Genomic DNA, 57,671 nt, shown 5'->3' with positions numbered 1-57,671 from the left:
ACAGCGGCATCTGCAATACACAAAAATTGCGGGTCGTACTGGTCAGCCTGCTCTAAAAGAAGGACGCCGGGGATGGAAAGAAAATCCTGATGTGTCTCCAGCCGCAGGATGTGCGGGTCTAATAACTGTTTTAGTGTGTGCAGAAAGTACATCATAATGAAAACTCCTTTTGTTTTAAGATAAAGCAGGATAAAAAAATAGCATAGTCTGTGGGAAAAGGCAAAATCCCACGGTTTTTTAAGCTATTATATAAGACTGTGTTCTATTTTTCAATGGTTTTTCTCTTGTGGAAAATGCCTTGAAAGAAGAAACAGGAGACCAACTCTTGTGCAAAATGTGCAAAATGTTGTGCGGATTAACCATAGACCCCGGTGGAAAAACTTTGTTAGAATATAGACAAATGAAAAAGGAGAGGGGATCGTATGGCCACTGAGAGAATTAAAAGAATGCAGGAAGCATTGAAGGTTGACAAGTTTCCGTTTTGCGCAGAGAAAGCAAAATATGTGATCGAGTCCTGGAAAGAGAACGAAGGACTTCCTTCTATTTTGCGCCGTGCAAAGGCAACTGCCAATTATCTGGATAAAAGAACCATCTATATCGATGATGATGAATTGATCTGCGGAAACTGCGCAGCAAAACCAATGGGACTGGAGGCATCCTGCTGGGGTCCGTTCTGGGATGATAAAGACTTAGACAGCATTCTGGAAGGAAATTACACCATTTCCGACGAGGACCGCAAGACACTCAGAAGCCTGGATTCTTTCTGGGAAGGACAGAGCCGTCAGATGTACGAGTGGCAGGGCCGCTTCTACGATGACTTCCATTTATGGCCGTTCATCCGTTCCGGAATCCTGTGCCCGCCGTGGACCAGTAAGGTCAAGGGCCGTGGATCAGGCGGAGCCGGATTTGGATGGGGACTTGGCATTGGCTTAAGCTTCTTTGTTCCGGACTATGAAAAGGTTATCAAAGAAGGTGTTGCTGCCCGTGTAAAGGAAGCACAGGAGGAACTGGAAAAGCTTCGTTACAATGACAACGATTCTTTCGATAAAGGCGATTATTTAAGAGCCTGCATCATCGCACTGACTGCAATGCAGCGTATGTATCACCGCTACGGGGATGCTTGCACAGCTAAAGCAGAAGAGACTGCAGATCCGGTAAGAAAAGCAGAGTTAGAGCGCATGGCAGACACCTGCCACAGCCTGGCTGAGAATGGCGCACGCGATTTCCGCGATGCGATCCAGGCATTCTGGTTCTACTGGATGATGATCACCCACGGTACTGTTCCGGGCGGACGTTTCGACCAGTTCATGTATCCTTACTACAAACAGGATATTGAGGCAGGAACCCTGACCAGAGACGAGGCACTGGAACTGATCGAGTGCCTGCGCATCAAGATCATGCAGTTTAATTTTGTGTCCGGAAACGCAAAACAGAGAGATAAATGGGCCGGCATGGCAAGATGGCACAACTTCATCATCGGCGGCTGCGACAAAGACGGCAAGGAATGCTCCAATGAGTTAAGCTACCTGCTCTTAGAGGCAGCAGACGAAGTCCGCACCCCGCAGTTCACCATCACGCTCCGTGTGAATGAAAACACGCCGGATGAACTGATGATGAAAGCATTAAAGCTGGTTCGTACCGGTATCGGTATGCCGGCATTCGTATCCGATAAGAGCTACATCAAAGGTCTGGTAGACCAGGGTGTGCCGATCGAGGATGCCAGAAACTATGCACTTGCCGGATGTCTTGACTTAAATATCCCGGGCAAATCCAGAATGAACGCCGTAGGCATGTTCATCGTTCCGAAGGTTATGGAGATCATGATGAACAACGGTGTTATGCGGGAGACCGGCGAACAGCTCGGACCGAGAACCGGCGAGATGAAAGACTTCAAGACTTACGAAGAGTTTGAGAAAGCATTCAAAGAGCAGCTGTATTACTTCATGGGCCTGTACAACGAGGAGCACAACATCCTCTGCCGCGTAACCCGTGAGATCAACAACGACGTCGTACATTCCGCATTCGCATACGATGGAATCAAGTGCGGCCGCGACATTTCCAACCGCAAGATGCCTTACGAGAACGGTTCCATGATGAACCCGGTCGGCATCATCGGTGCAGTCAACTCTCTTGCAGCAGTCAAGTATGTGGTATTCGAAAAGAAATACTGCACCATGGAAGAGCTGCATAACGCTCTGGAAGCGAACTGGGTTGGCTATGAAGAGCTTCAGAAGCTTTGCAAGGAAGCTCCTAAGTATGGTAACAACATTGACTTTGTTGACAATATTGCTACAGATCTGTTTGATTTCTGGTCTGACAGCACAAAGACCTTTACGGGTATCTACGGAGAACCGCCGAGGGCAACCGGAGTTTCCATCACAGCATACGCTCCGGGCGGTGCCTATACCGGTGCAACTCCGGACGGCAGAAAGTTCGGTGAGACTCTTCCGGACGGAACTGCTTCTCCTGCACAGGGAACCGATACCCACGGCCCGACTGCTTCTCTGGCCAGTGCAATGAAAATCCATCAGGATCCGTTCAACGCAATGCTGCTGAACATGAAGATTCATCCGTCTGCATTAAAGACCGATGAAGATTTAAGAAAGCTCGGCGCACTGATCAAGACGTATCTGTTAAATGGTGGAAAGCATATCCAGTTCAACGTGGTAGACAACGAAACACTGCATAAGGCTCAGGAAAAACCGGAAGATTACCGGGATCTGGTCGTACGTGTTGCAGGGTACAGTGCATATTTCACCCTGCTGACACCGGCAGTACAGCAGGATGTTATCTCCAGAACCGAGAATATGCTGAATTAAAACAAAGGAATTGAAGGGGGAAATCACTATGTCACTGGTTATCATCTTTTTCCTCGGCTTCATTTTGGCTGTAGTCATCGGCCAGAAGCTGAAAATCAACTGCGGTTTTGTTGCAATCGCATTAGGATTTGTTATCACCTGGCTGTTCGGAGGCGAGAACAGCACCTCGAATGCTTTCATCAAAGCATTCCCGGTAACCTTATTCTGGAACTACACGATCCCGGTTATCTTTTACGCATTCGCAAGCGCAAACGGTACCATGCAGCTGTTAGGCCGCAAGATCGCTTACAAGTTTCGTGAAACCCGCTGGGCACTTCCGTTTGCGATCGCAATCGTTGCAGCAGTCGTTGCAGCAGCAGGTGCAGGTACCATGAACACCGCGATCGTCGGACCTCTGGCATGGGGCATGAGCATCGCAGCAGGTGTCAGCCCGCTGGTTGTACCGTTTGCACTGTGGAGTGGTTCCTTCATGGGTTCCTTCCTTCCGTGGACTTCCAACGGTTCCTTACATGTAGGTATGTATGGACAGTATCTTGAGGGCGTTGACCCGATGGCAATGTGCATGCGTTCTGCAATGTTTAACCTGGTTATGGGTATCGTTGTTCTGGGTGTTGTTTACTTCATCAACAAGGCATGGAAGTTAAATGACAATGGTGCAGAAGATTTTATGCATGAGCCGGAGCCGTTCTCTAAAGAACAGAAAAACACCATGATCATCATCCTTTGCTGTATCGGTCTGTTACTGATTCCGTCTATCATCAATCAGTTCACTCCGAATGCAGTCTGCAAGTGGATGAGCAAGAACTTAAGCATGCCGGTTACCGCTACCGCAGGTATCAGCCTGGTAGCAGTTCTTGGCGGAAATGATATCAAGAAAGTATTCTCAAAAGATGTAAACTGGAACATGATCTTCATGATTGCTGGTATGGGTATGTACTGTACTCTTGCAAACACCCTTGGTGTTGTAGATACCCTGGGACAGGCAATGCAGAGCCTGCCGGCATTCCTGATCGCACCGTGCTTCGCACTGCTTGGTTCCGCACTGAGCTTTGTAACCTCCGCTGCAACCGTTCAGCCGCTGATGATGTCCATGATCCCGGCGCTGGCACCGGTAGCAGGTGTTCCGTTCGGCGCACTGGTTATCCCGCTGATGCTTGGTACCGGATGTACTTCCATGAGCCCGATTTCCACTGGTGGAGCGCTCTGCCTGGTAGGATGCCCGAACGAAGTAGCACCGAAGGTATTCAACCGTCTGCTTTACACCGCAATCGCATCCATGATCGTAGTCGCACTGCTCTGTGCAACTCCGATTATCATGATCGGCGCATAAATTCCTGTTTTCATCCTGTGTAGATAGGAAACCGTTGCTGTTGGCGCAGTGCGCAAACAGCAACGAAAGAACCTGTGTGGAACTTGCCGCACAGCGCTGGAAGAAAGGAGGCATGCATGATCGGCACTGGGTCATGCATGCTTTCTTTCCAACGAAATATGTAAATATCAACATGTTGAAATTCCTAATAAACTTGCAACCGGTGACATAGTTGTGATATGTTGAAAGAAAAGAAAATGCTGCTGTTTGCGCAATGCGTGAACAGCAACAAGAAAAGGCAAGGGGGTTGAGATGTATGGCTGCAGACCGCAGTGTAACAACAACAGTATTTAATATTCAGACCTATTGTATCCACGACGGCCCCGGAATCCGGGTTACCGTATTTGTAAAGGGCTGTCCGCTCCGCTGTACTTGGTGCGCGAATCCGGAGTCCAATTTAAAGAAACCACAGCTGATGTTTTACAAAGACAAGTGTACCGGATGCGGTCGGTGCGTGGAAAATTGTCCGAAACATGCGGTTAAGATCCGGGAAACCGACGGTGCTTACCGGGCATACACCGACCGTTCCATCTGTGTGGACTGTGGTGCCTGCGTAAAAGACTGTCCGGCTGAAGCAAGAGAGATCGCTGGTGAGATCATGGATGTCCAGACGGCTTTGGACCGCGTGCTGGCAGACAAGCTGTTCTTGGATACCTCCGGAGGCGGTATGACCATAAGCGGCGGCGAATGCCTAGCATGTCCGGAGTTTTCCGAGAATCTTCTGATGGCGGCACATGAGGAAGGAATCTCTACCGCAGTGGAGAGCAGCGTTTTTGCGACGCCGGAGGTGATCGACCGGGTATATTCCCATGTAGATCTGGCTTTGTGTGACATCAAACATATGGATCCGGAAAAACACAAAGAGTATACCGGTGTGGGCAATGAACAGATCTTGAAAAATATCATTCATATCAACCAGGATCTGCATGTACCGGTCTGGATCCGCGTACCGACCATACCGGGACACAACGACAGCGATGAGAACATCGATGCAGTAGCACGTTTCGTTTCCGAAAATCTCACCAAGGATACCAGAGTCTGCTTACTCCCTTATCACAGACTGGGCGAATCCAAAAATGAGAGTCTTGGACATGAGATGGACTGGTCTATTGAAATCCCATCTGATGAGCATATGAACCATTTGAAGGAAATCGTGGAATCCTACGGCATCACCACACAGATCGGCGGCTGAGAAAGGCGGGAATACAGATATGGCATTTGATTTAAACCGTTTTTACCGGGAACTGGATGAACATTATGGGGCGCATGACAATGAAAAGACCGAAGCATTTTTAAAAAAGAGCAAAGAGACGGCAGACCGGGCCGGTACACCCATGCCGGTCAATACCGGCTGTCCAAGCTGTGTGCCGCCCCTGGACCCCAACTGGGCTTTCGTTTCCGTGTGCAATGAGATGGCCTGCTTTTACCGCGGCTTAAGCCGGTTTGAGGAATCGCTTGCCACCTTCGAAGAAGCGCAAAAGGAACTGGAATCGCTGTACCAGCAGCGCTCGGCGGAGTATGCGACAGTTCTGTTAAACAAGGCCGGGACTTATCGTTATATGGGAGATACCGAGAAGGCACTGGAACATTTCCAGAAGGCTGCACGGATCTTTGAACAGCATCCGGACTGTCCTAAGGCAACGCTGGCCGGTCTTTACAACAACATCGGCCTGGTGTATCTGGACCAGAAAAAACCGGAAGAAGCATTGGGAAGCTTTGTGCAGGCCATGAATCTTCTGGAAGCAGAAGCGGATGTTCTCGTGGAAACCGGTACGACCTGGAATAACATGGCAGCAGCCCTGGACATTCTTGGCAAGACGGAAGAAGCGAACATGGCACTGGAAAATGCCATCGCGATCTTAAAGGAGATCGATGACGGTTCCAATCCGCATTACCCGGCAGCGTTAAACACGCGCGGAACTTTAAAGTACCGTGCAGGGGATTACGCAGCAGCCCTGGAAGATTTTCAGGCTGCTCTTGAAAAGACAAAGCTGGTGTACGGCGAAAATGTGGAATATGCCCACGGGTGCAGAAACTGCGCTGCTGTATGTCTGGCCATGGGTGACGATGCGGGTGCAGAAAGCTGGCAGCAGAAGGCCGACGAGATCCTGAAGCATCTGAAATAAAAGTCAAAATGAAATAACATCAAAGGAGAGAGGTAAACATCATGTACGAGAGAATCGAACGCATCAAAAAGCGCGTGATCGTGGACCATTACCCGATCTGCATTGAAAAATACCGCATTACGGCAGACGTACTGGAACATTCCAAACACGATCCGGCCATGATCCAGCGTGGTAAAATGCTGAAGGCATACGCAGAGCGGATGCCGATCGCCATCGCAGACGATGAGCTGATCGTTGGTCTGGGCGCATCCAAGCCAATGGGACTGGAGATCGATCCGAACTACGGAATCTGGACACAGGACGAGATCGACAGCCTGATCGAAGATGGCTACATCATGGATGAGCAGGACCAGAAAGACTTACAGGAACTGAACAAACATCATGACCCGGCTACCCAGATCGGTATGCAGGGCGATATCTTCTATGAGCAGGAAGACGAGCGGATCTTAAAGCTGTTAAAGGCAGGTCTGGTGCTTCCGCCGTGGAAAGACAAATCCGAGGGCCGCGGTGTCGGCGGCGGCTACGCACAGAGCGGACTTGGCCTTGGACCGAGCCTGGTACTGCTGCTTGTAGACTATACCAAGATCCTGGAAAACGGTACTCTGGCTCTGATCGACCAGGCCAAGGAATGCCAGAGCAAACTGCGCTTTACCGATGCAGAATCCATCGACAAATTCCGTTATTACCGTGCGGTTGTTATGGCATTTGAGGCAATGAATACCCTGGCTGACCGCTATTCTGCCCTGGCCTTTGAGATGGCAGAAAAGGAAACTGATCCGGTCCGCAAAGAAGAGTTAAAGACCATCGGCGAGACCTGCGCGTGGGTTCCGAGACACAAACCGCGTACCTTCCGTGAAGCCATCCAGTGCTTCTGGTTCCAGTTCTTAATGCTCAGCCCGAGCACCACACTTCCGGGCGGCCGTTTTGACCAGTACATGTATCCATACTACAAGGCAGACCTGGAGGCAGGACGCATCACAAAAGAAGAGGCGATCGAGCTTCTCTGCTGCATGCGCTTAAAAGATATGGAACTGAACCGTACCTCCGGAAAGAATAACCGTAAGAAAAATGCCGGTTTTGCAAAGTGGCATAACTTTATCATCGGCGGCGTAAAGCCGGATGGTACCGATGCGACCAACGACTTAAGCTACATGCTTCTCGATGCGGCACTGATCACAAAAACCCCGCATCATACCATTACCCTGCGCGTGGCTCCGTCCACCCCGAAGGATCTGCTCTTAAAGGGTGTGGAGTGCATCAAGGCAGGCTTAAGCATGCCGGCCTTTGTCAGTGATGAAAGTTACACCGAGTTCTTCACCATGCATGGCGTTTCCCTGGAAGATGCAAGAGACTTCGCCATCACCGGCTGTCTGGACGCAAACCTTCCGGGCAAGAGCCGTACGGGCCCGGTTCCGATGACCATCATGACTGTCATCTTCGATCTGTTCCGCCACAACGGCATCAATGTGAAAAATGGCGAGCTGGCTGGAATCCAGACAGGCGACTTCACCCAGTTCAAGGATTTCGAGGAGCTGTTTGCTGCATGGGAGAAGCAGTTTAAATACTGTGTCAGCGTAGTAGGCGAGCGCAACAACGTAGAGCTGAAGGTAACCCAGGAAGTACTTCCGGATCCGCTCCGCAGCGCTTTGATGTACAACGGAATCGAGAGCGGCAAGGACATCTGGTGCCGTCATGACATCCCGTTTGATAATACCGCATCCGTATGTACCATTGGTATGGTCAACGTAGGAGATTCCCTGGCTGCCATCAAGAAGCTGTGCTTCGACGAGAAGAAGTACACCTTAAAAGAGCTTTATGATGCACTGGAAGCAGATTGGGTTGGCTATGAGGATATGCGCAAGGACTTCCTGGATGCACCGAAGTTCGGCAACAACGATCCGTATGTCGACGAGATCGTGGCACGCTGCTACAAGATGTTTACGGATTTCGTACCGACTCTGACAACGATCACCGGCGGAACCACTGTTCCGTGCGGCATCTCCATCACCAGCCACCAGCCGGGCGGTCTTTTAACCGGAGCAACCCCGGACGGAAGAAAAGCAGGCACACTCCTTGCAGACGGTACCATGAGCCCGATGCAGGGCATGGATACCCACGGGCCGCTGGCAGTGTTACAGTCTGCCATGAAGGTAGACCAGGATCCGTTCCAGGCAACCCTTCTGAATATGAAGTTCCATCCGTCTGCATTAAAGACGGAGAGCGACATGGAGAAGCTTGCATCCATGATCCGCACCTACTTAACGAACGGCGGAAAACATGTGCAGTTTAACGTTGTGGCAAAAGAAACCTTGATCGACGCAAGAAACAACCCGGCAGCGCACCGGGATCTGGTAGTCCGCATTGCAGGCTACAGCGCATATTTCGTACAGCTGAATGATTCCATGCAGGAAGAAGTGATCAACCGTACCGAGCACACCTTATAATTCATAAATGTATGACAGAAGCTGCCCGGCGCGAATGCAAGGGGCAGCTTTTGCTGTATAGAAACAAAAAGCAGTGGCAAACGAAACGGTTGCTGGGCATGTATGTGTGACCGGCAGCGAAAAAACAGTGAAAAATTGCGTAACTGTGAAGGTACTGAACAGTTACAAAACCGTAAAACAAGAAAGGGGTAACAGCATGACAGAACGTGTAGAACGGGTTAAAAAACGGATCCGCAGTGTCAAACAGTATCCGATCTGTGTGGAGAAGGCGCAGATCATCAAGGACAGCTTTGAGAAGAATGACGGATATCCGCAGATCATCCGCCGTGCACAGGCAGTGGCAGATTATCTGGACAAGAAGACCATCTTCATTCAGGATGATGAACTGATCATTGGCAACGTAGCCAGCAAGCCGATGGGCATGGAGCTTGGCTCCCAGGGTCCGGGCTGGCCGGATGACGATCTGGATGATCTGTTAGCAGGCGGCCAGATCACCATCACCGATGAAGAAAGAAAAGTCTTAAGAAGCCTGGATGATTATTTCCTGGATAAGGGAAGAACCCAGGATGAGTGGCAGGGCAGCTACTATAACGATGAGCGTCTGTGGCCGTTTATCAAAGCCGGATTCTTATGCCCGCCGTGGCAGAAAAAGAACCAGGGCCGCGGACAGGGCGCAGCCGGTGTGGGCTGGGGCCTTGGCATGGGACCGACCAGCTTAAACTGCCCGGATTATGAGAAGGTGATCGCTACCGGTTATCAGGCAATCGTGGACGAGGCAAAGGAGCGCCTGTTAAACTTACGCTTCTACAGCGATGAGGCAGTGGAGCAGGCAGACTTCTATAAAGCCTGCATCATCGGCTTCCCGGCCATGATCCGTCTGGCAAACCGCTATGCAGACCTGGCAGAAGAGATGGCAGCAAAAGAACCGGATGAAAAGCGTAAAGCCGAGCTCTTAGAGATCGCCGAGACCTGCCGTCAGGTTCCGGCAAAACCGGCACGCACCCTGCGCGAGGCAGTACAGGCCTTTTACTTCTACTGGATCCTGATCGGTTCCGGTACCACTCCGGGCGGCCGTTTTGACCAGTACATGTATCCGTACTATAAGGCAGATCTGGAAGCAGGCCGTATCACCCGCGATGAGGCACTGGAACTGTTTGAGCTGCTCCGCTTAAAGATTATGGAGATGAACTTTGTAGGCGGCGGCAAGGGCCAGCGTGAAAAATGGGCAGGTATGGCGAGATGGCACAACTTTGTCATCGGCGGCTGTGACACCGAGGGAAACGATGCGACCAATGAGGTAACTTACCTGCTTCTGGAAGCAGCAAAGGAGACTAAGACTCCGCACAATACCCTGACTATCCGTGTCAACAAAAATACACCGAAGGAACTACTCATCAAAGGTCTGGAAGTTGTCCGTACCGGTATCGGTATGCCGGCATTTATCTCAGAGGACAGCTACATTAACTTTGTGGTAAAAGAGGGCATCGATATTCACGAGGCGCGGAAATTCGCCATTGCAGGCTGCATGGACTTAATGCTTCCGGGCGCTTCCAGAAACCAGGCATTCGGCATGATGCTGGTGCCGATGATCCTGGAACTTGCCATCAACAATGGTGTCAACCCGAGAACCGGCTATCAGATCGGACCGAAGACCGGAGAATTTAAAGATTTCAAGACCTACGAGGAATTCTATGAGGCATTCAAGACCCAGTTAAAGACCGTCATCGGCATGGTCGTAGAGGAGCACAATATCCTGATCATGGCACAGAGACGCCTGTATCCGGATGTCTTCCACAGTGCATTCCTGGTAGATGGCATGAAGGTGGCAAAAGACGGTTTAAGCCGTGTCATGCCGTTTGAGAATGGATGTGCCATCAACGTAGTCGGTATGGCAAACACCATCGACTCTCTGGCTTCCATCAAGAAAAATGTATTCGATGACAAGAACATGAGCGCAGAAACCATGTACGAGGCATTAAAGGCAAACTGGGAAGGCTACGAGAAAGAGCATAAGGAATGCCTGGATGCACCGAAGTACGGCAACAATATCGACTATGTAGACCAGATCGGCGCAGGACTCTGGCATGACCTTGGCCAGATCGTGCGTACCTTTACCTCCGCATTTGGCGGAAAACCGGTCCTGCCGACTGCAATTTCCATCACGGCACACGCACCGGGCGGCGCACTGACAGGCGCAACCCCGGACGGACGTATGGCAGGCGAGACCTTCGCAGACGCGTCTATCAGCCCGGAACAGGGAAAAGATACCTCCGGACCGCTGGCTGTGTTGCAGAGTGCCATGAAGATCCCGCAGGGCGAGTTTATGGCAACCCTGATGAATATGAAGTTCTCACCGAATACGCTCAAAACCGAGAGCGACCTGGAAAAACTGGCTGTTATGATCCAGACCTACTTAACCAACGGCGGCAAGCAGATCCAGTTCAACGTTGTGGATAAGAAGACCTTGGAAGCAGCAAAAGTAGAAAAAGAAAAATACCGTGACCTGGTTGTCCGTGTAGCCGGTTACAGCGCATATTATGTAACGCTGACCGAGCGTGTTCAGGATGAGCTGATTAAGCGTACGGAGCAGGAACTCTAAAACGCAGGAACGGAAATTGCGGCAAAACTTCAGGAAAAAAACAGAAGCAACAACCGAAGGAAAATGTCAGCTGCACGGTCAGGCTGCAGCTGGCAGATTGAGAGAACTCAGATGCCGGTGCAGTGTATGCGCCGGCATTTGGATTTTATGCACAAACATGAAAAATCAATCTGTGCTTGATGCACACATAATTTTGATTTTGTGTGAAAAGATTGTCGAACATGTCGCGCGATGCTAAGATGAAGAAAATTGATGGGGAGAAGGGGGAGACCATGGGGATTAGCTATGAGTTAGCAAAATTCATTGCAGAAACACAATACGAAGATATTCCGAAAGAAGTCTTTGAGACCCAGAAAAAATCCATTGTAGATGGAATTGGTATCACACTTGGTGCAGCAACACTGGGTGACGGATGTCGGGAATTTGTGGAACTGGCAGTGGAGAACAGCAGCGGCGGAGCAGGAGAAGCAACCGTCATCGGTTTTGACAGGAAACTGCCTGCAGGCTGGGCAGCATTCGCAAATGCAGCCATGGCCCATTCACTGGATTTTGGAGATACCCAGATGGATGCAGTGGTTCATTCCAATGCTTCTACGTTTCCGGCAGCACTGGCAGTTGCACAAAAACTTGGAAATGTAGATGGAAAAAAGCTTTTGACTGCGCTGGTTCTTGGAAGCGAGACAGCCTGCCGTGTTTCACTGGGATCCAATGAGGATCTGGAAAAGTACGGATATTACATGCCGACGATCTATACCTCATTTGGAGCTACGGCAGCAGTTTGCAAGCTGCTGGATCTTACACCGAAGCAGATCGTGGACGCATTCAGTTTTAACTTGTGTCAGACAACCTGCAGTTCCGAACTGATGAATAATTCCAAAACCGTCATGCGCTCTGTCAGAGAAGCATTTTCAGCGCGGAACGCAGTGCTGAGCGGACAGATCGCTGCAAAGGGATTAAACGGGTTTGAGGAACCGCTGGAAGGAAAACTTGGATTTTACCATGCGTATGCGCGAGACAACTGCACATTAGAGCGGGTAACAGAAGATCTTGGAAAGAAATATTATGCGGGAAGCCTGTATTTCAAACTGTGGCCAAGCTGTGCAGGAACACATCCGGGAATCATTGCAGTGACAGAACTTGCAAAGCAGCATCACATTCTTCCAGAAGAGATCGAGCGAATTCATGTGGTTGTTTCACAGCGAAACAAAATGCTGATGGAACCGGAAGAGATCCGGAAAGCCCCGACGACATCGATCATTGGAAAATTCAGTATTCCGTATACCGCATCGGTTGCACTGGTGAAAGGAAATGTAACACTGGATGATTTCCAGCCGGAAGCATTCAAAGACAAACGTGTGCTGGAGCTGGCTTCGAAATTTACGCATGAAACCAATGAGGGATGGGGAAAAACGGAAGGTATGAATACGGATGTGACCATTTATACTTCCAGGGGAGAGTTCCATTATTTCTACACGGAAGTCGGAAAAGAACGAAAAGATACTTCCATGGAGGAATTGAAGGAAAAACTGAAATCCTGTGCACGCCATAGCCTGCATGAAAAGACAGAAGAGACTCTGGATCAGATTACAGATATGGTGGAGCATCTGGAAGAACTGGATAACATCGAAAAATTTACAGCAATCTTATAGAAAGTGGGGCGGGGGATTATGACATTAACGATATCTTTGATCGCGATCATTCTGGCGATCATCATTGGATGGAAATTTAAAGTAAACGCAGGAATCATTGCAATGGGGTTTGCATTCCTGATCGGGGTTCTTATGGTAGATGGCGGTAAGGTTTCCTCAGTCATTGGATACTGGCCGACCAACATTGTATTCTATCTGCTTGCGATCGCACTGTTCTTTAACTATGCAACAAGCAACGGAACCATGGATCTGCTTGCAAAAAATCTTCTGTACGTATTAAACGGCAACGCAAAACTGATCCCGTGGGTCATCACATTGGTTTGTGCAGTTGTTGCTTTCCTTGGCGCAGGCGCTTCCACACCGGCCATCATTGGACCGCTGGCATTCTCCATTGGCCTGAGTGCAAAGATCCACCCAATCCTGCTTGCGATCGCAGTTGCCTGTGCAACAACCATTGGCGGTGATAACCCGATCAACGGTTACGGCGGTGTTGTTTCCAAGAGCCTGATCGAAAACACAAGCTATGCGGCAAGTGCAAACCAGATCAGCTACTATATCTGGATCAATGCCTGCATTAAACAGCTTCTTGTTATCGCTGTATGCTACATCATTTTCAAAGGCTACAAAGCAGCAAGAGTCAATGTAGAAAAACCGGAAAAGTTTAATCCGACCCAGAAAAAACAGCTTACCCTTCTGATCGTTGCTTTAGTTGCCATGGTTGTGCCGGCAATCTTAAATACCTGGGTAAAGACTCCGTTTATTTCGAAAGTCGCAGCAGTATGTCAGCCTCAGGCTGTTATGGTATTTGCAGCAATCTTATCAGTATTCCTGAAACTTGGCGATGAGAGAGAAGTGATCCGCAAGATCCCGATGAATACCCTGATTCTGATCGCCGGTATGTCGATGCTTCTTGGTGTTGCAAAAGACGCCGGTATGACCGATGCAATCGCAAATATCATGAGTAACAGTATTCCGAAAGCCCTGGTACCGGCTGCACTGGTTGGTTTTGCAGCATTCTTAAGCTTCTTCTCCAGCGGTACCGGTGTTGTATGTCCGCTGTTATACCCAATGGTAGAAGGACTTGCAGCAAACCTTGGTCTGAATCCGGTTATGCTGTTCTCCTGCATTTTCATCGGAGCTATGAGTTCTTCTGTATCTCCGTTCTCAACCGGTGGTGCAATGACAATTGCAGGATGCCCGGACATGAAGGTAAAAGATCAGTTATCAACCTGGATGATTCCGGTAGCGATCATCATTCCGATTTCTGTAGCGATCGTAGCTACCCTTGGATTATTTGGATTCTTCCACATTTAAAAAGAAACGGAGAAACCTATGAAAGGAATGAACCTTGCAAGAGACTACTTTATGCAGTACGGACGCCCTATGCTAGAGGAGCGTTTCGGGGCGTATATGTCGCGCATCACAATTGGTCTGTGTGGGGAAGGTTCCGAGTGTTTTGGATTTGACGATGAAATTTCAAGAGACCATGATTTCGGTCCGGCCTTCTGCTTATGGCTGGACCGGGAACTCATGGAAGAGATCGGGGAGCGGCTCATAGCAGAATATGAGGCACTCCCTGCCTCATTTTACGGGATGCCGGTCCGCCGTGACAGCCGTATGAGCGGCCACCGGGTTGGTGTGTGGGAGAGTGGGGCGTTTTACCGTCATTTCCTTGGCAGTACAGTGGGGCCGCAGACACAGATGGAGTGGCTGAACCTGCCGGACAGCTATCTGGCAGTCGCAACAAACGGCGCTGTCTTTCAAGAAGGAAGCGGCTCTTTTCTGGAAGTCCGCGGCCGCTTAAAGGCCGGGCATCCGGAGGATGTACGCATCAAAAAGATGGTGGCACGGGCAGCGAATATGTCCCAGTCCGGACAGTACAATCTGCCGCGCAGCGTGCGGCGCGGGGAATACGTGGCAGCGGGGCTGGCGCTCGCGGAGTTTGTGCGTCATGGCATGGTCATGATCTACCTGCTGAACCATCGGTATGCGCCGTTTTATAAATGGATGCACAGGGGGCTTGGAGAGCTTCCGATTCTGGGAACGACGCAGAAGCTGTTTGCGCAGTTAATGGATCCATGCCCAGAGTCCTCCTTCTGGGAGCAGAAACAGGAACTTATTGAAATGATCTGCAGCCTGATTTCTGCCGAGTGGCAGCGACAGGAGCTGATCGGGACGACCGATCCGTTTTTGCAGAATAGTCTTGATGAACTCATGAAACAGATTCAGGACCCGCACATTGCGGCATTGCCGTGGCTGTACGGGTAGGGTGTATACAACATGTCATCTGGACGAGTGATAGGTTTGGAAAGAACCGGACAACCAAAGCACTGGAATGAGAATGACAGGCCGGATGCGGCGATGAAATAAAAAGAAGGAGGTGATATAGAAATGGAGCAAGATGAAAAAAGCATGGCACAGGAAGAATCGAATCTGGGAAACAAAGAATGGAATCCGGAACGGAAAGATGCAAATCTTGATAACGAAGCCTTGATCAAGGAAATCGTCCAGACGGAATGGGCGATGTTTGACCGGGTTTCTAATGCAGGCGGAAGAGCCGGCTGCCAGGATGACTGGGAAACCTTCGATATTATGCGGCGAAGCCAGTTTGTGGTATGGGACCGGGTAAGCCTGGAATCTTACCGGAACGATCTGCAGCAGGCAGAAAAACAGGGCAGAAACCTTCTCACAGAAAAATACGCTTATATGATGCAGGATACCTGCCCGGAAGAATATCAGAAGATTGCAAAAGAGCTTCCGGTGCTTTCCAAAGAAAAACAGAAACTGGTGTCGGAACTGACCGAACTTCAGACCAGATGGATGGAGCGTTTCCATGAAAGTCATCCATTGTTTGGCAGTCAGGGGCGGGCAGTCCGAAAGAAAGATGCTTACCCGGGGGAGGCATCGGTGGAGACGTATGCAATGGGAGAGTTATCGACCTATTCCGAAAAGACCCTCGCATGTTTAAAAGCCTGCTATGAAACATTAGAACAGCAGGAAAAACATCCGGAGGTCTTACAGATGGACTACATGGCGCGCTGCTATGGGTATCAGTCTGCAGAGGAAGCAGAGCAGCGGCTGAGACAGTCCCGGAGCCAGTCGATATAGGATTTTTCGCGCATGATAGCGCCTTCCAGTACCATGAAGTCGCCGAATTCACGGGTGCCGATGGCAGGGGCAATATTATTGTGATGTTCCTGCATCATATCGGACAGGTACTGTTCTTTTAAGATATGCTTTTGGAGCTGGTTGGTAAGATGGGTTTTTAACTGCTCCGGGGTCATAAAATCAGAAAAGTACATGCGCAGGCGGAAGACATCCTTCGGGGTGGCTTCCAGCGCTTCGTCTTTCATGAGCCATTCCTGAAGCTGCTGTTTTCCGGCATCGGTGATAGAGTAGAGTTTTTTCTCCAGCTTTTCTCCCTGGATGATCACTTCGCAGGTGACCAGTTTTTCTTCCATGAGACGGCTCAGTTCCGGATAGACCTGGCTGTGCTTGGCGTACCAGAAATTTGCAAGGTTGTTGCTGTTAAATTCGCGGGTGATATCGTAGCCGGTCATGGGCTCCCGATTGATCAGTCCCAGAATCGCATATTTTAAAGTTCTCATAAGAACGTTCCTCCTATATCAAAAATGGCAGCTCCCTGGGAAGACAGCCGTACTGTATATCACAGTATGTCATGATTGATATGTAAATTTTAACATAAAAATGGAAAATGAAAAATAGAAAAATAATTTGTCATGGATATTTCACAAAAATTCGATTTTAAAATCGTGGAATACGCTGAAAAAAGTCATGGTTTTACATGTATATATTTACATGTACTTGTATACATGGTATAATATGTTAATAAAATAACGCAGAAATTATTTTACTACATAGTAGAAAAGAGGAGGTATTTTCATTATGGCTAAGTTTATTACTGCCAGAGAAGCAGCACAGCTGATCCCGGACCACGCAACCGTAGGTGTTGCCGGTATGGGACTTTCCGGCTGGCCGGAGGAGGTTGCATGTGCGATCCGTGATAACTTTGCGGAAACCGGACATCCTTGTGACTTAAACTTAAAGCAGGCAAGTGCACTGGGTGACTGGGGTTACGGAAACAAGTTTAACGGTTGGGACAGAAACCCGCTCCCGGAGGCAGATACCGAACATGGAAACCGTGGTGTTACCCGTTTCGGTGAAGCTGGTCCGGGTCTGATCACAAAATGGACCAGTGCCCACATCGGAAGTGCATTTACCCTTTGCGACCAGGCACGTCAGGGCAAGATTGAGACCCACTGCCTGCCGCAGGGTGTCATCATCAACCTTTGGAGAGAGTGTGCAGCAGGCCGTCCGGGTCTGATCACCAAGACCGGTCTTGGTACTTTCGTAGATCCGCGTGTAGAAGGCGGACGCATGAACGACTGTGCAAACTCCGAGGAAGTGGTAAAACTGGTAGAATTTAACGGAGAAGAATACCTTTTCTACCCGGCATTCAAGTGCGATGTTGCATTGCTTCGTGGAACCATCGCAGATGAGAACGGAAATATCTCCTTCGCACATGAGAGCGTTGTGAACGAGGGCTTTGAGGTAGCAACTGCAGTCAAGAACAATGGCGGTATTGTTATCGTACAGGTTGAGTACCTGGCAAAGAAAGATACCTTAAATCCGAAGGATGTTAAGATTCCAGGAAAATTAGTCGACTATGTGGTACAGGCAAAGGATCCGAAGTCCTGCTGGCAGGCTGAGGGAACTTACTGGGAGCCGTCTTATTCCGGACAGATCAAGATTCCGTTAGACAGCATCCAGCCGCTTCCATTCGATGAGAGAAAGGTTGTCTGCAGACGCTGCGCTATGGAGTTAAGAAAGGGCGACCTCATCAACCTGGGCGTCGGCATGCCGGCTGACATTGCAAAAGTTGTTGCTGAGGAAGGTCTCATTGAAGATGTGACCATGAGTACCGAGAGTGGTATGGTAGGCGGTGTTCCGTCTGCACTGCCGAGCTTCGGAAGCGCTTATAACCCGGAAGCAATCCTCTCTCCTCACGAGATGTTTGACTTGATCAGCGGCGGCGGTCTGAACATGACTTGCCTTGGCATCGGTGAAGTTGACGGAGACGGAAACAACAACGTAAGCCGTATGGGCAAGAGACTGACCGGACCTGGCGGATTCATCGATATCACTGCAGCAACCCCGAAGGTTATCTTCGCAGGTACCCTTATGGGCAAGGCAAAAGTGAAAGTCGGCGGTGGAAAGCTGGAGATCGTAGAAGAGGGAACCATTCAGAAATTCGTAGAGAAAGTCGGACAGATCACCTTCTCCGGACAGTACGCACCGGACAATCAGGAAGTTCTGTACGTGACCGAGCGTGCAGTATTCCAGCTGATCGACCACAAGATGACCCTGATCGAGATCGCACCTGGCATTGACCTGCAGAAAGACGTTCTGGATCACCTCGGATTTACTCCGGTCATCTCTCCGGACTTAAAAGAGATGGATCCTGGTATCTTTGAAGAGCACTGGGGCGGACTGAAAGAGTACTTAAAATAGAAATGTGATTTCTTTATAATTTTCTAAAAAAGCCGGAAAGCGAAAAATGCTTTCCGGCTTTTTTGTGCTTGGCTTTTGAAATGTTTATGTGTAATGGATTGGTATCATGGGCATTTCTGCAGATTGCGGATGTTCTCTCATATAAAAGGAAAACAAGAGCTGTACACGGGTATTCGGACATTCTAAGTCCAGCTGGAACAGCTCGGAGAGCTTCTGAATCTGTTTGCGCACGGTATTCCGGTGCATGAAAAGTGCACCTGCGGCCTGGTTGACATTGCAGCTGTGGTAGAGGTAGGTGAACAGGACTTTGGCAAAGGCGGTGTTGTTTTCGCGGTCATAAGTTTCAAGCAATGGGATCATAGGATGACAGTAGCAGGCCGGAATGCTTTTTTGCGGGCAGGACTGCTGCAGACGGTCGAGTGCCAGGGGGACCAGATAGTCCTGATAAGAAAAAAGATAACCGGAATCTGCTGTATGTGCGATGGCATAAAGCTGTTTGCACAGAGTCAGATGCTCCCGCCAGGTTTCCTGCTTTTCGGAAAACGGACCGATGGCGGCATAGGCATTGTGCTGTTTCAGCCATTTTGGAAAATGATCCGGAATCGCAGGAGAGACCGTGTAATTTGCGGTGCTGTACAAAACCGTGACCGTGTCCTGATAGAATGCAAGATTTTGTTCCGGGAAAAACTGCTGCAGCTCATTTTTCAGGATGACCTGATGAAGGGCAGGAGAGTCCAGGCTTGGAAAATGAATATCGATCCAGGCGTTCCACTGCTTAAGCGGCCAAGAAAGTTCATGGATCAGGTCCGGAATATCGGAATCGCTGCTTTCCGGATCAGACAAAAGCGCAATTAACCGGTCACAGGCGGTGGGTACGATGTTGTGGTGGAAATTTTTCTGGAAATCCATATGTTTTTCCCATTGACCGGATATCATATAGAGAAAATCATTGGAGGGGATGTCAACATGCAGCTTTGTTTCATACACGAAAAGCAGGATGATGGAAAATCCCTGAAAGTCACGCAGGGAGTGCAGCATGTACTGCGGACCATTCTGGAATGTACCGCATACCGGATTTTCCGGTGGATTGTGGATCTGTCCTACAAATGGGCGGATTTCTTCCGGCAGATAAAAGCAGGAGCAAAGATTCCTGGTGAATGGGATGTCTAAGCCTGTGCAGGAGTAATCCATAAGGATCAAATCGTTTTGGGAATACATGTAGACCGCGCAGCCTGCTACCCGGGACAGCGCCGGCATGATGGTACTGGGATTGGCGTAGGTGAAAGTGGTGTTTAAGTGGGTACGCCAAATGTGGTACATATGAAAACAGGCGAGAAACTGGGAATATACTTCCAGAACACTGGCAGAAATGTGCAGCAGGTTCATATAAGAATGCCGGGTATAGAATCCGGCGGTATCGGGCATGGATTTATCCGCGATCACAAGCGTGAGGCGCCGGAATGGGGTAAACATGTCTTCATGAGCTTGGTAATAGGAGAGGCTGCAGATAAAAATCGTAAGGTCGTTGGGGTTCTGTGCCAGAAAACGGTCTTCTTTCCAAAGAATATACCGAAGATCAGATCCAGAAAATTTTCCATGGCATCATGGAAATCGAATCGATAACAAATGTTCAGCGTTTGCTGGATTTGTTATAATAACCAGTGACAGAAATGCCGGCCCCGGTGAATGCGGGACCGGCATTTCGCGATTTATCCAGGCAGTTTTCTGGCTTTTTAATCGCTTTTGATAGTTGTGTTTGTTTTTTCTTTTTCCAGATTCCGCTTCAGCACCAGAATATCCTCGTGACAGTAGCGTGACATATATTCGATGACGCGGCAGCTGAACAAAAGCCGTTCCCGAAGCTTGGGGTCATCTAAGCTGCTGTCAATGACCTCTTCGATCTTATGGATCTTGTTCAGCATGGTATTGCGGTGGATGAAGAGCGCCTTGGCGGCTTCGCTGGTGTTGCGTTCGTGGAGCAGATAGGTCTGCAGGACTTCCACCAGATTGGTGTGGTACTTTTTGTCGTATAAGACCAGCGCAATCAGTTCATTGTTGCACAGATGCACCAGGTTGCGGCTTCCCAGTTTCTGGCGGGAAGTTTCGGCGGCCAGTTCAATGATATGATAGATACTGTAGTCTTCATAATAGAAAATACGCTGCTTGGGATTCATAATCTGCCCAATACGCAGTGCTTCGTGACACTGGTGGTAGACCGGCGGCAGTGACATGAGAAATTCCGATGCATTGCCGACGCAGGCATAGCCGTGATAACTTTCCAGAATCCGTGAAAGCGCATCTTCGTTGAAGCTGAGGCGGCTGCGGCGCTTCATTTTCCGGATGATCAGGAAAATTTCCCCTTTATAGGTTGTGATATTGCTGAACGGGAAAATGTATTCCAGCTGGTTGATGATGTAGTTCCAGGGAATGGTTGGCCCGGGGTGTTCCGTAGCTGGAAATGCGATCAGCATGGCATGGTAATAGCGCCGGGTGGCAAGTTTGATCTGTTTTAAACGCTGCTGCAGCTCTTCCTCGCTGGCGATCCGGCATTCGATCAGGTCGGCGGCCAGTGCACCGAACTGGGAGTTGCCGCTGTAGTCGCTGCTCTGGTTGTTAAACAGATATTCCGCGACATAGTTTGACAAGAGCTCATTCAGATCAGAATAATACGGATTCGCTTCAGAACTGTTTAAAATGACGCACAGGCGCGCAACGAGTTCATCATGATAGTGGATCAGGCGCACGATCGTGTAATTGCCGCTGAGGGAAGAAATGTATTCCGCGTATTCGCGGTGCTCACCCCAGCGGATCGCAGGTTCATGGTGGATGGTCTGGATGGTGTCATAAGACTGATAACCGTTTTCTCTTAACTCATCGGCGGTCGGATCGTGGGTGTCCGGATCATAGACGGAAGCAATGTGCTTATAACCGGAATTTAAAAGCAGGATCGTGGCATGAAGTTCCTGGTAGGCGTATTCCAAAAGCTTTTGCAGTCCGCCATTTGTATATACGATATGATGCAACTCTTCGTCCCAGACGCGAAAGCGGTGCAGATGTTCATGAAGCCGGTTATAAAGGGAAAGCAGTTCCTGATTCGTCTCAATGATCGTAAGATTTTCAGAGACAGAGTCAGGAAGCAAACAAAGGTCCCCGGCGCTGATCAGAAAGGTTCCCGGCTGAATGTCAGGGTTCTGCAGCAGAAACTCTGAAATGGTGTCTGCCTCACCGATATAGAGATATTCCGGGGAAAGAAGCATGTCGGGGTTTGTCATCAGCATAATGCCGCCGCTGCACGATAAGTTTCCCTGACCTGTGCGGACGTTTATGATCAGATCTTTGATCCATGCCTGAAGCATGGTAGAGGTAAAAAGACTCATGCTGGATCATTCTCCTTGTGACTGCCGGCGAATCCAGATGTATGGAGCCGACAGATTTTAAAAATTTGTTTTAGATAAAAAATGAACAACATTATCATAGTAAAAATATTCTGTTTTGTACAGATAAAAGGGAATTGAACGTCTGAAAATGTGCAGACTGCACATGAAAGTGGGGGGAAATGTGTGCGCTTCCGACCTGTTCCCAAGGTGTTATTTGCGATAAAATTAACATATAAAATTTGCCGGAGCGGTAAATGACATATATGTCAATGGAAAGGAGGATATGACGTTATGGGAAAGGAAGCAGAGGATCAGGCGCTGATCCTGGCTACGGGAGATATCATCATCGATGAACCGGATCCGTATTCTTTCTTCGAGCCATCCAGAGAATTCCTGGCGAAAGGGGACTTTGTGATCGGGCAGATCGAAGTGCCGCACACAGACCGTGGGGAAGCGAACAGTACGGACATCCCGGCACCACCGGCACCACCGGAAAACTTAAATCCGTTAAAAGACTGCGGATTTAACATGTGCACCACCTGCGGTAACCACGCCCATGACAATGGAGTTCCGGGAATTGTGGACACCATTGACCTGCTCAAAAAGCTGGGCATTGCGGTGACAGGAACCGGAAGAACCCTGGCAGAGGCGAAAACACCTGCGATCGTGGAAAAGAAAGGAATCCGGGTTGGCCTCATCGGGTTTAATGCGGTAGGACCGAAAGAGGGCTGGGCGACTTCGCACAAAGCAGGAGTTTCCTATGTACAGATCCTGACGCACCATGAGCCGTCACCGAGAGCAACACCGGGACTTCCGTCAAAGGTTTACACTTTCCCGGAGCCGGATTCTCTGGAAGAAATGCAGGATGCAATCCGTGCACTGCGCAGCCAGTGCGACATTCTTTTAGTAGCACTGCATAAGGGAATGGTACATACCCACGCCGAGATCCAAATGTACGAGAAACCTCTGGCACATGCGGCAATCGATGCGGGAGCCGATGCAGTGATCGGACATCATGCCCACATTCTTCGCGGAATCGAAGTGTACCGTGGCAAGCCGATTTATCACAATCTCGGCAACTTTGTCTGTGTTACCCATGCACTGACACCGAGTGGTGACAACAACAGTCCGGAACGCCTGCGCTGGATCGAACAGCGCAAGAAGCTGTTTGGCTTTACACCGGATCCGGATATGCCGTTCTACGCATTCAATCCGGAGAGCCGCAAGACCATGCTTGCCCGGATGACTGCAACAAAAGAAGGCATTACGGAGTTTGGTTTTGTTCCCTGCTATATCAACAAACAGGGAGCACCGGAAATCCTGAAAACCTATGAGGAAGCCAAAGAGGTCATCGACTATGTAGAACAGATCTCAAAGGAACAGAAACTTTCCATCCAGCTGAAGTGGAGAGCAGAAGGATGGGTACAGGTTACAGGAGAAGAATAAGATCTGCTAACATTCAAAAACAGAAAATGTGTAACTATTCAGTAGGTCTGCGCACTTGCTGCGCTGACCGTACGAAAACATGGGCTAGAAAGCAAAAATCCCATTGCCGAAGGCAATTTTCAATGGATTTTTGCTCGTGACTGTGAAGGTACTGAACAGTTACGAAAATGTTTGAAAATCATGCAGCAAAATAAGGGGGAAACGTTATGACAACAGCAATGGGCTTTATCATGTTGGCGATTATCGTTGTATTATTGATCAGCAATAAAACATCCATTATCCCGGTGTTCGGTATCATCCCGATCGTCGCAGCTTTGATCCTTGGATATGGATTAAAAGACATTCAGGGCTTTATGAACGATGGTTTCAAATCGGTTTTGAATACCATTATCCTGTTTTCATTCGCGGTTATGTTCTTCAGCCTGCTCAGTGATGTAGGTATGTTCGATGTTATCGTAAACCGCGTTATGAAATATCTTGGCAACAACGTTTTGGCAGTTCTTTACGTTGCCTGCTTCGTTACCATTATTTCTCATCTGGACGGCTCCGGTGCAACCACAGCTCTGGTTACCATTCCGACCATGCTGCCGATCTTCAAGAAAATGAAGATGCGCCCGATCTGTATCGTATTTGTTATGTGCCTCTTATCTGGTGCAATGAACATCACACCGTGGTGCGCTTCCATGCTCCGTATTACTTCCGTAACCGGTCTGGATGCACAGGAGTTATGGCGTTACCTGGCACCGATCCAGGCATTCGCGATCGTCATTTCCCTGCTTCTCATGATCCCGATCGCAGCACTCGAGAAGAAAAACGGTGCAGGTATGACTGATGAAGAGTTCGCAGAATTAAAGAAAACCTTAGCCCAGCCGGCAAAAGTTTCTGTCAGCAGACCGGTCCTGATCTTTGATATGGCGTTAACCGCATTCATGATCGTTGGTCTTCTTCTTGGCTGGTTTGGTACCGCAATCGGATTTATCGTAGCATTTGGCCTGGCTCTGATCGTAAACTTCAAGACCACCAAGGAACAGGGCGCGAAGATCAAACAGTACGGCGGCCCGGCGATCAACATGGTTATGACCATTATCGCAATCGGTGTTTTAGTTGGTGTTATGAACGGAACCGGCATGATCGAAAGCATGACCAACACCATCCTTGCAGTGCTTCCAGAAAGCCTTGGCAGACATCTGTGCTTCTTAGTATCTCTTCTGGTAATGCCGATCAATACCATCATCGGTAGTGATAATATTTACTTCGCACTGACCCCGATCATGCAGCAGATCGTCAGCACATACGGTGTAACCGATCTGGCACTGGCAACTTCTATCGTAGTTCCGTGTGCGATCGCAGCTGGTATCACCCTCATCGGACCGTCTCCGTACCTGGCACTTGGCCTGGCAGACTGCACCATGGGTGAGCACCTGAAATATTCCTTCAAATGGATCTGGCTTGTAACCATTTTATGTACCGTATTTGGCGCTGTAATTGGTAAGATTCCGTTCTAATCAAGCGGATTTACGATAAGGGGGAGTATTTATATGAATAAAGAAATCAGCATCTGCTGTGTCGGCGATCTGATTTTAGACGAACCCGGACCTATGGAGCCTTATTTCGAGGGAACGCGGGAAATCCTTGGAGAACAGGATGTGCTGATCGGTCATGTGGAGACCCCCCACACGACCCGCAATCTTCCGTCCTGCATCGATATCCAGGCACCGCCATCCAATCCCCAGCACCTTGAGGTGCTGGCGGATATCGGGTTTGATATTGCCACGGTAGCCGGTAACCACCTGTACGACTGTGGGCCGTACGGCGTGATCGATACCGTGGAAAAATTAAAAGAGCTTGGCATTCACCCTGCAGGGGGCGGTGCCAATATCATGGAGGCGAAAAAGCCTGCCATTGTAGAAAAAGACGGTTTGAAAATCGGCGTACTTTCTTACAATGCGACAGGCCCGCAGCTTGGCTGGGCGACTTCCCAGAAGCCGGGAGCCAATTATGTAAAAGTAGAAACCAGCTACGTTCCGGCGCGGGATATGCCGGGCTGTCCAGCAAAGGTTTACACCTTTATCTGGGAGCAGGATATCCGCAAACTGCAGGAAGAGGTAGCGGAACTGAAAAAACAGGTGGATATCGCAGTGGTGGTATTCCACAAAGGAAACGGCGGTGACCATCCGCGTCTGGATGCATATGAGCAGCCAATGTGTTACGCGGCGCTGGATGCCGGAGCCGACATTATCTTCGCCCATCATCACCATGTACTAAAAGGGGTGGAACTCTATAAGGGCAAACCGATTTATCATGGACTTGGAAATTTCGTCTGTGTGACTTACGCCATGACGGCCGGTTACAATGACACCCCGGAGATGATTGCGTACTTAAAGCAGCGGGCAAAAGAAGGCCGGGGAGACGGACATTATGAAGTACCGTTTTACCCATGGTCGGAACCTTCCCGTTACACCATGATCGCCAAAGTTATGGCAAACAAGGACGGCGTGACAGAGTGCGGATTCATTCCGTGCTACATTGAAAAATCTGGAAATATTGTCGTGAAGACAAGAGACCATGGTGGTCAGAAAGTTCTGGATTTCATTCTTCGTCAGACCGACGGCGCAAATTTAAATGCCGCGCTGCGCTGGAGTGATGACGGCAGTTATGTCATCATGGAAAGCAAGACACCGTGATCGGATTCATGTAAGAGCGTGGAACAGTCTTCAGGAAAATTGGAAAAGAACCTGTTCCACCATATTTTGGAAAGGATGTGACACACCGATGAGCATTCGTAATTGTGCTTTGGGGAGCAAAGCCTTTACTGCTTTGAAAGAAGTCTGGGATCACCGGGACGCAGAAGCTGCAAAGTGGCGCGCCCAGGGGAAAAAAGTAGTTGGTAAACTGGGATTTGATGTTCCGGATGAACTTTTGATCGCAGCAGACATGCTGCCTGTTCAGATCTATGCAGATCCGGACCGTTCCCTGGAGGAGACAAACAAATATCTGGAATACGCGTTTGAGCCGGTTGTCCGTGCGCAGTTTGAAAAACTGATCGACGGCACCTATGGAGAACAGCTGGATGCGCTGGCAATCTCCAACAGTACCGACGTGGTAATCCGTATTTTCCTGTATTTAAGAGAACTGCACCGTGTAGAACCGGAGAAGAACCTTCCTCCGTTTGCATTCATTGACTGGCTGTTTACCAGACACCAGATGCACCAGAAACGGAATGAATTTGTCATGGACCTGTTCCGCAAACAGGTAGAAGAGTGGGCCGGACATGAGATCACGGATGAAGCAATCCGTGAAGCCGGAAAGATCTGTAACGAAAACCGTCAGGCACTGCGTGAGATGGCAGCTCTCCGTCATGGAGACGAGGTACACATTGCCGGAAGCGAAGCGATGGTGATCATCGGAGCCGGACTTTTCATGGAGCGTACAGCCCACACTGAGCTGGTGCGTCAGGTTACGGAAGACGCAAAGAGCTGGCCGGTACTGGAAGGACCGCGTGTCTTCTACACCGGAGCAGAGCATGAAGATACCGCACTCTACGAGAAGATCGAGGCACAGGGTCTTGTGGTCGTCGGAGAAGATACCAACTGGGGAGACCGTTATTACAACCGTGACTTCAATCTGGAGTACCCGGTAACCCGTGCGCTGGTAGACCGCTATATGCTGAGAGAGTTTTCTGCAAAGAAAGCATTTGTTTCCCAGCGTGTGGAGGCACTGGAACGTGAGGTGGAGGAGACCAAGCCGGAGGCAGTCATCTTCTATACCAATCTTTACGACGAAGTTGCTACCTGGGATATGCCAAACCAGAGAAAGAGTCTTGCAGCCCGCGGCATCAAGTCCTGCACCTTTGGCAGAATGCTCTGGCCGGCAGCAAAAAATGAAGATCTGGACGAAAAACTCGCTGCATTTGCAGAAGAACTGAAAGCAGGAAAAGGAGGGGATCAGTGATGCCAGAAGAAAAGAAAGCAACCGGATCAAAATCCTCCGTTGTGAAAAAACTGAAAGCAACCGCAGCAGCAGGTGCTTACCAGAAACAGTGGTTCTTTGATATGAAAGCCCGCGTAGAGCGGGAAGGATGCGATTTTGCGATCCTGAATGCCGATGTGCCGATGGAAATCTTCCGCGCCATGGACATTCCGTTTGTTGTAAACCAGTGGTGGGCTGCAATCTGCGGAGCAAAACGTATGACCCGCAAGTATGCCCAGCTGATGACAGACAATGGCTACCGCAACGATTTAAACAGCTACGATGCGCAGGCACTGGCAGAGAGCTTTGACCCGGATGACCACAAGCTGGACGAAGAGGGCAAGCCTCTTGGACCGTGGGGCGGACTTCCGAAGCCGACCATCAGCATTACCCGTCTGACCGGTGACTGCCAGAGCAAGATCTTTGGGCTGATCGCACAGAACTATGGTGCTGATCTGTACGTCATGGAAAATACGGTTGCAAGAAAGACCCCGTTAAACTGGTATGAGCTGACTGCAGACCGCTGGGAAGAGCTGTACGATAAAGACCGTATCGACCTGGCAGTCGAAGAGCTGAAAGCCCTGATCAACTATCTGGAGATGAAGACCGGAAAGATGATGGATATGAACAAGCTCCAGCATGTCATGGACCTGATCAATGAGCAGGAAGGCTACTATAAAAAGATCCGTGATATGATCGCTGCAAGTCATCCGGTTCCGGTTACCGTAGTGGATACGATCAATGCTGTTATGCAGGCACAGTGGCAGCGCGGCACCGAGTGGGCAGCTGCACACGCAAAGAGCCTCTATGAAGAGATCAAAGAGCTGATCGATAAAGGTGAGGCTGCTGTTCCGAATGAGAAATACCGCCTGATGTGGCTTGGTCGCGGTATGTGGCAGGATTTCGGTTTCTATCAGCGTTTTGAGCAGAAGTATGGCGCAGTCTTCATGTGGTCCATGTATCTGGCTATGGGTGCAGATGCTTACATCCGCAATCATGTAGAAGAAGATCCGCTTCGTGCACTGGCAGCCCGTTTCATCGGAATGGAAGATTTCCTTCATATGCCGCCGTGGAACAGTGAGTGGTTTGTACAGCAGGCAAAGCAGAACGATATCGACGGTGTCGTTTATATGATCCCGGAGAACGATATGCAGGCGGTAGAGGGAAGCTATTTTATTAAGAATCGTCTGGAAGAGGCTGGATTCCCGGTTCTTGCATTCCATGCAGATCCGGTTAACCCGCGCAAGTGGAACGCGGAGACGATGACCAATCTGGTCGATGAGTTCATTGAGAACCGCGTTATCCCAAACAAAGAGGCGAAAGAAGCAAAAAAATAAAGCAATAAAGCAAAAAATGTCTGTCCGGCATAGCACGATCTGCGAAACCGGGCAGGCAGATGAAAGAAAAAGAAATAAAAACAGAAATCAACTTTGGCGAAAACAAGAATTGGAGGAATGTAATTATGGCATGTAAAGGACCGCTTTCTGGATACCGTGTACTGGATATGACTCAGTTTGAGTCTGGTACTGTTTGTACGGAGACTCTGGCATGGCTGGGCGCAGAAGTATTAAAAGTTGAGCGTCCGGTAAAGGGGGAGCTGGGACGTTATTCCCAGGCAAATCCGGGTGTTGATACCTATGGATTCCTGGTTATGAATATGAATAAGAAATCCATTACCTGCAACGCAAAATCTCCAGAAGGACTGCAGCTGTTAAAGGATCTCGTTGCAAAGAGCGATGTCATCGTAGAGAACATGGGACCGGGATCCATGAACAACCTGGGTCTGACCTATGAGGCTTGTAAGGAAATCAATCCGAAGATCATTTATGCCAGCTTAAAGGGCTTTGCACAGAATGGCCCGTACAAAGATTACCCGGCATTTGACCCGATCGCAACCCACACCGGTGTTATGGTTTCTGCAACCGGACTTCCGGATCAGCCGATCAAGTGTGGTATTTCCGTAGCAGACTCCGGTACCGGTATTACCCTTGCCATGAGTATCATTGCAGCACTCTTACAGCGTGAGCGCGAGGGCATTGGCCAGCGTGTAGACGTTGCAATGCAGGATTTCATGATCGGTCTTTCCCGTTCCCAGTGGGAGCCGTACTACAACAATGGAAAAGTTCCGAACCGCCGTGTCGGCAACGGCATGCCGCTTGAGGATGTGGCTCCGTCCGATACTTATCCGTGCAAACCGTTCGGCAAGAACGATTATGTACATATTTACTGCAGCCGTCATCCGGGCAGCAAGCAGTGGGATAACCTCTGTGATGTCATCGGACGTCCGGATTTAAAACAGGATGTATGTCCAGAAATGGCAACCCCGCGCAGCCGTTATGAGCACAGAGACATCTGCGACGGCGCGATCAAAGACTGGCTGAAAGATTACGATAAGTTCACCGCTATGGATATCCTCTGCAAGGCAGATATCCCGGCAGGCGCACTGCTTTCCGTAGACGATATTACCAACGATCCGCAGTACTATGAGCGCGGCATGATGGTTGAGATCGATCATCCGCAGCGCGGCAAAGTAAAACTGCCTGGCTTCGCACCGAAGATGAGTGAAGTAAAGGTTGAGTATGAGTGCAGTCCGGAACTGGGCGGAAGCAACGAAGAGGTTTATGGCGGTCTTCTTGGTCTGACAGAAGAGCAGCTGGCAGACTTAAAAGCAAAGAAAGTCATCTAAGCCTATGAAATTATTCGTCAGAGAGAAGGCATTTTATAAAAAAGTCTGGGAACTGAGTGCTCCAATCTCTGCACAGCAGGTGATTACCGTTGGCGTAAATATGATGGATACCATTATGCTGGGGCAGTTAAATGAAACTGCCCTGGCCGCCAGTGCGGTGGGAACCCAAGTACACAATTTTTACCATTTCATGTCCATGGGCATGGGAATGGGGGCGAGTGTTCTGATCGCAAGGTACTGGGGTGCAGGAGATAAAGAGAGCCTTTCCAAAACATTAACGCTGTTGTACCGTTTCTGCTTTACCATAGCATTGGCGGTGACCCTGATTGTTGGGATGGCACCGGCGGCTGTCTTAAGTCTCCTGACAAAAGAGCCCGAGGCAATCGCGGAAGGAGTCCGTTATCTGAGGTGGACGCTTCCGTGCTTTTTTTTATACGGAAGTTCAACGGTAACGACGCTGGTTTTAAGAAACAGCGGTCAGACACACATTCCGCTCTATACGGCAATCGGGGCATTCTTTATTAATATTTTCTTTAACTGGATGTTTATCTTCGGAAAACTGGGAGCACCGGCCATGGGTGTGGCGGGAGCTGCAGTTGGTACGCTGATCAGCCGTATTTTCGAATTTTCCATGATCTGTGGATATTTCTTCCTGATCGATCAAAAAATCCGTTTCCGACTGCGCGATCTGTTCCAGTCCTGTAAGGAACTGGTATCGGAATATCTGCGCATTTCCCTTCCAGTCATGATCAGTGACACGCTTTTGGGTGTGGGAAACAGCATGGTCATGGCAGTCTGGGGACATATGGGAACCGCCTGCATGTCGGCAAACTCCATTACCAATGTAACCCAGCAGATCGCATCTGTATTTTCAGCGGGACTGGGACAGTCAGCGCTGATCATTACCGGAAATACCCTGGGAGAAGGAGATGCAAAAAAAGCAGCAGAACAGGGCATTTCTTTCACGTTTATTGGATTCCTGATCGGAATCTTCTGTGGCGTGCTGATCCTTGCGATCAGTCCGTGGGTGATCGGCATGTACCGGATCACCAGCGAGACCGCAGCCATTGCGGCGCAGCTGATGCGCGCAGTCAGCATTACCGTGATCTTTATGATGACAGGAGGAATCCTGACAAAGGGAATCCTGCGCAGCGGAGGAGACACCCGTTTCCTGATGATTGCGGACATTCTGTTTTTATGGGTATTCAGCGTGCCGCTTGGCGCTATGGCGGGGCTGGTGTGGAAATGGCCGCCGTTCTGGGTTTTCTTCTTCCTCCGGATTGACAATCTGATGAAGACGATCATTTGTCTGTTTCGGATGCGCAGTGGAAAATGGATCAAAAAAATACGGGGTGTCAGCCATTGAGTGGAGAGGTACGGTGGATCCTGTTCGATCAGGAAAAACAGAAAACTGTTAGAAACTTAACGGAAAAAGAAAAATGTAAAAATCTCACATTAAAATTTTGTTAAAATTCTCCATATCAGTTTCGACATATCTATATTTACATAATTTTGCTGGTACGTTATAATATTATCAACCACTAAAAAAAGGGAGAAAAGACAAAATATGAAAATGTTAATGCGAATCCTGTTGTATTGCGTCGGATTATTGTTCATGGCGTTCGGCGTAGCTTTTTCGGTAAATTCCAACCTGGGTGTATCTCCGGTCAACTCTTTACCGTATGTCATTTCACTGATCCTGAAAGTCGATCTTGGCCGGTGCATCATCGGTGTGTTTGTGGCTTACATGGTTGTACAGATCCTCATCAAGCGTAAGGAATATCAGTGGTTTAACTTAACCCAGCTGATCTTTTCCACGATTTTCGGTTACTTTGCAGACTTTGCAAAAGGCGTGATGCACGGTTTCGTGATTCCGACCTATTTCGGTCAGCTTCTTATGATGGCGATCAGTATTGTTCTGGTAGCGCTCGGCGTAGCAATTTACATGGATGTAAAACTGGTCAACATGCCGATGGAGGGTATGACGCTTGCCATCAGCGACTGCTTCCCGAACATTGAGTTCCATAAGATCAAGATCATGGTAGACTGCTCTTCCGTGGCAATCGGTGTGATCTTATCGTTCCTGTTCATGCATGGACTGTTTGGTATCCGCGAGGGCACCGTCTTAAGTGCGATCTTGGTAGGAAAGATCCTTCCGGTCATGAAGAAACGTGTCAGTCCGATCGTGCAGAAACTCTGCTTCTAAAAATAACAATTTCGTTGAAAAAACGATGGACCGTGAAAGTTGCCGAAGGCAACTTTCACGGTCCTATTACGTTAACAATATGTTATTTCGGATGTCTGCCACTTTTATCTTCGATGCGTTTTCGAATCTGGAGCATATGCTGGTCGGTGGCTGCAATGACGTCTGCACACTGGCGCAGGTCCTCGCTGATCTCATCGGCAACGTTTCCGATGTCTTTTTTGTATTTGAGCTGGTGGTCCAGACTTGCCCAGAAATCCATAGCGATGGTCCGGATCTGGACTTCCACACGGAGATTTTTCTTTTCCTCGGAGAAGAAGACCGGGATCTCGATGATCAGATGGTAACTGCGGTAGCCGTTCGGCTTTGGATTTTTGATGTAATCCTTGATGGCAATGACGGTGATATCGTCCTGGCTGACCAGCATGTTGGCTACAGCATAGATATCGTCAACGAAGGAGCAGATGACGCGGATGCCAGCTACGTCGTCTAAGTTGTTCATCATGGATTCCAGGCTGACCGGGAGATTTCTGCGCTGCAGTTTTTCTACGATGCTGATCGGTTTTTTAACACGGGATTTGATCATCTCGATGGGGTTTCTCTGGTTTTTGATGGAAAGCTCATCGTTTAATACTTCCAGTTTGGTTTTTACTTCGCGGATGGCGCAGGTGTACATCATCATGGCCTGCTGGAATTCTCTTGCCTGGCTGACCAGGGCATCTGGTACCTGGACCAGATTTGGTACATTGACAGCGGACTGGACCAGTTCACTGTTCGGGTTCATATTCATGTTCATCAGTAAATACCTCGTTGCTTTTTGTGCAATAGTTCCAGTTTTGAAGAAATATTGTAGAAATATTATCTATATTATACCAGATTTTAAGTGTCATACAAGGGATATTTTTGATATCAGCTGTGTTGGGTGAAATGGGGAGTTTTTGTTTAGTAATTCTGAGAAAGCCAGTATATTTTCCAGTGCAAGTCGGTATATTTTCCGGTACAAGGGTTTTGTTTTTCTTTGAAATGTGGTATGCTTTCAATTAGGGTCTTTTTTGCGAAAATCGCAAAGAGAATAGCAGCTGTCAAACATCCAGGCGGATTGTCTGCCGCATGGATGCCGAATACGGCTGTAAAACAGAAATGTATGATAGAAAATGTGGAGGTATTTACATGAGCGAGAATTGTACTCACAACTGCAGCACCTGCGGGGAATCCTGCGGAAGCCGCACAGCGGAGCAGACAAGCTTTTTAGAGCCGTTAAACCCGGCAAGCAGCGTGAAAAAAGTGATCGGAGTAGTCAGCGGAAAGGGCGGTGTCGGCAAATCTCTGGTTACTGCCATGATGGCTGTGAAGATGAACAGCAAAGGCAAACATACCGCTATCCTGGATGCGGACATTACAGGACCGTCCATCCCGAAGGCATTTGGTTTGAATAATAATATGGTCATGATGACAAAAGACAACCTCATGATTCCGGCAACGTCCGCACTTGGTATTGACATTATGTCTGCAAACCTGCTTCTGGACAATGATACGGATCCGGTCATCTGGAGAGGTCCGGTCATTGCAGGTGCAGTCAAGCAGTTCTGGAATGAAACACTCTGGGAAGATGTGGACTACATGTTTGTTGATATGCCGCCGGGAACCGGTGATGTTCCGTTAACGGTATTCCAGTCTCTTCCGGTCAATGGCATCATCATTGTGACCTCTCCGCAGGAACTGGTTTCCATGATTGTGGCAAAGGCTGTGAAGATGGCGCAGAAGATGAACGTGCCGATCCTTGGACTGGTCGAGAATATGAGCTATCTGGAGTGCCCGGACTGCGGCAAGAAGATTTCGGTATTTGGTGAGAGTCATATCGATGAAATCGCCAAAGAGTACGATCTTCCGGTTCTGGCAAAACTTCCGATCGATCCGAAGGTAGCTGAGCATGTTGATAACGGTACCATTGAGTACCTGGAGCGAGACTGGTTTGATGCAGCAGCCGAGAAAGTGCTGGCACTGTAATCCGAATCTACTGAATTTAATAGAAGTAATACGACAGGGTTTTCGTGACAGAAAACCCTGTTTTTTTGTACAGGGCTATGGCGGGCATATTGTCACCGGCAACCTGAAGCAATGCCGTCTGGAATCCCTGGCTGGCAAGCGCAGGAAGCAGCAGGGTGAAAAATACCGTACCAAGACCCTGATGACGGTATTCTGGCAGAATTTCCACATGATGCAGGCAGACGGTTCCTTCACGGACTGGCTCTGCAAAGGCAGTGCCAAGGCGCAAATCCCCCTGATAAAGACAAAATTCGGAGGCAGAAGTCTGGTGAAGAGAGAAACTGCCGGATGTTATCGAGGGGGAATGCGAAGGGGCGGCAGAAGCGGCTGCCGTTTGCGTAACGTGGAAACAGGAACAGGAAGCTAAGACACATTCCATCATCAGTTCTTCGGATTCTTTTTCGGCGCCAAGTGCCGCCAGGGTTTTTACGGTATCCTGACAGGATTCAGACACGGCAAAGAGCAGATCGCTGTCTGGGATATGAGAGAGTCCTTCTTCTAACAGTCGGGAGAAGATTCCCTGGTTTCGAAAATCAGGATGCGTGAAAGCGCAGCATTCTGCCAGGCCCTCTTCGTAGGGAATCAGTGCGAGGCAGGCAGCAAGCGTGCCATCCGGGAGATAAGCGAGAAAATGGGTGATCTCTGTTTCTTCCAATGGATAAGTAAGATCATTCTGGTCATGATGATGACAGACAGCAGTCAGATCTGCTGTTTCTTCCTGCTGCTTTTGGGTGAGCAAATTGGTTGAGCAAATGGACAAATTCAGATGCATGGAGCGCCTCCTGATGGGAAAATTCAAGGTTTTCTTTGGTAAGTTAAGTATAAGAAAAAAACATAAAGAATACAAGAATGCACATTGACTTTTTGGTTTCCGGTGGTAGAATACGAGTTATTGTTCGCCCGGGCAGGCAGTTGGTTTGCAGAATACAAACAGATTTGAAGAAAGACAGATTCGTTTTCTGTCGGAAACCGGCAATGCACGGCCTGGCGTGAAAGGGGAGAACCCTGTTGCTGTTTGTGCGGCGCATGAACAGCAACCGAACGACATAGCATTGGAAAGGATAAACAATATGAAATACGTAAAGGAATCTGCAATCATCTTCGGCATTACGATGATCGGAGAGTTTTTCAATGAGCTTTTGCCGCTACCGGTTCCGGCTGGCGTGTATGGGCTGTTTTTGCTTCTGCTTCTGCTTTGTACGGGCTTACTGAAGCTGGATGATATTGAAGCAACCGGAAATTTTCTTCTGGATATCATGCCGATTCTGTTTATTCCGGCATCGGTTGGACTGATTGAAAGCTATGATGCCATGAAGGCAATCCTGGTGCCGCTGGCTGTAACCTGTCTGGTTTCCACGGTCATTGTTATGGGAGTGACCGGAAAGGTGACAGAGTTTATGGTATCTATGCTGAAAAAGAAGAATGGAAAGAATGCAGGGGAGGAGAAAACAGCATGACTTTTTTACAGGAATCCCTTTATTTTGGTTTTGTGATCAGCCTGGCAGCATATCTGGTTGGTGTCTGGGTGAAAAAGAAAGTCGGATGGGCAATTTTAAATCCGCTTCTGGTGTCTGTTGTGATCGTTATCGCAGTGTTAAAGCTGCTGCACGTAGATTATGCTTCTTATAATAATAGCGCCAAGTATATCAGCTACCTGCTGACACCGTCTACGGTGTGTCTGGCGATTCCGCTGTATAAGCAGCTGGAACTTCTGAAGAAAAATTTTATTTCTGTCATTGTGGCAATCGCTTCTGGTGTAGCAGCCAGTGCGGGCAGTATTTTTCTTCTGTGTACGTTATTTGGGGTAGAACATATCCATTACGTATCGTTCCTGCCGAAATCCATCACCACGGCAATTGGCATGGGAGTCAGTGAGGAAGCGGGCGGCATCGTGACGATCACGGTGGTCTGCATCATCATTACCGGTATTTTCGGAAATATCATTGCAGAAATGTTGTTTAAGGTATTGAAAATCCGGGAACCGATCGCAAAGGGACTGGCACTTGGTACCTCAGCACATGCCATTGGTACTTCAAAGGCACTGGAACTTGGTGAAGTTGAGGGTGCCATGAGCAGCCTTTCCATCGCCGTAGCCGGACTGATGACAGTCATTGTGGTTCCGCTGGTGTCGGGACTGATCTGAAAAGCTGTTGCCAAAACTGTATCATACGGGATTTTCAGTTCAGAAAATCCCTGCCTGTGAGCAGTAATCATTCATGTACAGATCTGGTTTTCGACTTGACAGAATTCCAGAAAATTTTTATACTGAACTTGTATTAGGCAATGCCTTGATCCACGTCTGTTAGGGAAAAACTCCCTGACAGACGTTTTTTTTTATATGATAGGAAATTGCGTCCTATCATATAAAAATGCTCCGCGAGGAAGCGCACTCGGCGCAAAGGTAGATGGTTGCTGAAGCAACCGCGCCTCGGCGCGAGAATGTGCCAAGGCACATTCTTTTTTGTTTCATAGAAAATTGCGTCTTTGAGTGGGCAGGGCTGGGTACATTTTATGAAGTTTGAGAGGATTGACAGGAAAAGGAGAACAAAAAACGATGGAAACAAAGGAAAAAAACTGGAAAAATCCATGCCAGAAGGCAGCATGCTGCTGTTCACGCGTTGCGCAAACAGCAACAGCAGCTTCCCTTGCTATTGTAATTCTGGGGAATATTTTGTACGCGCTGACGGTCAAAGCTTTTTTGATGCCGGCGGGACTGCTTACCGGAGGAACAACGGGAATTGGTCTGGCATTGAACCGCGCATTTGGGATACCGGTGTCTGCGTTTGTATTGGTGTTTAATGTAGTGATGCTCCTTGTCGGCTGGAGTGTTCTTGGAAGAAAATTTGCACTGACGACGGTTGTGAGTACCTTTGTATATCCCATTGCGCTGGGCTTTTTTGAACAGATACTGGGAAGTACGGTCCTGACGCAGGATCTGTTTTTGAGCACGGTATTTTCCGGACTTGGGATTGGGGCTTCTCTTGGAATTGTGATCCGGGCGGGTGCATCGACGGGAGGAATGGACATTCCGCCGCTTGTGCTCCATCATTATTTTCAGATTCCGGTTTCTGTTTCCATGTATGTCTTTGATTTTTGCATTCTTCTGGTCCAGGCGGTTGGAAATCCACCGGAAAACGTATTGTATGGGCTGATTCTGGTCATGGTTTATACCCTGGTACTGGATAAGCTGATGTTATTGGGAACGACGCGCACAGAAGTGCGGATTGTCAGTGAACACAGTCAGAAAATCCGGGAAGCCATCCTGGCGGAAATGGACCGCGGCGTTACGATGCTTTCCGGAGAAACCGGCTACCTGAAACACCAGACGCAGATGATCTTCAGTGTCATCTCAAACCGGGAACTTCCGGAACTGGAAAAGCTGGTCCATCGCATCGATCCGGAATGTTTTATGGTGGTAAACCGGGTCAGCGAGGTGAGCGGACGTGGCTTTTCCATGAAAAAACGATATCGGTAGCAGCTGAAAAGAAAGAGAAAAACAAATATAATGTCGTGCTTTTCCGGTTGAAAGGGGTTTGGGGATATGGTATATTTAAATGAAGTATAAAAAAGAATAGCAATGCGCTATGCATACACTTAAGGAGGAAGCCATGATTCAGAAGCTGATTGAAAAGATTCAGAAGACAAAGGCACCGATCTGTGTGGGATTGGACCCGATGTTAAACTACATTCCGGAGCACATTTTAAAGAAGTCCTTCGGAGAATTCGGGGAGACGTTGGAAGGCGCTGCAGACGCCATCTGGAATTTTAACAAGGAGATCGTGGATCACACCTGGGACCTGATCCCGTCCGTGAAACCGCAGATTGCTATGTACGAGCAGTTCGGCATCGAGGGACTGAACGTGTATGACAAGACCGTAAAGTATTGCCAGGAAAAAGGTCTTGTAGTGATCGGTGACGCAAAGCGCGGTGATATTGGTTCTACTTCCGCAGCCTACGCGACTGCACATCTGGGCAAGGTGAAGGTTGGAAACAGCATCTGTTCCGCATTCAACACCGATTTCCTTACGGTAAACCCGTATCTGGGAACTGACGGCGTAAAACCGTTTGTCGATGTCTGCAATTCCGATGACAAGGGAATTTTTGTTCTGGTAAAGACTTCCAACCCATCCAGCGGCGAGTTCCAGGACAGACTCATTGACGGCAAGCCGCTTTATGAGCATGTGGCTGCAAAGGTCGTTGAGTGGGGCGAGATGTCCATGGACGGTAACTACAGCAATGTCGGTGCAGTAGTCGGCGCAACCTATCCGGAGATGAGTGCAGTGCTCAGAAAGCTTATGCCGAAGACCTACTTCCTGGTTCCGGGCTATGGCGCTCAGGGCGGCACCGCAAAAGATTTAAGACACTGCTTCAATGAAGACGGACTTGGTGCAGTCGTAAACTCCTCCCGTGGTATTATTGCGGCATACCGCCAGGAGAAATACGCAAAGTTTGGCGCAGAGCATTTCGCAGAGGCATCCAGACAGGCTGTTATCGATATGGTTGCTGATATCAACAGCGTACTGTAGGTGCGGAAGGAGGAATGCTTTCTGCGTGGATGATCTGGACGGTAACAGAGATTTTGGGGCAGAAAGCTTTCTGAAAAGCAGAATGAGATTTTGCGAGAACAGAGGAGTAGGGGAAAATGGAAACAATTCAGAAAGAAAAGGTAAAGCTGACGGCTAAGGTGGTCAGCCAGGAAGCTTTGACGGATGATATCTGCAGCATGTGGATCCAGGCAGAGAAAATCGCGAAAGCGGCAAAGCCGGGGCAGTTTATCTCTGTATACACGAAAGACAAAAGTAAGGTGCTTCCGCGTCCGATCAGTCTTTGTGAGATCGATAAGGAGCAAGGCAGACTGCGCATCGTGTACCGCGTGGTAGGGGCCGGAACCAAAGAGTTTTCTGCATACCAGGCAGGGGACGACATCGAGATCATGGGACCGCTCGGAAATGGTTTCCCGTTAAAGGAGAAAAAGGCATTTCTCATCGGCGGTGGTATCGGAATCCCGCCTATGCTGGAGCTGGCAAAGAACTTAAACTGCGAAAAGCAGATGGTGCTTGGTTACCGCGATGTGTTATTCTTAAACGAGGAATTTGAACAGTACGGTAAGGTTTATGTGGCAACCGAAGATGGCAGCGCCGGAACAAAGGGCAACGTCATCGATGCCATCAAGGCAAACGGACTGAATGCAGATGTGATCTATGCCTGCGGACCGACTCCGATGCTGCGTGCACTGAAGGCGTATGCGGAAGAGAACGGCATCGAGTGCTGGCTCTCCTTAGAGGAGAAGATGGCCTGCGGAATCGGTGCATGTCTCGCCTGCGTCTGCAAGTCCAAAGAGGTAGACGATCATTCCCACGTACACAATAAGCGTATCTGCAAGGACGGTCCGGTCTTTGCTGCTGAGGAGGTGGAGCTGTAATGAATACCAAAGTAAATCTTGCCGGTGTGGAATTGAAAAATCCGGTCATGACAGCATCCGGAACCTTCGGAAGCGGAGCAGAGTACAGTGAATTTGTTGATTTAAGCCGCCTTGGCGCAGTTGTGACCAAGGGTGTGGCGAATGTGCCGTGGCCGGGTAACCCGACCCCGCGTATCGCAGAGGTTTATGGCGGCATGCTGAATGCGATCGGCCTGCAGAATCCGGGCATCGACGTATTTGTAAAGCGCGATATCCCGTTTTTAAAGCAGTACGACACAAAGATCATCGTGAATGTTTGCGGAAAGACCACGGAAGATTATATTGAAGTCGTAGAGCGGCTGGGCGATGAACCGGTGGATCTCTTGGAGATCAACATTTCCTGCCCGAACGTAAAGGAAGGCGGCATTGCATTCGGACAGGATCCGAAGGCAGTGGAAGCCATCACCAGAGAAGTGAAGAAGCACGCGAAGCAGCCGGTTATCATGAAGCTGAGTCCAAACGTAACAGACATTACCGTTATGGCGAAGGCAGCAGAGGCAGGCGGTGCCGATGTGCTCTCCCTTATCAACACCCTGACCGGTATGAAGATCGATATCAACCGCAGGGCATTTGCAATCGCCAACAAGACCGGCGGTATGTCCGGCCCGGCAGTCAAGCCGGTGGCCGTGCGCATGGTTTACCAGGTAGCCAATGCGGTAAGTCTGCCAATTATCGGCATGGGCGGCATCGCGACGGCAGAGGATGCGCTGGAGTTTATCATGGCTGGCGCGACTGCAGTTTCCGTGGGAACTGCAAACTTCTATAATCCGTACGCAACGGTAGAGATCGCAGAAGGCATCGAAGCCTTTATGAAGAAACAGAATGTAGAAGACATCCGGGAACTGATCCGATGTGTGAAATAGAACAGATCCAGAATCCCAGTGGATGGCTGGAATGAGAAAAACATCCGCCGGAAAGAATCAGCTATGAAAAAGATTCTGCCGGAAAGGGCGGAACAAAAGGAGAATATCATGGAAGATTACAAGAAAGAATTTATTGAATTTATGATCGACTGCGAAGTGCTGAAATTTGGTGATTTCGTAACCAAGTCCGGCCGCAAGACCCCGTTCTTTGTCAATACCGGCTTTTACCGTACCGGCGCACAGCTGCGCCGCCTGGGTCAGTACTATGCACAGGCTATCAAGGATACCTTCGGAACTGATTTTGATGTTCTGTTCGGACCGGCTTACAAGGGCATTCCGCTGACTGTTGCAGCGACCATGTCTATCAGCGAGCTGTATGACGCAGACATTCGTTATTGCTCCAACCGGAAAGAAGTAAAGGATCACGGCGATAAGGGCATCCTGCTCGGCAGCCCGATCAAAGACGGCGACAAGGTTGTGATCATCGAAGACGTAACCACTGCCGGTACCTCCATCGAGGAGACTCTGCCGATCATCAAGGCACAGGGCGATGTCGATGTGCTTGGTCTGGTTGTTTCCGTAGACCGTATGGAGCGCGGAAAGGGAACCAAGTCTGCACTGAAGGAAATTGAAGAGAAGTACGGCTTCAAGACCACCGCGATTGTAACCATGGCAGATGTTGTAGAGCATCTCTACAACAAGCCTTACAAGGGAAAAGTCATCATCGACGATACCTTAAAGGCAGCAATCGATGCTTACTATGAGCAGTATGGTGCAGAGTAAGGAGTCATATTATGGAAAAGGTATATAAGACAATGCAGCGCACCGGCGCCTGCAGCATTGCAGTGGGAATCATCATGCTCGTGACCGGCGTGACCGTGGGCATTATGTCCATTGTCTGCGGCGGACTGCTGTTAAAGCGCAAGGGCGAGATCACATTTTAATGTTCAAAAAGATACAGGGGCGGCAGTTTCTGCAACAGGTTTCGGGCGGAGACTGCCCCTTTGCTTGCAGGGTACCATGTGGAATAAAAAGTTTGCCTGTGGTATCATGGCGCAAAAGGAAGTGCTTAGAGCGTTTCTGGTGAATTTGGCATTGGGAAATAAAAAGGAGTTTTACTAGAATTATGATCAGAAATACGACCAGGAATCAGAAGCTGGGATGGGTGCTTTTCATCGCTTACCTGGCCTTGCTGGTTTATTTTATGTTTTTTGCGGAGTCCTTTGGACGCAATCCGGAGCAGCGCGATTATGCGTACAATCTGGAGCTGTTCAAGGAAATCAAGCGCTTTTATAAATATCGAAAACAACTGGGAATGGAAGCATTCCTTTTAAATATTGTAGGTAACGTAGTAGGATTTATGCCGTGTGGATTTTTTCTGCCGATCATCAGCCGCAGAAGCAAAAAGTGGTACAATACGATTTTATTCGGTTTCTGTTTAAGCCTCTGCATCGAGACGACGCAGCTGATCTTCAAAGTCGGAAGCTTCGATGTGGATGATCTGTTTTTAAATACACTCGGTGGTGCGCTTGGCTTTTTAAGTCACTGGACGATTCAGAAGATTCGGATAAAAAGGAGAAGACGCCGATGAAAAAGCCGATGAAAAATAGAAAAAAACGCATATCCTATATCCGGAAACCAATTCCAAAGCAGAGCTTTTTCTGTCTTGGATTTGCGGCGATCGGTCTGTTTTGTTTTTGCTTTAGTCTGGGACGCAGTATCGGAAACCAGGGGAGTGGCGGTCCGGATGTGGCAGCCTGGGCACTGACCAGCCTGTTGTTTTCCGTGGAGTCTGTTATCTGTGGAGTGAAAACGTTAAAGATGAAGGAAATCAACGATATCCTGGCCCGGATCGGAACCATCGCAGGCGGGATTTTATTGTTTTGCTGGCTGGGAATGCTGGTGATCGGAATCGTAACGATCCTATGATACGATTGAGGCAGCAGATTTTATCCGTCTGGAATGGAAAGGACCGGCAAAATTCTATTGCTGTTTGCGCAGTGCAGGAACAGCAGCGAAATATTTCATGGGGCTGAAAGTAAAAAGTCTCAGGAAAGGACAATGAATTTATGGTAAAATATCAGGAATTATGGAACGAAGAAAATACAAATATAACAGAGCGCTATGACCTGGTCATGGAGCGGATTCTGGAGATCCCGGCAGAAAACCGGGTTGCAGAGCCGTACCGTGCTTACTTTAACCAGATGGCAGCATTTACAGCCCAGATCGAAGAACTGGCAAGAATGCAGCTTCGCGAGGATCTCGACAGCCTGAGTCTTCTGGAGCTTCAGAAGATGAATCATAGTCTCTATGCGGATATTCTTCCAGAGCATTATGAGGAAAGCTATGCGGATCCGGCATTTGCCGTGCGGATGCTGGGGGCAGACTTGGGCCCGCTTTTATCTGCATTTTATGCGCAGTTCCGGGCTGCGATCGTCTTTGCGTATGAATGCAGACTGACGGATATCACGATTTTATGTGAAACTCTCATTGAGATTTATAACATGTTTGAGGATGGAATCCCGCAGGCGCGTCAGGTGCGGGATGTGCTGTACTGGTTTTTCAGCGACTATACCGATGTTACGCTGACCTACCGAATCCGTGAGCAGCTGGACCCGGATTTAAGCTTTGCGAAGGACATCATCATGGAGTCAGACTTAAATGATCTGCGTTATCTGTACCGCTTTGGTGAGTATATTTCTGATTCTGAGCTGCAGATCGCTTCGTATCTGAATTCCCTGCCGGAGGAGACCATCGAGAAGATGGCATCGACCTACACAGAAGGATACCGCAAGGGCTTTGAGGTGATGGGGCGTGACCTTTCTAAGAAAAAGACCGTTTCCATCCGCTATGAGCTGGGCTTTGAGCGCATGATCCGCGCTGCGATCCGCCAGTTTGAGGAGATGGGACTGGAAGTGATTCTTTATCGTGCGGCAGTCTGGTCCGTGACCATGAGTCCGAACCGTAAGATTGGTTACCATGGCACCTCTGCTAATATGCAGTTTGACTACGATCACCGCTACGACCAGGCTATTTATCTGGATAAGGCCTTTAAGGAGCGTAAGCTTGCCGTACTGCGCACCGCATATGAGAATTGCAAAGCAAAAGCAGCAGCGTATGCAGGACCGGCTGTAGTGGAGACTTTTGGTGAGGATGGTTTTGAGCCGAAGAACAAGCCAGAGGCCTATGCTTTGAGTGAAAAACAGGAAGAGCTGCAGATCGCTTATTCCAACGAGGCGATGCCGGTCGTGAACCAGTACATTCCGGGAGATGAGACCAGCTTCACCATCATCGCGTTCCCGGTTCCGGCGATCGGAACGGATTTTGCGGAGATCTTCCATGAGACGATCCGCATCAATACGCTGGATTACGAGGAGTACAAAAAGATCCAGCAGAATCTGGTGGATGTACTGGATCAGGCAGCGTATGTGACGGTAACGGGAAATGCAGAGACCGGCAATGAGACCCATATGAAGATTTCCCTGCATACCCTGACCGACCCAGCAAAGCAGACAAACTTTGAGAATTGTGTAGCCGATGTGAATATTCCGGTGGGAGAGGTTTTCACTTCCCCGGTATTAGCTGGAACAGAAGGTCTGCTTCATGTGAGCCAGGTCTACATTGGTGACTTCCAGTTTAAAAACTTCCGCATGGAATTCAAGAACGGAAAAATCACCGATTATTCCTGCGATAACTTCGCAGACCCGGAAGAGGGCAAAAAGCTGATCCGCCAGCAGATCTTAAAGAATCACGATACCCTTCCAATGGGCGAGTTCGCGATCGGAACCAATACCACGGCATATGCAGTGGCAAAGAAATACAATATTATGGATAAGTTCCCGATCCTGATCGCGGAGAAGACCGGACCGCATTTTGCGGTAGGAGATACCTGCTATAGCTGGAGCGAGGATTCTGCGGTATACAATCCGGATGGAAAAGAGATCATTGCCCGGGATAACGAAATCTCCCTGCTGCGCAAGGAAGATGTATCCAAGGCTTACTTTGGCTGTCATACCGATATCACGATCCCGTATTCTGAGCTGGGCGACATCACGGTAGTCTGCAGCGATGGACGGAAGCTTCCGGTGATCCGAAACGGACGGTTTGTTGTAACGGGAACGGAAAAACTGAATGAAGAGCTGAACGCAACTGTGTAAAAATGCTATGTACTGAAAAAATAGCATTATTTGAGACCGGCTGTTGTGGGTGTGGAGCCTGCAGCAGTCGGTTTTGCATTTATGTGGCAGCGAATCTGGTGCAAAAGGAATAAATTATAAAAACATCAATTTTTCTATATTGACTGCGTATGGAAAATACAGTATTATATTATAAGTAGTGATTCAAACAAGATATGTATTTATTAATTATAATAATAAATTGAAAAAGGAGAACTTACAATGGCGAAAGTAGGAATTGTAATGGGCAGTGATTCAGATATGCCGATCATGGCGAAGGCGGCAGAAATCCTGGATAAGTTCGGAATTGATTATGAGATGACGATCATTTCCGCACACCGCGAGCCGGACATCTTTTTTGAGTGGGCGAAGAGCGCAGAGGAAAAGGGAATCAAGGTGATCATTGCAGGTGCCGGAAAAGCAGCACATCTGCCGGGGATGTGTGCAGCACTGTTCCCGATGCCGGTTGTAGGTATTCCTATGAAAACCTCCGACCTCGGCGGTGTGGACTCCCTGTATTCGATCGTACAGATGCCGTCCGGAATCCCGGTAGCGACCGTAGCGATTAACGGTGGAGCCAATGCCGGCATTCTGGCAGCAAAGATCCTGGCAACTTCTGACGCAGAGCTTCTTCAGAAGCTGAAAAACTACAGTGAGGATATGAAGAATGATGTCGTGAAGAAGGCAGACAAGTTAGAGAGCATTGGATACAAAGAGTATCTGGCACAGATGAAGTAAAACCGTTACTGTTCACAAGGGTGTCCAACAACAGGATTTTGCCGATGCTTCACATTTCAGATTGGCAAAGTCCGTTATCAGAACGATACAACCACAAAACCCATACGATATGGAGGAAAAGAAGATGGATTACAAGAAAGCCGGAGTTGACATTGAAGCAGGATACAAGTCTGTAGAGTTGATGAAAGAGCATGTAAAAAAGACCATGCGTGAGGAAGTGTTAGGCGGTCTGGGCGGTTTTTCCGGCGCATTCTCCCTGGCAAAGATCAAAAACATGGAGGAGCCGGTGCTCTTATCCGGAACCGATGGCTGCGGTACCAAGGTAAAGTTGGCGATCATCATGGATAAGCATGACACCATCGGTATCGATGCCGTGGCTATGTGCGTGAATGACATTGCCTGCGCAGGCGGCGAGCCGTTATTCTTCCTGGACTATATTGCCTGCGGCAAGAACTATCCGGAGAAGATCGCGGATATCGTAAAGGGTGTTGCAGAGGGCTGCCTGCAGTCTGAGGCTGCACTGATCGGCGGCGAGACCGCAGAGCATCCGGGACTGATGCCGGAGGAGGACTACGATCTGGCTGGTTTTGCAGTTGGTGTCTGCGATAAGAAAGAGATGATCACCGGCGAGCACTTAAAGGCTGGCGATGTGCTGATCGGCATGGCATCCACCGGCGTTCATTCCAACGGTTTCTCCCTGGTGCGCAAGGTATTTGAGAAGGAGCTGACCAAAGAAGGGCTGAATACTTATTACGATTCTCTCGGAAAGACTCTGGGTGAGGCTCTTCTGGCACCGACCCGTATCTATGTAAAGGCATTAAAGAGCGTGAAGAACGCAGGTGTGACTGTAAAAGCCTGCAGCCACATCACTGGCGGCGGATTTTATGAGAACGTTCCGCGTATGTTAAAAGAAGGAACCCGCGCAGTCATCAGGAAGGACAGCTATGAGGTACCGGCCATCTTCAAGATGCTGGCAGACAAGGGCGAGATCGAAGAAACCATGATGTACAACACCTTCAACATGGGTATCGGTATGATCGTGGCAGTGGATCCGGCTGACGTGGAGAAGACCATGGAAGCAATCAAGGCAACCGGAGATGTACCGTATGTGATCGGTTCCATTGAGGAAGGCGAAAAGGGAGTGACTTTATGTTAAGAGTCGGTGTAATGGTGTCCGGCGGCGGCACCAACTTACAGGCAATCCTGGATGCAGTGGATGCAGGAACGATCACCAATGCCGAGATCGCAGTGGTCATCAGCAACAATCCGGGCGCTTATGCGCTGGAGCGCGCAAAGAAGCATGGTGTGGAAGCCCTGTGCATCTCCCCGAAGGACTATGAGAGCCGGGAAGCATTTAACGAGGCATTTCTGGCGAAGGTAGATGAGTATCATCTGGACCTGATCGTGCTGGCTGGTTTCCTGGTAAAGATCCCGGCTGCGATGATCGAAAAATATGAGCATAAGATCATCAATATCCATCCGTCCCTGATCCCGTCCTTCTGCGGCGTTGGTTATTACGGTCTGAAGGTACATGAGGCAGCACTGGCACGCGGTGTAAAAGTGACGGGCGCGACCGTTCATTTTGTGGACAGTGGTATGGATACCGGCCCGATCATCCTGCAGAAGGCAGTCGAGGTGCAGGACGGCGATACGCCGGAGGTATTGCAGCGCAGAGTCATGGAGCAGGCAGAGTGGAAGCTACTGCCGCAGGCCATTGACCTGATCGCAAACGGAAAGATAAAATAAAAACGAACGATAAGGGCAGACCGGTGGGATTCCGGTCTGTCTGCGGTTTGCCTGGCGATGAGAACGCATAGAGAAAAAGAGTTGTTGTTTACGCAAAATGCAGGCAATGACCAGGAATGGTAAAAGGAGGAATATGCAAATGAAGATTTTGATCGTAGGGGGCGGCGGAAGAGAGCACGCCATCGCATGGAAGCTGGCAAAGAGCCCGAAGGTTGAGAAATTGTATTGTGCACCGGGCAATGCAGGCATTGCCGAGGTGGCAGAGTGTGTCAATATCGGTGTCATGGAGTTTGATAAGCTGGTGGTATTTGCAAAAGAACATGCCATCGATCTGACCGTGGTAGCGCCGGATGATCCGCTGGCAGCAGGTGCGGTCGATGCGTTCGAGGCAGCAGGTCTGCGTGCATTTGGTCCGAGGGCTAACGCAGCGATCCTGGAAGGCTCCAAGGCATTCTCTAAAGACCTGATGAAAAAATATGGCATTCCGACCGCAGCTTATGAAACCTTCAATGACCCGGAAAAAGCACTCGCTTATCTGGAGACTGCAAAGATGCCGATCGTATTAAAGGCAGACGGCCTGGCACTGGGCAAGGGTGTTCTGATCTGTAAGGACTTGGAAGAAGCGAAAGCAGGTGTCAAGACCCTGATGATGGACAAGCAGTTCGGTTCCGCAGGCGATGAGATTGTCATCGAGGAATTTATGACCGGTCGTGAAGTATCTGTTTTATCCTTTGTAGACGGAAAGACCATCAAGATCATGACTTCCGCACAGGACCACAAGCGTGCCAAGGATGGCGACCAGGGACTGAACACCGGCGGCATGGGAACCTTCTCCCCGAGCCCGTTCTATACTCCGGAGGTTGACGCATTCTGCAAAGAGCATATTTACCAGAAAACGGTCGATGCCATGGCAGCAGAGGGCAGAGAATTTAAGGGAATCATCTTCTTTGGCCTGATGCTGACTGCAGACGGTCCGAAGGTACTCGAATACAACGCCCGTTTCGGTGACCCGGAGACCCAGGTCGTACTTCCGCGCATGAAGAATGACCTGGTCGACCTGTTTGAAGCCTGCATCGACGGCACTCTGGACCAGATCAACCTGGAGTTCGAGGACAACGCTGCAGTCTGCGTAGTCCTGGCATCCAACGGCTACCCGGAGCACTACGAAAAAGGATTTGAGATCTGCGGCTTAGAGAACTTCAAAGACAAAGACGGCTACTATGTCTTCCATGCAGGAAGCAAGTTCGATGAGCAGGGACGTGTTGTAACCAACGGCGGACGCGTACTCGGCGTGACCGCAACCGGAAGCAACTTAAAAGAAGCCCGGGCCAATGCGTACAAGGCAACCGAGTGGATTGATTTTGATAATAAGTATATGAGACATGATATTGGAAAGGCAATTGATGAAGTGTGACTCGACGCTGACTATGGTGTCAATTATTATTCCAATCGGAAATAAGCTATGATAACGGAAACAGGATGACGCAAAATGGGCTGTTTTTATTATTAAAAAGGAAATAGAGGTTCGAAATTCAGTACTTTTAGCTAGTTCATTTTATTCAAGGTGGATAAAATGAAATTCCTGTACCGTGTGGCCAGGTGCATTTAGTGTTTCGTTTTGTTCCATAAGTGTACTACTTATAAAGAATTATTTGTTGTTCTTTAGAACAATATAACACATTTAATAAAACAGGGAAATCTTTTTCGATTGACACAATTCGACAAAATCCGCGTAAGATGCGGCAGAAAAACAGAACCTTTCGGCACGAGAGGAGATTTCTTCCTATGATAAAGAGAATGGGAATAACTGCCGGGCATCTGCTGGCAGCGGCAGACTGGCTTATTCCAGATAAGCCCGGATGGCTTTCATCAGCCGTTTCTGTTCATCAGCGTGCCGTCACTATCGAATGCGCCAGCGATATGTCCGAGCCGTATGCGATGAACAGTGCGGTCTACGATTCCCTCGTAAAGCTTTGTACCGACATTTGCAAACGAAACGGAAAGGAAAAGCTCCTGTGGCTTGGAGACAAGACAAAGACGCTGAACTACGCACCGAAGTCTGATGAAATGGTACTGACGGTACATCGCTGGTTTGCAAATAAAAGCTGCCCCGGCAACTGGCTCTATGCAAGGCTCGGCGAACTGGCGGCGAAGGTTACAGCCAATCTTGGCGACAGCACTGTTACACCATCTGATCCGGCAGCGAGACTTTATCGTGTGCGTAAGTCCTGGGCAGATGCAAAAACGCAGGAAGGTGCGTTCAAGAGCCCGGATAATGCTAAGAAATGTGCCGACAATAACAATGGTTATGCCGTTTTTTGATGCAAACGGCAAGCAGGTCTATCCGACTGCCACAGCAAAGAAATCCGTAGATGCTATTGCTCGTGAAGTGATTCAGGGTAAATGGGGCAACGGAGCAGAGAGAAAGCAGAAGCTGACAGCGGCAGGCTATGATTGTTCCGCAGTGCAGAAGCGTGTCAATGAACTGCTCAGATAACTGAATAACCACACAGCAGTAATGCCCATCGAGGAGTCAGTTCCTTGGTGGGCATTATTTTTTTGCAATTATGAGCAATTATGAGAAGTTAAAGATTGACGGTGACTTCTACGAAAGATATACTATATTCGTGATTTTATAGGTATCAGGAATCTCATACAAAGGAGATATTAAAAACACATATGAAAGATAATGTAGCAAAGGTGATCTATCGGCTGTTGCTTGTGATTACCGTAATTGTAACTGCCATTATTGTGGGCTTTACAATTGTTCAAATGGGTGTTTTTTCACCAGAACCGAAAGTAGAAGTAACGGCCAAGTATACAGGTAAAGATGTCCCAGAGTTGCGAATCGCCACGGACTATGATTTTTGCCCAAACACATATATCAACAGCAAGGGCGAATTGTCCGGGCTATATATTGAAATTATGACAGAGCTTGCGAATCAACTGGAAATGAAACCAGTGTTTCTGACAGACAATTGGCTTGGCTGTAGAGCGAAATTGGAAAGCGGAGAGGCAGATGTCCTTCTTGGGCTGGAAATATTCTCCAACATGAAAGGGACGCTGCATACGATTCCAATGGCATCAGATGAATTGTGTATGTTTGGCAAACAAAAGGCACTAAGTGCTGCTGCGCTTTCTGGTAAACGGGTTTCCATTATGGCACGCTCCGTAATCATAGGACTTTTTGATTTGCAATGTGAATATGTGGAGTACAATACAAACACGGAAATCCTTCAGGCTGTGGAAAACGGAGAGGTTGATTTTGCCATCTGCCATAGTGCAGTCGGAGAAAAAATCATTGAAAACAGCAATCTGGATTTGGTAAGGGGCGCATCCATTATGAAGAGCTTTCCGTCAATCGCCGTAAAGGATACCAATCCGGAACTGCAGGTCAAGCTGAATACAGCCCTGCAGGCCATGGCTGAGGATGGAACACTGTACAAGCTGAAAACGAAATGGATTATAGATTTCACACGAAATCACACTCTCGATTATGTGTTGGAGAATAATCAGGCGTTCTATATTATTTCAGTCATGTCAGTTATTCTGCTTTTGATTATTTCCGCAGTGTTTCGGATGTATGCAAGCAGTCAGGAGCGGCATATTAAAGAACTCCTGGTTTACCAGAAGAATCTGGAAGATTCTAACGTAAAGGCAGAGCGTGCCAATCGTGCAAAGTCTGACTTTCTTTCCCATATGTCTCATGATGTTCGAACACCGTTAAATGGAATCGTGGGAATGTCAGGGATCATTCGAAAGAATATTACGAATCCACAGCGTATTAAGGAATGTTTGGATAATATAGATATTGCATCCGGTCATCTTCAGTCCATGCTCAATGATGTTCTGGATATGAGCAAACTGGAAAGCAGAGAAATTGAATTGGAGCATGTTGCTTTTTCTCTGGACGAGGAGTTAGAGAATGTGCAGGCAATTGTGATAGGTAAGCTGCAGGAGGGAAACATAGATTTAATCATCCGGGATGACCAGGTTCAGCATCGCTTTCTCATCGGAAGTGTGATGCATTTTCGCAGAATACTGCTCAATCTCCTCAGCAATGCAATCAAATATTCGAAAGAGAACGGACATGTACAGACAATCGTTTCGGAAATAGATGGAAACAGCGAAAATAGTACTGTTTTAGAGATAAAGGTGCAGGACGATGGTATCGGAATGAGTCGGGACTTTATCGAGAATAACCTGTATAAACCTTTTACGCAGGAACATAAAACAGCACGCACAAAGTATAAGGGAACCGGTCTTGGAATGGCAATTGTCCATGAACTTGTAGATGCAATGCAAGGCACCATTCAGGTGGATAGTGTTCTGGGGAAGGGGACAACCTTTACGGTTACGTTGCCGTTTGAAATTGGTGTTTCACCGAAGGGGCAGGAAGAAAAAGATGATAAGATCGGAGATCTTCAGGGGATGCACTTGCTTGTGGTGGAAGATAATGATCTGAACCGTGAAATTACACAGTGCATCTTAGAAGAGGCCGGGGCAGAAGTCGAGACTGCAGCAGACGGAAAGCAGGCAGTGGAAATCTTCAGCAGCGCAAGAGAGAGCTACTATGATGTAATCCTTATGGATATCATGATGCCAGTTATGGATGGTATAGAGGCCACCAGAACGATTCGCAGTCTGGCCAGAAAGGATGCACAGAACATTCCCATCATTGCTGTTACAGCAAATGCCTTCACGGAGGACAGAAAGAAAACGGAGGAAGCAGGCATGAACGGGCATATTTCCAAGCCGATTGATGAGAAAAAACTGCTGGGTGTAGTGGCGAATTACAAAAAAGCGTAAGTGCATTTTATGAAGATGGTCACATCGTGACAAAAAACTTAACAGGCTGAATAACTGGTATAGAAGCAATGCCCATCGAGGAGTCAAATCCTTGGTGGGCATTATTTTTTTGCCTTTCGGTTCTTAAAGCGTGACCTTTTGTCCTTTCCCAGTAGAGGACAGACAACTCGATATGCACCCTCGGAACGGAGGTCACAGTAAGTGGAACCAGTCAACGGTGCGGAGTATTCTTACTAATGAAAAATACAAGGGCGATGTTCTGCTGCAGAAGTCCTACACAGTAGATTTTCTGACGAAGAAGACGAAAACTAATGAAGGCGAAGTGCCGCAGTATTATGTAGAAAATAACCATGAGGCAATTATTGATCCGCAGATTTTTGAATTGGTGCAGGCTGAAATTGCAAAGCGAAATAAAGGGAAAGAACGCTACAGCGGAGTCAGCATTTTCTCTACCAAGGTGCAGTGTGCGGAATGCGGCGGCTGGTATGGTTCCAAGGTGTGTCATTCCAATGACAAGTATCGCCGCATCATCTGCCAGTGCAATAATAAATTCCGAAACAAGACAGGCTGCTCCACTCCGCACCTGACGGAGTACGAAATCAAGGAATATTTTATAAAAGCACTGAACCGGCTGATTACCGAGAAGGACGAGATCATTGCCAACACAGAAATGATACGAAAGATGCTTTGCGATAATTCTGAACTGGAAGCCAAGCGTGATGCCCTGCAGGAGGAAATCGCTGTGACGGTTGAACTTACGCAGAATGCGGTAGCAGAGAACGCACGAGTGGTGAAGTTGCTTTTATCATGCAGCTTGGAGGACTTTTGGAAGAACTTACAGTTGCGAAGGCAAGAGCCGGTATTGAGAAACTGGTACATCTCACACCGCAGACTGCACGTGTGATTGTAGATGGAAAGGAATCTGTAATATCTGCACAGGAAGTAAAGCTTCATGATGTACTGAAGGTGTTGCCGGGCGAAACGGTTCCGGTGGATGGAATGATTATTTCCGGGCAGACATCTGTCAATCAGGCCGTTATGACAGGAGAATCACTTCCGGTTGATAAGACGGTAGGTGATGAGGTTTCTTCCGGTACAGTAAATCAGTGTGGTGCTTTTGAGATGCTTGCAACAAAAGTTGGTGAAGATAGTTCCATACAGAGAATGATACGCCTTGTTCAGTCAGCAGATGCAGGAAAAGCAAAGATTGTGGGGATCGCTGACCGATGGGCGACATGGATTGTCGTGATTGCTCTCAGCGCAGCTGTGCTTACATGGCTTATCACAGGAAAAATCATACGTGCAGTGACAATTCTGGTTGTTTTCTGTCCTTGTGCTCTTGTACTGGCTACCCCTACTGCAATTATGGCTGCAATCTGTGCTGCAGCGGAAGCTTCATCGGAGCATCCACTGGGAAAAGCAATTGTCAGATGCTTCACAAGCGAATACTCTTCAAAAATTCCGGAAGCTTCGGATTTTAAGATGATACCGGGCAGAGGTGTGTCGGCAAAAGTGGAAGGTTATCGTTTGCTTGCAGGAAACAAAGCTATGCTAACTGAAAATAATATAACCATTTCACCGAAAATGATAACGCAGGCAGAAGAATATATTAATCAGAGCTGTACGGTTATTTATCTGGCTTTAGACGGTATTTATACCGGTTGTATTGTGCTGTCTGATACAATACGAAGTGAAAGTGCAGGCACAATAAAGGCATTAACAGCATTAAATGTACAGCCGGTACTTCTTACCGGTGATAATGAAAAAGCTGCTGCGGCCATTGCCGACCAGCTTGGTATCTTTGAGGTTCATGCAAACTGTCTTTCAGAGGATAAATTAAAATACATAAATGAATATCAGAACAGGCAGGAAGCTGTCTGTATGATCGGGGATGGAATCAATGATGCACCAGTCTTAAAAGCAGCTGATGTCGGTATTGCTATGGGCGGTGTCGGAAGTGACATTGCTGTGGATGCGGCAGATATCGCCCTGGTGGATGATGAGGTAAAGGAATTTCCGCATTTATTGGCACTTTCTAAAAGAATGATGACAACGATAAAAATCAATATGTCATTTTCCATGGGACTGAATTTCATAGCCATCATTCTGGCAATCATGGGCACGCTTGACCCGGTTGTCGGAGCACTGGTGCATAATGCAGGATCTGTCCTTGTAATTACAAATTCAGCGTTGCTGTTAAAATGGAGGAACATGAGATGACGAAAATTGTTGGACTGCTGATTGGATTATTAATTTTTGGATTTGGACTTTATTATCTGATAAAAGAAAAGGTACGTTCCCCATGTTATAATGTTGGTACGAAAGGCAACACTGGGGGGATGGTCATTGTAGCTGTTTTGGAAAATTACTTCTGCTTCTGCAGAAGCAAAAAATCGCGGAAAGAGTATGGCAGACAGAATGTGTAAAGGAAACTATAAGGGTGAAATTATGACGATAAAAGAAAAAGCGGAATGCATTGTAAAAGATATCAAACAAGAGCTGGGAACCAGTCCGCTCCGGATTTTTAAGGACATTGCGGAAAAAGATTATATCAGCATGCACGGGCCAGAGCATCATATTCTGGACGGAGCCAGTCTGCTGGTTGCTTATAAAAATGCAGGCGGAGACATCGACATTGACCAGGCTTTGGACAAACTTATGGCAGAGGGACTCCGGATGCCGGGAGCTATGTGCGGATTATGGGGAATCTGTGGTGCCATCACCTCAATCGGTGCTGCGCTTTCTATCATTGATGGGACTGGACCGCTCTCAACCGACGGAACCTGGGGAGATCATATGCAATTTGTATCAAAGGCAATCGGAGAATTAGGTGCGGTAAATGGTCCGCGATGCTGCAAACGTGACGCAATGATCGCATTTAAGAACGGGATTGCGTATGTCAATCAGCATTATGGTGTCACGTTACAATATGAATCTCAGAAATGTGAATTCACCGACCGGAATGAGCAATGTATCAAAGAAAGGTGTCCGTTTTATGAATAAGAAGAAAGTAGCGTTTATCGGCAGACCGTTCGACGATAACTGGGGACTGGAAGATCCGACTGGAAAAAGTGATGCCGAGTTTCAGATTATTATGGAAGAAATCAGGAAGAAAATCCTGGTTCTAATTGATGCGATGAAGGCAACTGCCGGTTGCTTGCTTCCACAAACCCGGTAAGATAAAATGGAATGTGGAAGGAGTGATTGCGCGTGGAAACAAAAAATATTATTTACAAGCTTCGTACCCAGAAAGGAATGTCGCAGGACGAGTTGGCCGGAAAAATTATGGTAACAAGGCAGGCGGTATCGCGCTGGGAAAACGGGGAAACCATTCCGAATACGGAAACCTTAAAACTTTTGTCCAGGGAATTCGATGTGTCGATCAATACCCTTTTGGGGGAACCAAGAGAGCTGATCTGCCAGTGCTGCGGGATGCCGCTTTACGACGATTCTGTCATCGGCCGGGACCAGGACGGCGATCTAAATGAGGATTACTGCAAATGGTGTTATGCCGATGGAACCTATATCTACCATAATATGGATGACCTGATCAATGTCTGCGTGAAACATATGGTAAGTGAGAATTTTACAGAGGAGCAGGCACGGGCTTATATGAAAGAACTGCTTCCGACGCTGGATTACTGGAAACGATATGAGAAACTCAGTGATCACGGACAGTTTGAGGAATTTAAGAAACAGCTGGTGAAGGAAATCAACGACCTGCACATAGAAGGATTGCCGAAAGTCGAAACATTATATGCACTTGTCGGGAAGGATATCAATCTTGCGTATCCGCTTCCAAATGGCAACGCAGTTCCATTTCTGGATGACCAGAAGATGTATCTCGGAAACCAACTGGAATGTGAATTTGGCGGGGAACGATGTTTTGGAGTTCTTGCAGGAATGGATTTTCTGCTGATAGCTACTTACGAAAAAGACGGAATAAATCCAGAACTGGTATTATACAAAAAGAGATGATCTCATGCTTTTCAGGCATAAAGAGGTGTAGAAACGAAGTATTTGATATATCCTGTATCCCTGTTTATAATGTATGTGCAGAAAAAGATGAAAAAATTCAGGCTGCCAGTGAACAGGAAATGGAAGAAACCATTCACTATGCACTGGAGCGTGGAATCAATTATTTTGATATGGCACCCGCTGAGGCAAAGCCTTTTGTGGCCTCTGGACGGGCGCTCAAAGGCAACCGGGATAAGGCATATTTCCAGATCCATTTTGGAGCCAATTATGAAACCGGTACCTATGGCTGGACAACAAACATGGATACCATCAAGCGGTCTGTGGACTGGCAGCTTCTGGATGCGAAAACATCTCCCTTCGGTCAGGCGCTTATGGAGTATCAGTGCCTGCAATATGCCCTGGATAAGACTGGGGTGCTGACAGTTCTGCCAGGGATTCGTGGAAAAGCAGATTTAGACTGGATTCTTGGTTTTCTGGAAGCAGCTCCGGAAGAAAAGGACTATTCCGTCATTGGCAGTTTTACACCCCGGGAGGCAAGCCCATGTGGATCAGGTTTCCAGAATGGAGACGATCGCATCCTATTTTGCGAACAATTGAGGCTTGGAGAAAAATCATTTTTTTCACAAAATAAACATATTTTGCTTGTAATATAAATCACAAGTTGAGCAGCAGAATGCGTAAGTCCGAACTTATCGCGCATTTTTGCTGCTCAATTTTTTATTGGCAGTGAATCAGAGCCTATGCTTACATGAGATTTTGATTCACTGCTGGGACAACAAGTAAAATAACAGAATCGAGGAGAAAATTATGAGACGTAATTTAGCAGCAAAACTTTTACCAGTGCTTATGGTCTCTGCCCTGATGGCAGGATGCGGTTCAAGTCAGACGACCGCAGCAGAAACAACGACGGTATCCGAAAGTGATACACAAACAGCTGCATCAGAGGAACATGCAGCACCGGATGCCGGTGAAAACGGACAGAAGGGTGACCGGGGACAGAAAGGTGACAGGGGACCGCAGGGACAGAATGAAAATGGTGAGAATCATACGGGTGGTGCACGTGTTGGTGACCGGGGTGGTATGAATCAGAAGGTGGTCTTTACAGACGCCCAACAGGAATTGATCGATGCGACGAAAGGAAAATTCGAGCAGGATTCTTATCAGGATGATGAAAATGGTGTATCCTTGGATTATGCCTTATACGTTCCGGCAAAGATCTGGGCACAGCCGGTTGCGGATGTGCTTTCGCTTGTGCTGGCTGCGGTTCTGTATTTCAGGAAGATTGGAAGTATGGTGCGTTCCCGAATAGAAATTTGCCCGACAAAAAATCCTGTATGACAGGAGATTTGATTTTTGGAAGAAAATTACTGCGCTGTTCTCATAATCATGGTAAAATCAGAAGAGAATTGTAATTGAGGGGAATAAAACAATTACAACGAATCAAACATGGAGAGGGAACAGGGTATGACAGATTTTCAAACGATTCTTATGGGAATGGAAATAGCGGGAATTATCGCGTTTTCCATATCAGGCGCCATGATCGCGATCGACGCAGGCGTCGATGTATTTGGGGTGATGTTACTGGGGCTGATCACCGCACTTGGGGGAGGAACTTTGAGGGACACGCTTCTTGGTA

Annotated in this window: 53 protein-coding genes and 1 pseudogene (2 of these 54 cut by a window edge); 48 read left to right on the top strand and 6 right to left on the bottom strand. The window is 48.4% G+C overall.

Features of this window, described 5'->3' with window-relative positions:
- Positions 1–155: the start of a helix-turn-helix domain-containing protein gene (locus DXB18_RS04390; RefSeq protein WP_118706219.1), read on the bottom strand. It extends 1,435 nt beyond the left edge of the window; the window shows 155 of its 1,590 coding nt (coding positions 1–155); it begins with the start codon at positions 153–155; its stop codon lies beyond the left edge, outside the window.
- Between the two features lie 267 nt (positions 156–422).
- Between DXB18_RS04390 and DXB18_RS04385 the strand changes: the two genes are divergently transcribed.
- From DXB18_RS04385 to DXB18_RS04340, 10 genes are all read left to right on the top strand, one after another.
- Positions 423–2,819: a pyruvate formate lyase family protein gene (locus DXB18_RS04385; RefSeq protein ID WP_118706217.1), complete on the top strand. Its 2,397-nt coding sequence runs from the start codon at positions 423–425 to the stop codon at positions 2,817–2,819.
- A gap of 28 nt (positions 2,820–2,847) precedes the next feature.
- Complete coding sequence (locus DXB18_RS04380) at positions 2,848–4,149, top strand: SLC13 family permease (RefSeq protein WP_118706215.1); 1,302 nt, start codon at positions 2,848–2,850, stop codon at positions 4,147–4,149.
- Between the two features lie 295 nt (positions 4,150–4,444).
- Positions 4,445–5,380, top strand: a complete 936-nt coding sequence (locus tag DXB18_RS04375; RefSeq protein ID WP_118706213.1) for a glycyl-radical enzyme activating protein — start codon at positions 4,445–4,447, stop codon at positions 5,378–5,380.
- A gap of 19 nt (positions 5,381–5,399) precedes the next feature.
- Positions 5,400–6,314 (top strand): tetratricopeptide repeat protein, encoded by a 915-nt coding sequence (locus tag DXB18_RS04370; RefSeq protein ID WP_118706211.1) that lies wholly within the window; start codon positions 5,400–5,402, stop codon positions 6,312–6,314.
- Between the two features lie 41 nt (positions 6,315–6,355).
- Positions 6,356–8,758, top strand: a complete 2,403-nt coding sequence (locus tag DXB18_RS04365) for a pyruvate formate lyase family protein (protein ID WP_118706209.1) — start codon at positions 6,356–6,358, stop codon at positions 8,756–8,758.
- A gap of 196 nt (positions 8,759–8,954) precedes the next feature.
- Entirely contained in the window at positions 8,955–11,357 is a 2,403-nt protein-coding gene (locus tag DXB18_RS04360; RefSeq protein ID WP_147355220.1) for a pyruvate formate lyase family protein, read from the top strand.
- 239 nt (positions 11,358–11,596) lie between these two features.
- Positions 11,597–13,006: an MmgE/PrpD family protein gene (locus tag DXB18_RS04355; RefSeq protein ID WP_182430470.1), complete on the top strand. Its 1,410-nt coding sequence runs from the start codon at positions 11,597–11,599 to the stop codon at positions 13,004–13,006.
- 18 nt (positions 13,007–13,024) lie between these two features.
- Complete coding sequence (locus DXB18_RS04350) at positions 13,025–14,320, top strand: SLC13 family permease (RefSeq protein ID WP_118706203.1); 1,296 nt, start codon at positions 13,025–13,027, stop codon at positions 14,318–14,320.
- A gap of 18 nt (positions 14,321–14,338) precedes the next feature.
- Entirely contained in the window at positions 14,339–15,274 is a 936-nt protein-coding gene (locus DXB18_RS04345; protein WP_118706201.1) for a DUF4037 domain-containing protein, read from the top strand.
- Between the two features lie 123 nt (positions 15,275–15,397).
- Complete coding sequence (locus tag DXB18_RS04340) at positions 15,398–16,114, top strand: DUF4125 family protein (RefSeq protein WP_118706199.1); 717 nt, start codon at positions 15,398–15,400, stop codon at positions 16,112–16,114.
- Here the strand turns inward: DXB18_RS04340 and DXB18_RS04335 are convergent.
- A complete protein-coding gene (locus DXB18_RS04335; RefSeq protein WP_118541941.1) occupies positions 16,057–16,614 on the bottom strand; it encodes a PadR family transcriptional regulator in 558 nt (185 codons plus the stop codon). The two genes, DXB18_RS04340 and DXB18_RS04335, sit on opposite strands and share 58 nt — an antisense overlap.
- 298 nt (positions 16,615–16,912) lie before the next feature.
- On the opposite strand from DXB18_RS04335, the gene DXB18_RS04330 reads away from it, so the two are divergent.
- Entirely contained in the window at positions 16,913–18,538 is a 1,626-nt protein-coding gene (locus DXB18_RS04330) for a CoA-transferase (protein WP_118541943.1), read from the top strand.
- 84 nt (positions 18,539–18,622) lie between these two features.
- On the opposite strand, the gene DXB18_RS04325 is transcribed toward DXB18_RS04330, so the two are convergent.
- A complete protein-coding gene (locus DXB18_RS04325) occupies positions 18,623–19,858 on the bottom strand; it encodes a helix-turn-helix domain-containing protein (RefSeq protein WP_207665763.1) in 1,236 nt (411 codons plus the stop codon).
- On the opposite strand from DXB18_RS04325, the gene DXB18_RS16320 reads away from it, so the two are divergent.
- Positions 19,859–20,161, top strand: a complete 303-nt coding sequence (locus tag DXB18_RS16320) for a hypothetical protein (RefSeq protein WP_207664491.1) — start codon at positions 19,859–19,861, stop codon at positions 20,159–20,161.
- A gap of 110 nt (positions 20,162–20,271) precedes the next feature.
- Here DXB18_RS16320 and DXB18_RS04320 read toward each other — a convergent pair whose 3' ends face one another.
- Entirely contained in the window at positions 20,272–21,915 is a 1,644-nt protein-coding gene (locus tag DXB18_RS04320) for a helix-turn-helix domain-containing protein (protein ID WP_118706195.1), read from the bottom strand.
- Positions 21,916–22,206: 291 nt separating this feature from the next.
- On the opposite strand from DXB18_RS04320, the gene DXB18_RS04315 reads away from it, so the two are divergent.
- The 8 genes from DXB18_RS04315 (at position 22,207) to DXB18_RS04280 (ending at position 32,222) form a co-directional block, all read left to right on the top strand.
- On the top strand, positions 22,207–23,361 hold the full coding sequence (locus tag DXB18_RS04315) for a CapA family protein (RefSeq protein ID WP_118541949.1): 1,155 nt from the start codon (positions 22,207–22,209) through the stop codon (positions 23,359–23,361).
- A 206-nt stretch (positions 23,362–23,567) separates the two neighbouring features.
- Positions 23,568–24,866 (top strand): SLC13 family permease, encoded by a 1,299-nt coding sequence (locus DXB18_RS04310; protein ID WP_118541951.1) that lies wholly within the window; start codon positions 23,568–23,570, stop codon positions 24,864–24,866.
- 33 nt (positions 24,867–24,899) lie between these two features.
- Positions 24,900–26,045: a CapA family protein gene (locus DXB18_RS04305; RefSeq protein WP_118706193.1), complete on the top strand. Its 1,146-nt coding sequence runs from the start codon at positions 24,900–24,902 to the stop codon at positions 26,043–26,045.
- Positions 26,046–26,133: 88 nt separating this feature from the next.
- On the top strand, positions 26,134–27,312 hold the full coding sequence (locus tag DXB18_RS04300; RefSeq protein WP_182430469.1) for a 2-hydroxyacyl-CoA dehydratase family protein: 1,179 nt from the start codon (positions 26,134–26,136) through the stop codon (positions 27,310–27,312).
- Positions 27,312–28,667 carry a 2-hydroxyacyl-CoA dehydratase family protein gene (locus DXB18_RS04295; protein WP_118706189.1) on the top strand — a complete coding sequence of 452 codons (1,356 nt, stop codon included), beginning with the start codon at positions 27,312–27,314 and terminating at the stop codon, positions 28,665–28,667. Before DXB18_RS04300 ends, DXB18_RS04295 begins: the two co-directional genes overlap by 1 nt.
- Before the next feature lie 125 nt (positions 28,668–28,792).
- Positions 28,793–30,016 carry a CoA transferase gene (locus DXB18_RS04290; RefSeq protein ID WP_182430468.1) on the top strand — a complete coding sequence of 408 codons (1,224 nt, stop codon included), beginning with the start codon at positions 28,793–28,795 and terminating at the stop codon, positions 30,014–30,016.
- Between the two features lie 4 nt (positions 30,017–30,020).
- On the top strand, positions 30,021–31,382 hold the full coding sequence (locus tag DXB18_RS04285) for an MATE family efflux transporter (protein WP_118706186.1): 1,362 nt from the start codon (positions 30,021–30,023) through the stop codon (positions 31,380–31,382).
- 201 nt (positions 31,383–31,583) lie between these two features.
- Positions 31,584–32,222: a DUF6198 family protein gene (locus tag DXB18_RS04280; protein ID WP_118706184.1), complete on the top strand. Its 639-nt coding sequence runs from the start codon at positions 31,584–31,586 to the stop codon at positions 32,220–32,222.
- A gap of 82 nt (positions 32,223–32,304) precedes the next feature.
- Here the strand turns inward: DXB18_RS04280 and DXB18_RS04275 are convergent, their stop codons facing one another.
- Positions 32,305–33,015, bottom strand: coding sequence for a GTP pyrophosphokinase family protein (locus tag DXB18_RS04275; protein ID WP_118541965.1), 711 nt, complete (start codon positions 33,013–33,015; stop codon positions 32,305–32,307).
- A gap of 374 nt (positions 33,016–33,389) precedes the next feature.
- On the opposite strand from DXB18_RS04275, the gene DXB18_RS04270 reads away from it, so the two are divergent.
- Positions 33,390–34,226, top strand: a complete 837-nt coding sequence (locus tag DXB18_RS04270) for an Mrp/NBP35 family ATP-binding protein (RefSeq protein ID WP_118541967.1) — start codon at positions 33,390–33,392, stop codon at positions 34,224–34,226.
- A gap of 16 nt (positions 34,227–34,242) precedes the next feature.
- Here the strand turns inward: DXB18_RS04270 and DXB18_RS04265 are convergent, their stop codons facing one another.
- Positions 34,243–35,037, bottom strand: coding sequence for a GNAT family N-acetyltransferase (locus DXB18_RS04265; protein ID WP_118706182.1), 795 nt, complete (start codon positions 35,035–35,037; stop codon positions 34,243–34,245).
- A 298-nt stretch (positions 35,038–35,335) separates the two neighbouring features.
- On the opposite strand from DXB18_RS04265, the gene DXB18_RS04260 reads away from it, so the two are divergent.
- From DXB18_RS04260 to DXB18_RS04140, 27 genes and pseudogenes are all read left to right on the top strand, one after another.
- Positions 35,336–35,722, top strand: a complete 387-nt coding sequence (locus tag DXB18_RS04260; RefSeq protein ID WP_118542112.1) for a CidA/LrgA family protein — start codon at positions 35,336–35,338, stop codon at positions 35,720–35,722.
- Positions 35,719–36,408 carry an LrgB family protein gene (locus tag DXB18_RS04255; RefSeq protein ID WP_118541971.1) on the top strand — a complete coding sequence of 230 codons (690 nt, stop codon included), beginning with the start codon at positions 35,719–35,721 and terminating at the stop codon, positions 36,406–36,408. The genes DXB18_RS04260 and DXB18_RS04255 overlap by 4 nt, the downstream gene beginning before the upstream one ends.
- Before the next feature lie 411 nt (positions 36,409–36,819).
- On the top strand, positions 36,820–37,740 hold the full coding sequence (locus DXB18_RS04250; RefSeq protein ID WP_118706180.1) for a YitT family protein: 921 nt from the start codon (positions 36,820–36,822) through the stop codon (positions 37,738–37,740).
- A gap of 133 nt (positions 37,741–37,873) precedes the next feature.
- Positions 37,874–38,791 (top strand): orotidine-5'-phosphate decarboxylase, encoded by a 918-nt coding sequence (gene pyrF / locus DXB18_RS04245; RefSeq protein ID WP_118541975.1) that lies wholly within the window; start codon positions 37,874–37,876, stop codon positions 38,789–38,791.
- 116 nt (positions 38,792–38,907) lie between these two features.
- On the top strand, positions 38,908–39,687 hold the full coding sequence (locus DXB18_RS04240; protein WP_118541977.1) for a dihydroorotate dehydrogenase electron transfer subunit: 780 nt from the start codon (positions 38,908–38,910) through the stop codon (positions 39,685–39,687).
- Positions 39,687–40,589 carry a dihydroorotate dehydrogenase gene (locus DXB18_RS04235; protein WP_118706178.1) on the top strand — a complete coding sequence of 301 codons (903 nt, stop codon included), beginning with the start codon at positions 39,687–39,689 and terminating at the stop codon, positions 40,587–40,589. The genes DXB18_RS04240 and DXB18_RS04235 overlap by 1 nt, the downstream gene beginning before the upstream one ends.
- 108 nt (positions 40,590–40,697) lie before the next feature.
- Positions 40,698–41,372, top strand: coding sequence for an orotate phosphoribosyltransferase (gene pyrE / locus DXB18_RS04230; RefSeq protein ID WP_118542114.1), 675 nt, complete (start codon positions 40,698–40,700; stop codon positions 41,370–41,372).
- An 11-nt stretch (positions 41,373–41,383) separates the two neighbouring features.
- On the top strand, positions 41,384–41,533 hold the full coding sequence (locus DXB18_RS16120; protein ID WP_182430467.1) for a hypothetical protein: 150 nt from the start codon (positions 41,384–41,386) through the stop codon (positions 41,531–41,533).
- A gap of 182 nt (positions 41,534–41,715) precedes the next feature.
- Positions 41,716–42,180, top strand: coding sequence for a VanZ family protein (locus DXB18_RS04225; protein ID WP_118706176.1), 465 nt, complete (start codon positions 41,716–41,718; stop codon positions 42,178–42,180).
- On the top strand, positions 42,177–42,518 hold the full coding sequence (locus DXB18_RS04220) for a calcium:proton exchanger (RefSeq protein WP_118706174.1): 342 nt from the start codon (positions 42,177–42,179) through the stop codon (positions 42,516–42,518). Before DXB18_RS04225 ends, DXB18_RS04220 begins: the two co-directional genes overlap by 4 nt.
- Positions 42,519–42,658: 140 nt before the next feature.
- Positions 42,659–44,746 carry an aminopeptidase gene (locus DXB18_RS04215; protein ID WP_118706172.1) on the top strand — a complete coding sequence of 696 codons (2,088 nt, stop codon included), beginning with the start codon at positions 42,659–42,661 and terminating at the stop codon, positions 44,744–44,746.
- Positions 44,747–44,986: 240 nt separating this feature from the next.
- A complete protein-coding gene (gene purE, locus DXB18_RS04210) occupies positions 44,987–45,502 on the top strand; it encodes a 5-(carboxyamino)imidazole ribonucleotide mutase (RefSeq protein WP_118541987.1) in 516 nt (171 codons plus the stop codon).
- Positions 45,503–45,626: 124 nt separating this feature from the next.
- Complete coding sequence (gene purM / locus DXB18_RS04205; RefSeq protein ID WP_118706170.1) at positions 45,627–46,658, top strand: phosphoribosylformylglycinamidine cyclo-ligase; 1,032 nt, start codon at positions 45,627–45,629, stop codon at positions 46,656–46,658.
- Positions 46,652–47,248 (top strand): phosphoribosylglycinamide formyltransferase, encoded by a 597-nt coding sequence (gene purN / locus DXB18_RS04200; protein ID WP_118541990.1) that lies wholly within the window; start codon positions 46,652–46,654, stop codon positions 47,246–47,248. Before purM ends, purN begins: the two co-directional genes overlap by 7 nt.
- A gap of 139 nt (positions 47,249–47,387) precedes the next feature.
- Positions 47,388–48,662: a phosphoribosylamine--glycine ligase gene (purD, locus tag DXB18_RS04195; protein WP_118706168.1), complete on the top strand. Its 1,275-nt coding sequence runs from the start codon at positions 47,388–47,390 to the stop codon at positions 48,660–48,662.
- A gap of 371 nt (positions 48,663–49,033) precedes the next feature.
- Positions 49,034–49,570, top strand: coding sequence for a hypothetical protein (locus DXB18_RS16845; RefSeq protein WP_347560850.1), 537 nt, complete (start codon positions 49,034–49,036; stop codon positions 49,568–49,570).
- Positions 49,551–49,745: a hypothetical protein gene (locus DXB18_RS16840; protein ID WP_347560849.1), complete on the top strand. Its 195-nt coding sequence runs from the start codon at positions 49,551–49,553 to the stop codon at positions 49,743–49,745. Before DXB18_RS16845 ends, DXB18_RS16840 begins: the two co-directional genes overlap by 20 nt.
- Before the next feature lie 182 nt (positions 49,746–49,927).
- Positions 49,928–52,057, top strand: a complete 2,130-nt coding sequence (locus DXB18_RS04185) for a transporter substrate-binding domain-containing protein (RefSeq protein ID WP_118706166.1) — start codon at positions 49,928–49,930, stop codon at positions 52,055–52,057.
- 172 nt (positions 52,058–52,229) lie between these two features.
- Entirely contained in the window at positions 52,230–52,961 is a 732-nt protein-coding gene (locus DXB18_RS04180; protein ID WP_118706164.1) for a recombinase family protein, read from the top strand.
- A pseudogene (locus DXB18_RS04175) lies at positions 52,844–54,277 on the top strand (cation-translocating P-type ATPase); the annotation flags it as partial. The gene DXB18_RS04180 and the pseudogene DXB18_RS04175, both read left to right, overlap by 118 nt.
- Positions 54,274–54,483: a hypothetical protein gene (locus tag DXB18_RS04170; protein WP_118706160.1), complete on the top strand. Its 210-nt coding sequence runs from the start codon at positions 54,274–54,276 to the stop codon at positions 54,481–54,483. The pseudogene DXB18_RS04175 and the gene DXB18_RS04170, both read left to right, overlap by 4 nt.
- Entirely contained in the window at positions 54,464–55,060 is a 597-nt protein-coding gene (locus tag DXB18_RS04165) for a DUF5714 domain-containing protein (protein ID WP_243103153.1), read from the top strand. The genes DXB18_RS04170 and DXB18_RS04165 overlap by 20 nt, the downstream gene beginning before the upstream one ends.
- Positions 55,053–55,235 (top strand): hypothetical protein, encoded by a 183-nt coding sequence (locus tag DXB18_RS04160; protein ID WP_118706158.1) that lies wholly within the window; start codon positions 55,053–55,055, stop codon positions 55,233–55,235. Before DXB18_RS04165 ends, DXB18_RS04160 begins: the two co-directional genes overlap by 8 nt.
- Before the next feature lie 32 nt (positions 55,236–55,267).
- Positions 55,268–56,035, top strand: a complete 768-nt coding sequence (locus tag DXB18_RS04155; protein WP_118706156.1) for a zinc ribbon domain-containing protein — start codon at positions 55,268–55,270, stop codon at positions 56,033–56,035.
- Positions 56,036–56,154: 119 nt separating this feature from the next.
- Complete coding sequence (locus tag DXB18_RS04150; protein ID WP_147355219.1) at positions 56,155–56,688, top strand: hypothetical protein; 534 nt, start codon at positions 56,155–56,157, stop codon at positions 56,686–56,688.
- A gap of 154 nt (positions 56,689–56,842) precedes the next feature.
- Positions 56,843–57,373: a hypothetical protein gene (locus tag DXB18_RS04145; RefSeq protein ID WP_118706152.1), complete on the top strand. Its 531-nt coding sequence runs from the start codon at positions 56,843–56,845 to the stop codon at positions 57,371–57,373.
- Positions 57,374–57,499: 126 nt separating this feature from the next.
- Positions 57,500–57,671: the 5' end (the start) of a trimeric intracellular cation channel family protein gene (locus DXB18_RS04140; protein WP_182430466.1), read on the top strand. The gene runs 473 nt beyond the window's last position; the window shows 172 of its 645 coding nt (coding positions 1–172); it begins with the start codon at positions 57,500–57,502; the stop codon falls past the right edge of the window.

The sequence above is a fragment of the Clostridium sp. OM02-18AC genome, from assembly GCF_003481825.1.
In the GTDB taxonomy this organism is placed as follows: Bacteria; Bacillota; Clostridia; order Lachnospirales; family Lachnospiraceae; genus Brotaphodocola.
The sequence above is the reverse complement of the archived record's forward strand: the minus strand, read 5'-3'. Positions and strand labels throughout refer to the sequence as shown.

Coding starts and splice junctions, on each gene's coding strand:
- DXB18_RS04240 (WP_118541977.1), top strand. CDS start 38,908: ATGGAAACAATTCAGAAAGAAAAGGTAAAGCTGACGGCTAAGGTGGTC.
- DXB18_RS04215 (WP_118706172.1), top strand. CDS start 42,659: ATGGTAAAATATCAGGAATTATGGAACGAAGAAAATACAAATATAACA.
- DXB18_RS04275 (WP_118541965.1), bottom strand. CDS start 33,015: ATGAACATGAATATGAACCCGAACAGTGAACTGGTCCAGTCCGCTGTC.
- DXB18_RS16845 (WP_347560850.1), top strand. CDS start 49,034: ATGATAAAGAGAATGGGAATAACTGCCGGGCATCTGCTGGCAGCGGCA.
- DXB18_RS04345 (WP_118706201.1), top strand. CDS start 14,339: ATGAAAGGAATGAACCTTGCAAGAGACTACTTTATGCAGTACGGACGC.
- purE (WP_118541987.1), top strand. CDS start 44,987: ATGGCGAAAGTAGGAATTGTAATGGGCAGTGATTCAGATATGCCGATC.
- DXB18_RS04145 (WP_118706152.1), top strand. CDS start 56,843: ATGAGACGTAATTTAGCAGCAAAACTTTTACCAGTGCTTATGGTCTCT.
- DXB18_RS04160 (WP_118706158.1), top strand. CDS start 55,053: ATGAATAAGAAGAAAGTAGCGTTTATCGGCAGACCGTTCGACGATAAC.
- DXB18_RS16320 (WP_207664491.1), top strand. CDS start 19,859: ATGAAAACAGGCGAGAAACTGGGAATATACTTCCAGAACACTGGCAGA.
- DXB18_RS04385 (WP_118706217.1), top strand. CDS start 423: ATGGCCACTGAGAGAATTAAAAGAATGCAGGAAGCATTGAAGGTTGAC.
- DXB18_RS04335 (WP_118541941.1), bottom strand. CDS start 16,614: ATGAGAACTTTAAAATATGCGATTCTGGGACTGATCAATCGGGAGCCC.
- DXB18_RS04185 (WP_118706166.1), top strand. CDS start 49,928: ATGAAAGATAATGTAGCAAAGGTGATCTATCGGCTGTTGCTTGTGATT.
- DXB18_RS04225 (WP_118706176.1), top strand. CDS start 41,716: ATGATCAGAAATACGACCAGGAATCAGAAGCTGGGATGGGTGCTTTTC.
- DXB18_RS04330 (WP_118541943.1), top strand. CDS start 16,913: ATGGCTAAGTTTATTACTGCCAGAGAAGCAGCACAGCTGATCCCGGAC.
- DXB18_RS04265 (WP_118706182.1), bottom strand. CDS start 35,037: ATGCATCTGAATTTGTCCATTTGCTCAACCAATTTGCTCACCCAAAAG.
- DXB18_RS04260 (WP_118542112.1), top strand. CDS start 35,336: ATGAAATACGTAAAGGAATCTGCAATCATCTTCGGCATTACGATGATC.
- DXB18_RS04255 (WP_118541971.1), top strand. CDS start 35,719: ATGACTTTTTTACAGGAATCCCTTTATTTTGGTTTTGTGATCAGCCTG.
- DXB18_RS04370 (WP_118706211.1), top strand. CDS start 5,400: ATGGCATTTGATTTAAACCGTTTTTACCGGGAACTGGATGAACATTAT.
- DXB18_RS04285 (WP_118706186.1), top strand. CDS start 30,021: ATGAAATTATTCGTCAGAGAGAAGGCATTTTATAAAAAAGTCTGGGAA.
- DXB18_RS04340 (WP_118706199.1), top strand. CDS start 15,398: ATGGAGCAAGATGAAAAAAGCATGGCACAGGAAGAATCGAATCTGGGA.
- purM (WP_118706170.1), top strand. CDS start 45,627: ATGGATTACAAGAAAGCCGGAGTTGACATTGAAGCAGGATACAAGTCT.
- DXB18_RS04180 (WP_118706164.1), top strand. CDS start 52,230: ATGCACCCTCGGAACGGAGGTCACAGTAAGTGGAACCAGTCAACGGTG.
- DXB18_RS04320 (WP_118706195.1), bottom strand. CDS start 21,915: ATGAGTCTTTTTACCTCTACCATGCTTCAGGCATGGATCAAAGATCTG.
- DXB18_RS16120 (WP_182430467.1), top strand. CDS start 41,384: ATGGAAAAGGTATATAAGACAATGCAGCGCACCGGCGCCTGCAGCATT.
- DXB18_RS04150 (WP_147355219.1), top strand. CDS start 56,155: ATGGAAGAAACCATTCACTATGCACTGGAGCGTGGAATCAATTATTTT.
- DXB18_RS04165 (WP_243103153.1), top strand. CDS start 54,464: ATGGCAGACAGAATGTGTAAAGGAAACTATAAGGGTGAAATTATGACG.
- DXB18_RS16840 (WP_347560849.1), top strand. CDS start 49,551: ATGGTTATGCCGTTTTTTGATGCAAACGGCAAGCAGGTCTATCCGACT.
- DXB18_RS04315 (WP_118541949.1), top strand. CDS start 22,207: ATGGGAAAGGAAGCAGAGGATCAGGCGCTGATCCTGGCTACGGGAGAT.
- DXB18_RS04295 (WP_118706189.1), top strand. CDS start 27,312: ATGCCAGAAGAAAAGAAAGCAACCGGATCAAAATCCTCCGTTGTGAAA.
- pyrF (WP_118541975.1), top strand. CDS start 37,874: ATGATTCAGAAGCTGATTGAAAAGATTCAGAAGACAAAGGCACCGATC.
- DXB18_RS04300 (WP_182430469.1), top strand. CDS start 26,134: ATGAGCATTCGTAATTGTGCTTTGGGGAGCAAAGCCTTTACTGCTTTG.
- DXB18_RS04375 (WP_118706213.1), top strand. CDS start 4,445: ATGGCTGCAGACCGCAGTGTAACAACAACAGTATTTAATATTCAGACC.
- DXB18_RS04350 (WP_118706203.1), top strand. CDS start 13,025: ATGACATTAACGATATCTTTGATCGCGATCATTCTGGCGATCATCATT.
- DXB18_RS04280 (WP_118706184.1), top strand. CDS start 31,584: ATGAAAATGTTAATGCGAATCCTGTTGTATTGCGTCGGATTATTGTTC.
- purN (WP_118541990.1), top strand. CDS start 46,652: ATGTTAAGAGTCGGTGTAATGGTGTCCGGCGGCGGCACCAACTTACAG.
- DXB18_RS04270 (WP_118541967.1), top strand. CDS start 33,390: ATGAGCGAGAATTGTACTCACAACTGCAGCACCTGCGGGGAATCCTGC.
- DXB18_RS04360 (WP_147355220.1), top strand. CDS start 8,955: ATGACAGAACGTGTAGAACGGGTTAAAAAACGGATCCGCAGTGTCAAA.
- DXB18_RS04310 (WP_118541951.1), top strand. CDS start 23,568: ATGACAACAGCAATGGGCTTTATCATGTTGGCGATTATCGTTGTATTA.
- DXB18_RS04290 (WP_182430468.1), top strand. CDS start 28,793: ATGGCATGTAAAGGACCGCTTTCTGGATACCGTGTACTGGATATGACT.
- DXB18_RS04325 (WP_207665763.1), bottom strand. CDS start 19,858: ATGTACCACATTTGGCGTACCCACTTAAACACCACTTTCACCTACGCC.
- DXB18_RS04355 (WP_182430470.1), top strand. CDS start 11,597: ATGAAGAAAATTGATGGGGAGAAGGGGGAGACCATGGGGATTAGCTAT.
- DXB18_RS04365 (WP_118706209.1), top strand. CDS start 6,356: ATGTACGAGAGAATCGAACGCATCAAAAAGCGCGTGATCGTGGACCAT.
- DXB18_RS04235 (WP_118706178.1), top strand. CDS start 39,687: ATGAATACCAAAGTAAATCTTGCCGGTGTGGAATTGAAAAATCCGGTC.
- DXB18_RS04170 (WP_118706160.1), top strand. CDS start 54,274: ATGACGAAAATTGTTGGACTGCTGATTGGATTATTAATTTTTGGATTT.
- DXB18_RS04220 (WP_118706174.1), top strand. CDS start 42,177: ATGAAAAAGCCGATGAAAAATAGAAAAAAACGCATATCCTATATCCGG.
- pyrE (WP_118542114.1), top strand. CDS start 40,698: ATGGAAGATTACAAGAAAGAATTTATTGAATTTATGATCGACTGCGAA.
- DXB18_RS04305 (WP_118706193.1), top strand. CDS start 24,900: ATGAATAAAGAAATCAGCATCTGCTGTGTCGGCGATCTGATTTTAGAC.
- DXB18_RS04250 (WP_118706180.1), top strand. CDS start 36,820: ATGGAAACAAAGGAAAAAAACTGGAAAAATCCATGCCAGAAGGCAGCA.
- DXB18_RS04380 (WP_118706215.1), top strand. CDS start 2,848: ATGTCACTGGTTATCATCTTTTTCCTCGGCTTCATTTTGGCTGTAGTC.
- purD (WP_118706168.1), top strand. CDS start 47,388: ATGAAGATTTTGATCGTAGGGGGCGGCGGAAGAGAGCACGCCATCGCA.